Origin of the sequence: Microbacterium sp. WCS2018Hpa-9 (assembly GCF_031843745.1) — a bacterium.
In the GTDB taxonomy this organism is placed as follows: Bacteria; Actinomycetota; Actinomycetes; order Actinomycetales; family Microbacteriaceae; genus Microbacterium.
Genome location: NZ_JAVTIY010000004.1, coordinates 167371 through 223655 on the forward strand (window position 1 = coordinate 167371; position 56285 = coordinate 223655).

52 protein-coding genes and 1 tRNA gene (2 of these 53 only partly in view) are annotated in these 56285 nt (G+C 68.4%); 21 read left to right on the forward strand and 32 right to left on the reverse strand.

Going from position 1 to position 56285, the window contains the following annotated elements; translation table 11 throughout:
* The 4 genes from treY to RQG82_RS10175 all read left to right on the forward strand — a co-directional run.
* Positions 1-1047, forward strand: the end of a protein-coding gene (gene treY, locus RQG82_RS10160; RefSeq protein WP_311258967.1) for a malto-oligosyltrehalose synthase. It extends 1302 nt beyond the left edge of the window; only the last 1047 of its 2349 coding nucleotides appear in the window; its start codon lies beyond the left edge, outside the window; its stop codon occupies positions 1045-1047.
* Positions 1044-2801: a malto-oligosyltrehalose trehalohydrolase gene (treZ, locus tag RQG82_RS10165; protein WP_311258968.1), complete on the forward strand. Its 1758-nt coding sequence runs from the start codon at positions 1044-1046 to the stop codon at positions 2799-2801. Before treY ends, treZ begins: the two co-directional genes overlap by 4 nt.
* A gap of 72 nt (positions 2802-2873) precedes the next feature.
* The gene (locus tag RQG82_RS10170) at positions 2874-3206 is read left to right on the forward strand and encodes a metalloregulator ArsR/SmtB family transcription factor (protein WP_311258969.1); all 333 of its coding nucleotides are present in this window, start codon (positions 2874-2876) and stop codon (positions 3204-3206) included.
* Positions 3206-3901 carry a cation transporter gene (locus RQG82_RS10175; RefSeq protein WP_311258970.1) on the forward strand — a complete coding sequence of 232 codons (696 nt, stop codon included), beginning with the start codon at positions 3206-3208 and terminating at the stop codon, positions 3899-3901. The genes RQG82_RS10170 and RQG82_RS10175 overlap by 1 nt, the downstream gene beginning before the upstream one ends.
* A 207-nt stretch (positions 3902-4108) precedes the next feature.
* Here RQG82_RS10175 and RQG82_RS10180 read toward each other — a convergent pair whose 3' ends face one another.
* Both RQG82_RS10180 and RQG82_RS10185 read right to left on the reverse strand, forming a co-directional pair.
* Positions 4109-4711, reverse strand: a complete 603-nt coding sequence (locus tag RQG82_RS10180) for a response regulator transcription factor (protein WP_311258971.1) — start codon at positions 4709-4711, stop codon at positions 4109-4111.
* Positions 4708-5931, reverse strand: coding sequence for a histidine kinase (locus tag RQG82_RS10185; protein WP_311258972.1), 1224 nt, complete (start codon positions 5929-5931; stop codon positions 4708-4710). The genes RQG82_RS10180 and RQG82_RS10185 overlap by 4 nt, the downstream gene beginning before the upstream one ends.
* A 155-nt stretch (positions 5932-6086) precedes the next feature.
* On the opposite strand from RQG82_RS10185, the gene RQG82_RS10190 reads away from it, so the two are divergent.
* Positions 6087-6629: a small multidrug efflux protein gene (locus RQG82_RS10190; protein WP_311258973.1), complete on the forward strand. Its 543-nt coding sequence runs from the start codon at positions 6087-6089 to the stop codon at positions 6627-6629.
* 78 nt (positions 6630-6707) lie between these two features.
* Here RQG82_RS10190 and RQG82_RS10195 read toward each other — a convergent pair whose 3' ends face one another.
* The 4 genes from RQG82_RS10195 to RQG82_RS10210 all read right to left on the reverse strand — a co-directional run bounded on the left by RQG82_RS10195 (position 6708) and on the right by RQG82_RS10210 (position 11538).
* A complete protein-coding gene (locus tag RQG82_RS10195; protein ID WP_311258974.1) occupies positions 6708-8231 on the reverse strand; it encodes an Ig-like domain-containing protein in 1524 nt (507 codons plus the stop codon).
* Positions 8232-8479: 248 nt separating this feature from the next.
* Positions 8480-9301 carry a carbohydrate ABC transporter permease gene (locus RQG82_RS10200; RefSeq protein WP_311258975.1) on the reverse strand — a complete coding sequence of 274 codons (822 nt, stop codon included), beginning with the start codon at positions 9299-9301 and terminating at the stop codon, positions 8480-8482.
* Entirely contained in the window at positions 9294-10205 is a 912-nt protein-coding gene (locus RQG82_RS10205; RefSeq protein ID WP_311258976.1) for a sugar ABC transporter permease, read from the reverse strand. The genes RQG82_RS10200 and RQG82_RS10205 overlap by 8 nt, the downstream gene beginning before the upstream one ends.
* Positions 10198-11538 (reverse strand): sugar ABC transporter substrate-binding protein, encoded by a 1341-nt coding sequence (locus RQG82_RS10210; protein ID WP_311258977.1) that lies wholly within the window; start codon positions 11536-11538, stop codon positions 10198-10200. The genes RQG82_RS10205 and RQG82_RS10210 overlap by 8 nt, the downstream gene beginning before the upstream one ends.
* Before the next feature lie 180 nt (positions 11539-11718).
* Here RQG82_RS10210 and RQG82_RS10215 point away from each other — a divergent pair, with 180 nt between their 5' ends.
* The 3 genes from RQG82_RS10215 to RQG82_RS10225 are packed head-to-tail and all read left to right on the forward strand — an operon-like array spanning position 11719 to position 15658.
* Positions 11719-13215, forward strand: coding sequence for an LLM class flavin-dependent oxidoreductase (locus RQG82_RS10215; RefSeq protein WP_311258978.1), 1497 nt, complete (start codon positions 11719-11721; stop codon positions 13213-13215).
* Positions 13212-14438, forward strand: a complete 1227-nt coding sequence (locus RQG82_RS10220) for an acyl-CoA dehydrogenase family protein (protein ID WP_311258979.1) — start codon at positions 13212-13214, stop codon at positions 14436-14438. The genes RQG82_RS10215 and RQG82_RS10220 overlap by 4 nt, the downstream gene beginning before the upstream one ends.
* The gene (locus RQG82_RS10225; protein WP_311258980.1) at positions 14438-15658 is read left to right on the forward strand and encodes an acyl-CoA dehydrogenase family protein; all 1221 of its coding nucleotides are present in this window, start codon (positions 14438-14440) and stop codon (positions 15656-15658) included. The genes RQG82_RS10220 and RQG82_RS10225 overlap by 1 nt, the downstream gene beginning before the upstream one ends.
* 14 nt (positions 15659-15672) lie before the next feature.
* On the opposite strand, the gene RQG82_RS10230 is transcribed toward RQG82_RS10225, so the two are convergent.
* From RQG82_RS10230 to RQG82_RS10240, 3 genes are read right to left on the reverse strand one after another with little or no spacing between them, the layout of a single operon-like run.
* Complete coding sequence (locus RQG82_RS10230) at positions 15673-16359, reverse strand: response regulator transcription factor (protein WP_311258981.1); 687 nt, start codon at positions 16357-16359, stop codon at positions 15673-15675.
* Positions 16356-17471 (reverse strand): histidine kinase, encoded by a 1116-nt coding sequence (locus RQG82_RS10235; protein ID WP_311258982.1) that lies wholly within the window; start codon positions 17469-17471, stop codon positions 16356-16358. Before RQG82_RS10235 ends, RQG82_RS10230 begins: the two co-directional genes overlap by 4 nt.
* A 4-nt stretch (positions 17472-17475) precedes the next feature.
* Positions 17476-18174 carry a DUF2306 domain-containing protein gene (locus RQG82_RS10240; protein ID WP_311258983.1) on the reverse strand — a complete coding sequence of 233 codons (699 nt, stop codon included), beginning with the start codon at positions 18172-18174 and terminating at the stop codon, positions 17476-17478.
* Positions 18175-18305: 131 nt separating this feature from the next.
* Between RQG82_RS10240 and RQG82_RS10245 the strand changes: the two genes are divergently transcribed.
* Complete coding sequence (locus RQG82_RS10245; protein WP_311258984.1) at positions 18306-19349, forward strand: NAD(P)-dependent alcohol dehydrogenase; 1044 nt, start codon at positions 18306-18308, stop codon at positions 19347-19349.
* A gap of 45 nt (positions 19350-19394) precedes the next feature.
* On the opposite strand, the gene RQG82_RS10250 is transcribed toward RQG82_RS10245, so the two are convergent.
* Both RQG82_RS10250 and RQG82_RS10255 read right to left on the reverse strand, forming a co-directional pair.
* On the reverse strand, positions 19395-19778 hold the full coding sequence (locus tag RQG82_RS10250) for a hypothetical protein (RefSeq protein ID WP_311258985.1): 384 nt from the start codon (positions 19776-19778) through the stop codon (positions 19395-19397).
* Positions 19775-21313, reverse strand: a complete 1539-nt coding sequence (locus RQG82_RS10255; protein ID WP_311258986.1) for a PspC domain-containing protein — start codon at positions 21311-21313, stop codon at positions 19775-19777. Before RQG82_RS10255 ends, RQG82_RS10250 begins: the two co-directional genes overlap by 4 nt.
* A 114-nt stretch (positions 21314-21427) precedes the next feature.
* Between RQG82_RS10255 and RQG82_RS10260 the strand changes: the two genes are divergently transcribed.
* The 5 genes from RQG82_RS10260 (at position 21428) to RQG82_RS10280 (ending at position 26916) form a co-directional block, all read left to right on the forward strand.
* Positions 21428-22720 (forward strand): PspC domain-containing protein, encoded by a 1293-nt coding sequence (locus RQG82_RS10260; RefSeq protein ID WP_311258987.1) that lies wholly within the window; start codon positions 21428-21430, stop codon positions 22718-22720.
* Positions 22713-23372, forward strand: coding sequence for a response regulator transcription factor (locus RQG82_RS10265; protein WP_311258988.1), 660 nt, complete (start codon positions 22713-22715; stop codon positions 23370-23372). The genes RQG82_RS10260 and RQG82_RS10265 overlap by 8 nt, the downstream gene beginning before the upstream one ends.
* A gap of 116 nt (positions 23373-23488) precedes the next feature.
* A complete protein-coding gene (locus RQG82_RS10270) occupies positions 23489-23965 on the forward strand; it encodes an adenylyltransferase/cytidyltransferase family protein (RefSeq protein WP_311258989.1) in 477 nt (158 codons plus the stop codon).
* Between the two features lie 295 nt (positions 23966-24260).
* Positions 24261-26159: a heavy metal translocating P-type ATPase gene (locus RQG82_RS10275; protein ID WP_311258990.1), complete on the forward strand. Its 1899-nt coding sequence runs from the start codon at positions 24261-24263 to the stop codon at positions 26157-26159.
* Positions 26160-26274: 115 nt separating this feature from the next.
* The gene (locus RQG82_RS10280) at positions 26275-26916 is read left to right on the forward strand and encodes a pyridoxamine 5'-phosphate oxidase family protein (protein WP_311258991.1); all 642 of its coding nucleotides are present in this window, start codon (positions 26275-26277) and stop codon (positions 26914-26916) included.
* On the opposite strand, the gene RQG82_RS10285 is transcribed toward RQG82_RS10280, so the two are convergent.
* The 6 genes from RQG82_RS10285 to RQG82_RS10310 form a co-directional block, all read right to left on the reverse strand.
* Positions 26891-29725: a cation-translocating P-type ATPase gene (locus RQG82_RS10285; protein ID WP_311258992.1), complete on the reverse strand. Its 2835-nt coding sequence runs from the start codon at positions 29723-29725 to the stop codon at positions 26891-26893. The two genes, RQG82_RS10280 and RQG82_RS10285, sit on opposite strands and share 26 nt — an antisense overlap.
* Before the next feature lie 8 nt (positions 29726-29733).
* Positions 29734-32265 (reverse strand): phosphoketolase family protein, encoded by a 2532-nt coding sequence (locus RQG82_RS10290; protein ID WP_311258993.1) that lies wholly within the window; start codon positions 32263-32265, stop codon positions 29734-29736.
* A gap of 145 nt (positions 32266-32410) precedes the next feature.
* Positions 32411-33052: a response regulator transcription factor gene (locus RQG82_RS10295; protein ID WP_311258994.1), complete on the reverse strand. Its 642-nt coding sequence runs from the start codon at positions 33050-33052 to the stop codon at positions 32411-32413.
* On the reverse strand, positions 33049-34731 hold the full coding sequence (locus RQG82_RS10300) for a GAF domain-containing protein (protein ID WP_311258995.1): 1683 nt from the start codon (positions 34729-34731) through the stop codon (positions 33049-33051). The genes RQG82_RS10295 and RQG82_RS10300 overlap by 4 nt, the downstream gene beginning before the upstream one ends.
* Positions 34732-34765: 34 nt before the next feature.
* Positions 34766-35593, reverse strand: coding sequence for a universal stress protein (locus RQG82_RS10305; RefSeq protein ID WP_311258996.1), 828 nt, complete (start codon positions 35591-35593; stop codon positions 34766-34768).
* 45 nt (positions 35594-35638) lie between these two features.
* Positions 35639-36220, reverse strand: a complete 582-nt coding sequence (locus tag RQG82_RS10310) for a DoxX family protein (RefSeq protein ID WP_311258997.1) — start codon at positions 36218-36220, stop codon at positions 35639-35641.
* A 289-nt stretch (positions 36221-36509) separates the two neighbouring features.
* Here RQG82_RS10310 and RQG82_RS10315 point away from each other — a divergent pair, with 289 nt between their 5' ends.
* The 3 genes from RQG82_RS10315 (at position 36510) to hrpB (ending at position 41327) form a co-directional block, all read left to right on the forward strand.
* Positions 36510-36938: a MarR family transcriptional regulator gene (locus RQG82_RS10315; RefSeq protein ID WP_311258998.1), complete on the forward strand. Its 429-nt coding sequence runs from the start codon at positions 36510-36512 to the stop codon at positions 36936-36938.
* 153 nt (positions 36939-37091) lie between these two features.
* Complete coding sequence (locus RQG82_RS10320) at positions 37092-38687, forward strand: SPFH domain-containing protein (protein ID WP_311258999.1); 1596 nt, start codon at positions 37092-37094, stop codon at positions 38685-38687.
* Positions 38688-38774: 87 nt separating this feature from the next.
* Entirely contained in the window at positions 38775-41327 is a 2553-nt protein-coding gene (gene hrpB, locus RQG82_RS10325; RefSeq protein WP_311259000.1) for an ATP-dependent helicase HrpB, read from the forward strand.
* Here the strand turns inward: hrpB and RQG82_RS10330 are convergent.
* The gene (locus RQG82_RS10330) at positions 41324-42076 is read right to left on the reverse strand and encodes an AAA family ATPase (protein ID WP_311259001.1); all 753 of its coding nucleotides are present in this window, start codon (positions 42074-42076) and stop codon (positions 41324-41326) included. The genes hrpB and RQG82_RS10330 overlap by 4 nt on opposite strands.
* 52 nt (positions 42077-42128) lie before the next feature.
* Positions 42129-43622, reverse strand: a complete 1494-nt coding sequence (locus RQG82_RS10335) for an L-serine ammonia-lyase, iron-sulfur-dependent, subunit alpha (RefSeq protein WP_311259002.1) — start codon at positions 43620-43622, stop codon at positions 42129-42131.
* Positions 43623-43737: 115 nt separating this feature from the next.
* Here RQG82_RS10335 and RQG82_RS10340 point away from each other — a divergent pair, with 115 nt between their 5' ends.
* Positions 43738-44055, forward strand: a complete 318-nt coding sequence (locus tag RQG82_RS10340; protein WP_311259003.1) for a hypothetical protein — start codon at positions 43738-43740, stop codon at positions 44053-44055.
* A gap of 76 nt (positions 44056-44131) precedes the next feature.
* Here RQG82_RS10340 and RQG82_RS10345 read toward each other — a convergent pair whose 3' ends face one another.
* Positions 44132-45862 (reverse strand): FAD-binding protein, encoded by a 1731-nt coding sequence (locus RQG82_RS10345; protein ID WP_311259004.1) that lies wholly within the window; start codon positions 45860-45862, stop codon positions 44132-44134.
* A 71-nt stretch (positions 45863-45933) separates the two neighbouring features.
* Here RQG82_RS10345 and RQG82_RS10350 point away from each other — a divergent pair, with 71 nt between their 5' ends.
* Entirely contained in the window at positions 45934-46866 is a 933-nt protein-coding gene (locus tag RQG82_RS10350; protein ID WP_311259005.1) for a LysR family transcriptional regulator, read from the forward strand.
* Positions 46867-46872: 6 nt separating this feature from the next.
* Here the strand turns inward: RQG82_RS10350 and RQG82_RS10355 are convergent, their stop codons facing one another.
* Together RQG82_RS10355 and RQG82_RS10360 are read right to left on the reverse strand one after the other, a co-directional pair.
* The gene (locus tag RQG82_RS10355) at positions 46873-47157 is read right to left on the reverse strand and encodes a hypothetical protein (RefSeq protein ID WP_311259006.1); all 285 of its coding nucleotides are present in this window, start codon (positions 47155-47157) and stop codon (positions 46873-46875) included.
* Positions 47158-47223: 66 nt separating this feature from the next.
* Positions 47224-47352 (reverse strand): hypothetical protein, encoded by a 129-nt coding sequence (locus RQG82_RS10360; protein WP_311259007.1) that lies wholly within the window; start codon positions 47350-47352, stop codon positions 47224-47226.
* 353 nt (positions 47353-47705) lie between these two features.
* On the opposite strand from RQG82_RS10360, the gene RQG82_RS10365 reads away from it, so the two are divergent.
* A complete protein-coding gene (locus RQG82_RS10365; RefSeq protein ID WP_311259008.1) occupies positions 47706-48146 on the forward strand; it encodes an ImmA/IrrE family metallo-endopeptidase in 441 nt (146 codons plus the stop codon).
* A 160-nt stretch (positions 48147-48306) separates the two neighbouring features.
* On the opposite strand, the gene RQG82_RS10370 is transcribed toward RQG82_RS10365, so the two are convergent.
* A tRNA-Arg gene (locus RQG82_RS10370) sits at positions 48307-48379 on the reverse strand.
* Between the two features lie 66 nt (positions 48380-48445).
* Positions 48446-49027 carry an asparagine synthase gene (locus RQG82_RS10375; RefSeq protein WP_311259009.1) on the reverse strand — a complete coding sequence of 194 codons (582 nt, stop codon included), beginning with the start codon at positions 49025-49027 and terminating at the stop codon, positions 48446-48448.
* 128 nt (positions 49028-49155) lie between these two features.
* On the opposite strand from RQG82_RS10375, the gene RQG82_RS10380 reads away from it, so the two are divergent.
* The gene (locus RQG82_RS10380) at positions 49156-49995 is read left to right on the forward strand and encodes an SDR family oxidoreductase (protein WP_311259010.1); all 840 of its coding nucleotides are present in this window, start codon (positions 49156-49158) and stop codon (positions 49993-49995) included.
* Between the two features lies 1 nt (position 49996).
* Here the strand turns inward: RQG82_RS10380 and RQG82_RS10385 are convergent, their stop codons facing one another.
* From RQG82_RS10385 to RQG82_RS10420, 8 genes are all read right to left on the reverse strand, one after another.
* The gene (locus RQG82_RS10385; protein ID WP_311259011.1) at positions 49997-50860 is read right to left on the reverse strand and encodes a hypothetical protein; all 864 of its coding nucleotides are present in this window, start codon (positions 50858-50860) and stop codon (positions 49997-49999) included.
* A gap of 10 nt (positions 50861-50870) precedes the next feature.
* Positions 50871-51116 (reverse strand): hypothetical protein, encoded by a 246-nt coding sequence (locus RQG82_RS10390; RefSeq protein WP_311259012.1) that lies wholly within the window; start codon positions 51114-51116, stop codon positions 50871-50873.
* Between the two features lie 118 nt (positions 51117-51234).
* On the reverse strand, positions 51235-51894 hold the full coding sequence (locus RQG82_RS10395; protein WP_311259013.1) for a GntR family transcriptional regulator: 660 nt from the start codon (positions 51892-51894) through the stop codon (positions 51235-51237).
* Positions 51895-52038: 144 nt separating this feature from the next.
* Positions 52039-52680: an NAD(P)-binding domain-containing protein gene (locus RQG82_RS10400; protein WP_311259014.1), complete on the reverse strand. Its 642-nt coding sequence runs from the start codon at positions 52678-52680 to the stop codon at positions 52039-52041.
* A 57-nt stretch (positions 52681-52737) separates the two neighbouring features.
* Positions 52738-53682 (reverse strand): GNAT family N-acetyltransferase, encoded by a 945-nt coding sequence (locus RQG82_RS10405; RefSeq protein ID WP_311259015.1) that lies wholly within the window; start codon positions 53680-53682, stop codon positions 52738-52740.
* A gap of 31 nt (positions 53683-53713) precedes the next feature.
* Positions 53714-54148, reverse strand: a complete 435-nt coding sequence (gene sufU, locus RQG82_RS10410; RefSeq protein WP_042537106.1) for a Fe-S cluster assembly sulfur transfer protein SufU — start codon at positions 54146-54148, stop codon at positions 53714-53716.
* Positions 54145-55467 carry a cysteine desulfurase gene (locus tag RQG82_RS10415; protein ID WP_311259016.1) on the reverse strand — a complete coding sequence of 441 codons (1323 nt, stop codon included), beginning with the start codon at positions 55465-55467 and terminating at the stop codon, positions 54145-54147. The genes sufU and RQG82_RS10415 overlap by 4 nt, the downstream gene beginning before the upstream one ends.
* Before the next feature lie 57 nt (positions 55468-55524).
* Positions 55525-56285, reverse strand: partial view of a sigma-70 family RNA polymerase sigma factor gene (locus tag RQG82_RS10420; RefSeq protein WP_311259017.1) — the 3' end only. The gene runs 1102 nt beyond the window's last position; 761 of the gene's 1863 nt are visible here — the last part of the coding sequence; its start codon lies off the right edge, out of view; its stop codon occupies positions 55525-55527.

A 56285-nucleotide genomic window follows, 5' to 3' on the forward strand; every position in this document is an offset into this window, starting at 1 on the left:
ACGGGCGCCGTCATGGCGAAGGGCGTCGAGGACACCGCGTTCTATCGCCATACCCGCCTCGGAACCCTGACAGAGGTCGGCGGCGATCCGTCGATCGCCTCCATCTCGGTCGACGGATTCCACGATGCGCAGCGAGCACGGCTGGCGTCATGGCCGCACTCTCTGACGGCGCTGTCGACGCATGACACCAAACGATCCGAAGACGTCCGTGCACGCCTCTCGGTGCTCGCCGAGGTTCCGGATCGCTGGGCTGAGGTCCTGACCGAGCTGCGGGCCGTCGCCTCGACCGGACACGGCCCCCTCGATTCGCTGCTCTGGCAGGCTGCGGTCGGAGCCTGGCCGATCTCGTCCGAGCGACTGCTCGCCTACGGCCTGAAGGCGGCACGTGAGGCCGCGGAGTCGACCGGATGGCAGCATCCGGATCTCGAGTTCGAGAAGGGTGTCGAGTCGATCGCGCACGCCGCGAACGGGCCTGCCCGCACGATCCTCGAGGGGTTCGTGAGCGAGATCGTCGATCACGGTCGGGTGAACTCGCTCTCCGCGAAGCTCCTGCAGCTCGCCGCCCCCGGCGTGCCGGACGTCTATCAGGGCACCGAGCTGTGGGATCACTCTCTCGTCGACCCCGACAATCGGCGGCCGGTGGACTTCGCTGCGCGGTCGGCGATGCTCCGGCGGCTCGATGACGACATCGCCCGCGGCAGCCTCCCCCCTGTCGACGACTCCGGTCTCGCGAAGATGCTCGTCACCTCCCGCACGCTGCGTCTGCGACGAGACAACCGCGAACTGTTCTACCGGTATCGCCCCGGCGGCGTCGCCGGCGAGGCATCCGATCACGCCGTCGCCATGGACCGGGGCGGTGCGCTCGCGGTCGCGACGCGTCTGCCCGCAGGTCTCGCCCGTCGCGGCGGGTGGGGCGACACCGTGCTGCTGCGCCGCGAGCTGCCCGCGACCGACGCGATCACGGGGCGGCGATTCGGCCGTGGGCCGATCCGCCTCGCCGACCTCCTCGACACCTATCCGGTCGCGCTCCTGGTGGATGAGCGATGATCTCGGTCTGGGCTCCGCGCGCCGACAGCGTGCGGTTGCGGCGGTTGACCCCCGCCTGCGTGACGATCTCGGAACACGATCTCGACCCGGCGGATGACGGCTCCGGGTGGTGGCGCACCGATGTGGCGATGGCCGAGGGCGAGCGCTACGGCTTCCTCCTCGGCGACAGCACCACGCTGCGCCCCGACCCCCGGTCACGCAGACAGCCGCGGGGCGTGCACGGTCCCTCGGCACTGTTCGACCCCACTCGCTTCGAGTGGAGCGACACCGACTGGAGAGGCAGGTCGCTCGACGGCGCAGTGATCTACGAGCTGCACGTGGGCACCTTCACGCCGGAGGGCACACTGGACTCGCTCATCGGGCGTCTCGATCACCTCGTCGAACTCGGCATCACCCATGTAGAACTTCTTCCGGTCAACGCATTCGGCGGCGAATGGAACTGGGGATACGACGGCGTGCTCTGGTATGCCGTGCACGAGGGGTACGGGGGCCCGGCCGGGTACCAGCGGCTCGTCGACGCCGCTCATTCACGGGGTATCGCGGTGATCCAGGACGTGGTCTACAACCACCTCGGCCCGAGCGGCAACTACCTGCCCGAGTTCGGCCCCTACCTGCGCGACGGCGAGCACACCGCCTGGGGCGACTCGGTGAACCTCGATGAGCCGGCAGTACGCGAGTACATCATCGAGAACGCCCTGATGTGGCTGCGCGACTTCCATGTCGACGGTCTGCGTCTCGACGCTGTGCACGCCCTTCACGACGACAGCACACCGCATCTCCTGCACGAGCTGTCGGAGCGGGTGGATGCGCTGTCGCGCGAGATCGATCGCCCCCTGAGCCTGATCGCCGAGTCCGATCTCAACGATCCCGTCATGGCCCTTTCTCGGGATGCCGGAGGATACGGTCTCACCGCTCAGTGGTCGGATGACTGGCACCACGCCGTGCACGTCGCGCTCACCGGCGAGACGGACGGGTACTACGCCGATTTCGCGGCGCCGGATGCTGTCGCCAAGGTGACGCAGGGCGGGTTCTTCCACGACGGCACATATTCGTCGTTCCGCGGGCGCGCGCACGGCGCTCCGCTGCCGTCGAGCGTTCCCGCGTGGCGCCTGGTCACGTTCGCACAGGATCACGATCAGATCGGCAACCGCGCGGCCGGAGACCGACTGACCGCGTCGCTGTCGTCTGATCGGCTCGCCGTCGCCGCGGTGCTGACCCTGACCGCTCCCGGAACCCCGATGCTCTTCATGGGCGAGGAATGGGGAGCATCGACTCCCTGGCAGTTCTTCACGTCTCACAAGGAGCCCGAGCTCGCGCGGGCCACCGCCGAGGGACGGATCGCCGAGTTCGCACGGATGGGATGGGATCCGGCCGCAGTGCCCGACCCTCAGGACCCTGCGACCTTCGAGCGATCCCGGCTGGACTGGAGCGAGGTCGGATCGCCGGAGCATGCCCGGATGCTCGACCTGTATCGACGGCTGATCGCGCTGCGGCGCGAGGTGCCCGAACTGACCGACCCCGAGATGTCGCACAACGTCGTCTCGGTCTCGCATCTCGAGGGCGCGCCCGAGCACCGGGCCTACCGCATCGAGCGGGGTGAGCTCGCGGTGCTCGTGAACCTCACCGCACAAGAGGTGGAGTTCGACCTCGGCGCCGATTCGCGGATCCTGCTGGAGACGGCACCCGGCCGGATGATGGCGCGGACCATCGCGCTTCCGCCCGAGTCTGCCGCGATCGTCGCGCCGCCGCGCTGAACCCTCTCGGGCGGCGTCGAGCCCCTTGAGTTCAGGATTGGCTGAATTCAGGATTCTGTGTACTGTTGGACCGTGACCCTCACCGCCTCACCCACCCACACCGCCGCCGTCGCTCGCCTCGGGCATGCGCTGTCGGATGCGACTCGGGCAGCCATCCTGCTCGCACTCCGAGAGGCACCCGCCTATCCCTCCGATCTCGCGGACGAGCTCGGGGTCAGCCGTCAGCTCCTGTCGAACCACCTCGCCTGCCTGCGTGGATGCGGACTCGTCGAGAGCGTCCCCGACGGACGCCGCAGCCGCTATGCGCTCGCAGACCCGCACCTCGCCACAGCCCTCGACGAGTTGATGCGCGTCATGCTGATCGTCGAACCCGACTGCTGCGACGGAGACGGGTGCAGCTGCTGATGTCGGCGACCACTCTCACCCCTGACCGGCGCGCGACGCTGCACCGCCGCATCCGGCTCATCGTGGCGTTCACGATCGTCTACAACGTGATCGAGGCCGTCGTCGCGATCGCCGCAGGGTCGGCGGCGTCTTCTGCCGCACTTATCGGCTTCGGACTCGACTCGAGCATCGAGGTGCTGTCGGCCGCCGCCGTCGCCTGGCAGTTCACCCGCCGCGACCCCGAGCGCTGGGAGAAGCCCCCACTGCGAGTGATCGCCGTGGCGTTCTTCGCACTCGCGGTCTATGTCGCAGCGTCGTCGGCGCTGTCTCTGCTCGGCGGCGAACGGCCGGAGCACAGCACGGTCGGTCTCGTGCTGACCGCGCTCAGCGTGGTCGTCATGCCGCTCGTGTCGTTCGCCGAGCGACGGGCGGGTGTCGAGATCGGATCCGCCACGGCGGTCGCCGACTCGAAGCAGACGCTGATCTGCACCTATCTGTCGGCCGCTGTGCTCATCGGACTCGCCGTCAACAGCCTGTTCGGCTGGTGGTGGGCAGATGCCGTCGCCGGACTCGTCATCGCGATCTTCGCCGTTCGAGAGGGCCTCGAAGCCTGGAAGGGTGACGCCTGCGCCACCTCGGTCGGCATGATCCTCGAAGACGAGCACGACGAGCACGCCGGTCACGCGCACGACCACGACGCGCGTCACGAGCACTGACCTCGAGAGAACTTCAGCGAGATCCCGACCTCGGCGTCACTTTCGGCCGACTTCGGGGTCTTGCACGTGAGACCTGAAGCCGGCCTGGGGGGATACGAGCCCGCTTCCGGTCTGGGCCGCACTCTCCCCTTCTGAGCGGCTCGCGGGTGGGGCACCTCCCACCGCCCCACCCGCCCTCCTGGTCTTCACAGGTGCGGAGCCCCGGCGTCAGATCCAGCCGCGCTCCTCGGCCATCAGCACGGCCTGCTGACGCGTGCCGACCGACAGCTTCGCGAGCACCGCGGAGATGTGATTGCGCACCGTGCCCGGAGCGAGTGACAGCGCCCTCGCGATCTGGGTCGTGGTCTCACCACGACGACCTGCACGAAGCACGTCGAGCTCGCGATCGGTGAGGGGCGACCGCTCATCGCTCAGCGCGTCGGCCGCGATCTCGGGGTCGACGTAGCGAGCTCCCGCCGCGACCCTGCGGATCACGTCGGCGACCTGATCGGCACCTCGGGACTTCGGCAGGAAGCCCGCGACGCCCGATGCGAGCGCGCGTCGCAGCACTCCGGGGCGGGCATGGCGGGTGACCACGACGCAGCGGGTGGCAATGGCCCGGTTCAGTCTCTCAGCGACCTCTACACCGTCGAGCCCCGGCATCTCGAGGTCGAGCAGGCAGACGTCGGGCGTCAACCTGAGCGCGGCAGCGAGCGCCTGCTCTCCGTCGGCGCACTCGGCCACCACCTCGATGTCTCCCTCGAGGCGCAGCAGCGCGGCGAGGGCCGAACGGATCATGCCCTCATCGTCGGCGATAAGCACCCGGATCATCTCCGCCCCTCCCCGTCAGCAGGCGGCATCTCAGATGCCGGCACCGTCACCAAGACGAGGAACTCACCGGCATCCTCCCGGATCTCCAGCGTTCCGCCCGCCTCCGAGATGCGGCGTCTCACTCCGTCGAGCCCCGAGCCCACCGGCTCTCCTCCCACGCCCGCGACCACATCGTTCGCGACCTCGTAGCGCCAGCCGTCGCTGACCCTGCGGAGCGCGAGGCGGGCGCGGCGCCCGGCGCCGTGCCGCAGGACGTTGGTCGTGGTCTCCCTGATCACGGGCCCGAGGGCCGACGACGGTGCATCATCGGCGTCGGGGGCGATGTCGGCCTCGACGTCGAGGCCGGCCGCGGCGAGAAGGTCTCGCGCATTCGCGACCTCGTCTCCCAGCGGCACCGAACGGAAGCGCGTCGCAAGATCGCGGGTGCCTTGCCGAGCCTCGTCGACGCTCACTCTGGCTGCCTGCAGCTGCTCCAGAGCCGCATCGGGATCGATCCCCATGAGACGCTCGGCCAGCTCGAGCTGCAAAGCGATCACCTGCAGGTGGTGCCCCTGCAGGTCGTGCACATCCGTGGCCACGCGCAGGCGCTCCTGCGTCGCTGCGAGTCTCGACTCCGAGGCCCTGGCGCGGTCGACGGTGACCAGCACATCCCACCACCAGAGGGAGCTCACCGACATCGCCGGGATGATGATCGCGTACAGCGCGGGGATCCAGCCGACCGCGTCGATGTCCGCAGCACCCCTCGCCGCGTCGACGAAGGCGAGGAGCACGAGCAGCAGAGTGGTCAGGACGACGATCCGCAGTCGGATGCCCTTGGGCCAGTTGAGCAGCACCACCGACTGGGCGAGGGGCATCAGCGCGAGCAGCCAGCTGTCGATCACGAGTCCGGCCACGACTCCGTAGGCGACGGCTGTCAGCAGCGGCAGCGCGATGCGCGTCCAGGCGATGCCGGGCTCGGCATCGAGCCGGTGGCGGTAGCCGGCGAGCAGCACCATCGTCGAGGCCCACCAGACGAGGCCACCCAGACCCACGATGAACGGAGCTGTCACGTCGCCCGGTACGGCGAGGGCCTGCAGCGTCCAGACCAGCACCAGGAACAGCTCGATGAAGACGACGGCCGAGAACGTGTACCACCACGTGGCGGTGATGCCCCGGGCGAGTTGACGCGCGCCGGGCGGCGGGTCACCGAAGTGGTCGGCGACCGGAGAAGTGCTGCTCATGCCCCCAGAGTACGGGCGTGACACATGTCACGGATGCCGCGGGCGAACCACCCGGAAAGCAGTGACGCTCCGACACTGCCGCGGCTCGGCGAGAAGCGATGAACTGGATGCATCGCGTCGGAGACACCGACGCAGAGACCGGCAGGAGCCACCCCATGAATCTCATCGAGACCTTCCAGGGCTTCGTCGCCCAGGTGCCCGAACTCGTCCAGCCGCTCATCGTCGCCCTCGCAGGGGCGATCCCCTTCATCGAGGGCGAGGGTGCCGTGTCGATCGGCATCATCGGCGGCATCCATCCTGTGATCGCGGCGATCGCGGCGATCATCGGCAACTTCCTCTGCGTCGCCGTGCTCGTCATCGCCAGCTCGGGGGCGCGCACCGCGATCGTGAACCGTTCGCGCAGCCGGCAGGCTGTGGTCGCCGGCGGCGGAGCGGTCGAGACGGTGCCTGCGGACGCCGCGGGTTCCGACCGTGGCAGCGCCCGCCGCGAGAAGTTCCAGCGGGCCTTCGAGCGTTACGGCGTGCCCGGCGTCAGCCTGCTCGGCCCTCTGCTGCTGCCCACGCATTTCACGGCCACGATGCTCGCGGCAGCGGGCGTCGGCAAGGTCCGCATCCTCATCTGGCAGGCTGTCGCGATCATCGGCTGGACCACGATCGTGGCTGTGATCGTCGGCGGCGCCGTCTACGCGATCCGCTGAGCCCCGGCGCCAGCGCCAGCGCCGGACGCACGGAAGCCCACCCGCGAAGAGCGGGTGGGCTTCTGTGCGTGTCGAGGGTCAGCGACGTCCGGCGCTCGACCGGCGCTTCGCGGCGATACCTGTGACCAGTCCACCGCCGACGATCAGTGCGAATGCGAGAGACAGGAACGCCGCACCGGATTCGCCTCCCGTCAGAGCCAGCCCACCGGGCGCCGCGACCGGGGTCTGCGTCGGAACCGGAGTCGGCGTCGGCGTCACGACCGGAGTCGGAGTCGGCGTCGGCGTCACGACCGGAGTCGGGGTCGGCGTCGGGGTCGGCGTCACGACCGGCACCCGGTTGGCGATGTTGGTGAGCGTGAGCTCGACGCCGGCGGTGGCTCCCGGCGTCACCTCGTAGGTGCCGTCGTCGCCCTCGACGACGCCCTCGCCGACGATCGTCCATTCGCCCCACGTCACGCCCGTGATCTCGGGCAGATCGATCTCCTCGATCACGAAGGTCGATCCGAGGGGCGCACGCGCGCTGAGCACCGGCTCCCCCACCGGAACCGACATCGTGACGGCCGGGGCATCCGACCCCTTGATCGAGTACCGCACCGTGTAGGTCGCGTCGCGTGCGGCATCCGCCTGCGCGCCCGTGACCTGCTTGGTGATCGAGAACGTCGTGTAGGCGACACCGCTGCCGTCGCCTCCTCCGGACTCGACGACCGTGTGGGACGCGGACGTCTCGAAGGTGTCGACGATCGCGTGGTTGCCGAAGATGTCGCCCTCGGCCACGGGGGCGTCTGCCTGCGTGAAGTAGACCAGCTCGTACGCGAATCCTCCGGCCGGCAGACCGGAGGCCACGAACTCGAACGAGCGTCCGTCGTCTGCCAGATCGATCGCATAGGCCGAAGGATCGACGTCGCGCCAGTCCCCGACCAGCGCACCGTTCACGACCGCGCGCTGAGCCAGGCGCACGTCGCCCGTGTAATGGTGCCCCGAGAGTCCTGCATCGAGCGTGTCCGTGATGGTGATGGTGCCGTCGTCGACATAGCTGCTCGGAATCCCGACGACCCACATCAGCAGTCCGTCAGTCGCGGTCTGCCCACCGTATTTGTAGGGCTGTTCCTCTTCGGCAGGATCCTCGGGCACCACTCCCCCGTCACCCGGCAGGTCGACGATCTCGACCGTGTCGCCCAGGTCGAACTCGACCGTCTCGCTGGTCGTGGTCTGCGAGGCCTTCGCCTCCATCCAGAAGGAGCCGCCGACCTCCTCGAGCCCTTCGACCGCTTCGGTCAGGGTGCACACCATGTCCGGCCCGTCACCTGCCGCAACGACGCAGCTCGCCATGACCAGACCCGTCTCCGGATCTGAGATGGTGAACTCCCCCGCCGACTGCCGACTGAACTCGGCGGGAAGCGTCATCCCGAAGGTCTCCCCCGCCTGTGCTCCGGCCGGCACCGACCACTCGCCCGAGATCCGCACGGTCTGCCACTGCACCAGCGGCCCGCCGCCGTTCTCATTCTCGAGCGACACGCTGCCGATCGCGCCGGGATAGGTCACCGTCGGAGCCGCGGCGGCAGGCACCGCAGACCCCGCCAGCCCCGCCAGCGCCATGACCATCCCCACGATGATCGACGCGATGCCCCGCCCTCGACCCTTCGCTCCCCCAGCCGTCCTCGCCCCGCTTGTCGTCTTTCTCCGCGCACGCACGAAACCACGCTCCCCAGTCATCGTCTTCCCCATCCGATTCGAGTCGCTCCCAGTCGCGACTCATCTAAGAGATCAGGAAAAGGCCCCGGGATTACGCGGCGACCGGTATATAACTCCGATATACCGGGATGCGTTGATGGAGATGCGTGGTTCCTGCCTCAGCGCACGGCGCCGGCGGTCAGTCCCCCCACGAGCCAGCGCTGGAAGAACACGGCAGCGGCGAAGACGGGAATCACGCCGATGAACGACGCTGCCGCGATCTTGCCGAAGTGCGGCGTGCGGTCTCCGTAGAACAACGACAGCGCGACCGGGAAGGTCTGCGAGTCCACGCTCTGTGTGAGGAAGGTCGCGAGCAGGAACTCGTTGTAGTTGAGGATCGCGACGATGATCCCGATCGCGACGAGACTCGGCAGCAGCAGCGGCACGACGACCGACCACAGCATCCGCAGGGTGCCTGCGCCGTCGATCCGCGCCGCCTCCTCGATCTCCACCGGGAGCCGGCGGATGAAGCCCTCCAGCAGCCAGACGGCGACGGGAACGTTGACGAGCGCGTAGACGAGCGTGAGTCCGAGGAGCGTGTTGTTCAGCCCCACCGATCGCAGGAGCGTCAGCAGCGGCACCACCGCGACGATCGGTGGAAGCAGCCAGGGGCTCATCAGGGTCGCGGCGAGCGTGCGGCCACCGGCGTTGTGGCGCACGATCGCCCAGGCGCCGGGGACGGCGATGACGAGCGAGACGGCAGCACCGCCGACAGCCGCGGCCAGGGAGTTCAGGATCGAACGCGGAATGTCGGTCGCCATCACCTCGCCCCAGTTCGACCAGTGCGGATCGGCACTCCACAGCACACCCGAGACGGTCTCATCGCGACCCATCAGCGACACCGAGAACAGATAGGCGAGCGGAACCAGGGTCACGGCGAGCGCCACGAAGAGCACGCTGCTCGCGACGGGACGCAGGCGGGTTCTTCTTCGATCAGTCATGTCGGGCCTTTCGTGCGAACGCCGCCACCACGAGAGTCACCGCCGTGACGATGACGGCGAAGACGATCGTGATCGCGGATGCCCGGCCGAGGTCGAACTCCTTCAGAGCGACCTGCTGGATGAGATACGTGGTCACGGTGGATGCCTGGCCGGGCCCGCCCGACGTCATCACGAAGACGAGATCGAAGACCTTCAGCGCGACGACGAGCCGGATGAAGAGCGCGGCCATCACCGTGCCGGCGATCGCGGGCCACGTGATGTTGCGGAACAGGCCGACTCCGTGGGCGCCGTCGAGAGACGCGGCCTCTCGCACCGACGGATCCTGCGTGAGCAGGGCGGCGTACACGAGGATCACGATCAACGGCGTCCACTGCCAGACGTCGGCGAGACCGATCGCGGGAAGCGCCCACGCCGTGGTCGACAGCGGTGCGAGTGAGATGCCGGGCAGCACGGTCGAAAGAAGACCGCCGCCGGGGTTGAACACGAGCTTCCACAGGGTGCCCACCACCACCGGCGGAGTGATCAGCGGCAGCAGGAGCAGCGTGCGGACGACGGCGCCCGAGCGGGTCGACCGCTCCAATGCGACCGCGATGGCGACCCCCAGCACGACGCTCGCGACGGCCACGACGACCGCGTAGACGACCGTCCGCACGAAGGAGGCGACGACGTCGGCATCCGTGAGGATCGTCTCGAGGTTCGCCGTGCCGACCCACTCCTGGAAGGGTCGCCCGAGCGTCGAGTCGGTGAACGCCGCAGCGAGGACGAACAGGAGCGGATACGCCCCGAGCACGACGATCGACAGGATGGTCGGCGTCGTGAGCAGCAGCGCGGAGGCGCCCGTCCGTCTCGGCACTCGGCCGGACGAGCGGGCGCTCCGCACGCGGATCGACGAGGCGTCAGCCAAGGATCTCTTCCCACTCGGCCTGCACTCGGTCGAGCGTCTCCTGGGCGGTGCCGCCCTCACCCGCGATGAGCTTCGCCAGCTCGTCGGTGAGGATCTGCGCCGCCTGCGAGGCGTTCTCCCCGGTGGGCCACGCAAGCGAGTCGCTCAGCGTCGTGCGATTGACCCGCTGCAGGTCGGGGTAGGTCTCGCCGTACGCCTCGCTCTCGAGCGACGACTCGCGGTTCGGGTCGATGCCCGTCTGCGGGTCGGCGACGATGAGCTCGGAGTTGACCTCGCTCGACGCGGCGTACTCGATGAATGCCTTGGCGAGATCGGTCTTCTCGGTGTTCGCGGCGACGACCCACGTGAAGCCGGCCACCAGTGAGGCCCGCGCTTCGGTGTTCTCGCCGCCGACGGGCAACGTGGTGACGCCCCACTTGCCTGCGACCTTCGAATCGGGGTTCGTCTCGGAACCGACTCCCAGATCGGTCCAGTTCTCGATGAAGGCGACCTTGCCGTCGTACCAGGCGCCGTTGCCGACACCGAAGTCGGTCTCGGCCGCAGTCGGGAAGGCGTAGGGCACCGCATCCACCAGCGCCTCGGCAGCGGCCACCGCCTCCGGGGAGTTGATCGTGGGATTGCCATCCTCATCGACGAACTCGCCGCCGAAGCCGGCCAGCCGGTTCGCGTAGGCGGCGCCGAGGATCAGCGGGGACTTCTGCCCGAAGATCGCCGACCCGTAGACGCCGTCATCGCCCTCGTTCTCGGTGATGGTCTTCACATCGGCCAGGTACTCGTCCCAGGTCGCGGGGGGCTCGGTGATGCCGTTCCGCTCGAGGATCTCCTTGTTGTAGAAGAGCACGTGCGTGTCGCCGTCGAAGGGCAGGCCGTACCGGCGGTCGCCCACCAGCGTGTACGGGTCGTTGATCGAGGGGATGAAGTCGTCGGTGTCGAGCGATGGGGTCTCGTCGATCCAGTCGGTGAGGTCCTGGATGGAGCCGCCTTCGGCGAGGTCCCCGATCGATACGTACCAGGGAGCGGCGACGTCGAACGTGTTCGCGCCCGACTGCTGATCGAGAGCGAGGGTCGAGCCGATCTCGTCGTAGGGGACGATCGTGAGGTTGACCTCGGCTCCGGTCTCCTCCTCGAAGTGCTCCTTGAGCCAGTTGCCCGCGCCCTCATGCGAGGTGATGAGCAGCGCGTTCAGGGTCTGGCCGGAGAAGTCCCCGTCGGCACCCGCACCGCCGGGCTCGGGGCTCTGGCTCGCGCAGCCTGCAACGACGATGGTCGCGGCCGTCAGCGCGGCGGCACCGAGGAGGACGCGGCGTCCGCTGCGGCTCGGAAGGAATGACATGGGGGCTCCTCAGGCGTCGGGTCGGGGAAGCAGATCGGCGCTCACGCTAGGAGCCGGAGGAGGGCCGCCGCATCGCGGCCGTAACAGTTCGTCGTGGAGCGACGCGAAGAGTCATCGGGCGTGTCGCAGCACTGCTCGAGTGGCTATGGTCGCGGAGTCCCCGATCTCCTGAGGAGCACCATGTCACGCCGCATCATCCTGAACGCCTTCGACATGACCTGCGTGACTCACCAGGCTCCAGGACTCTGGCGACACCCCGAGAACGAGGCCGATCGGTACCACGACCTCGACTACTGGGTGGATCTCGCGAAGACCCTCGAGCGGGGCAGGTTCGATGCGATCTTCATCGCCGACGTGCTCGGGACGTACGACGTCTACCGCGACTCTGCCGCGACGGCGCTCGGTGATGCGACGCAGGTTCCCCTGGGCGACCCCGTCGTGCAGATCTCCGCGATGGCGCACGCGACCGACCACCTCGGATTCGGCGTGACCGTCGCCACCACCTACGAGCAGCCCTACGCGCTCGCCCGCAGGTTCTCGACCCTCGACCACTTCACTCGTGGCCGGGTGGGGTGGAACGTCGTCACCAGCTACCTCGACTCCGCCGCACGCAACCTCGGACTCGACACGCAGATCGCCCACGACGACCGGTACGAGATCGCCGAGGAGTTCCTCGACGTGACGTACAAGCTGTGGGAGGGCTCGTGGGAGGACGCGGCCGTGCTGCGCGACCGGGAGGCCGGCGTCTTCGCGGATGCGTCGCGTGTGCACCCGATCGGCCACGAGGGGCGGCACTACCGGGTTCCCGGCATCCATCTCGCCGAGCCCAGCCCACAGCGCACGCCCGTGATGTTCCAGGCGGGTGCCTCCCCGCGTGGACGCCAGTTCGCCGCGAAGCACGGCGAGGCGATCTTCATCAACGGACTGCGCCCCGAGGCGACGCGTCCGGTCACCGACGACATACGCGATCGCGCCGAGGCTCTCGGGCGCCCGCGGGATTCGGTCAAGATCCTCACCCTGGTCACGGTCGTCGTCGCGGCGACCGACGAAGAGGCTCAGGCGAAGCTCGATGACTACCGTCGCTACGTCTCGGTCGAGGGCGCACTGGCGCTGTATGCCGGATGGACGGGACTCGACCTGTCGCAGTACGACCCCGACGTCCCCCTCGAGTACGTCGACACGGATGCCGGACGATCCGCCCTCTCGGTCTTCACCAAGGCCGACCCCGAGCGCAAGTGGACACCGCGCGACATCGCCCACTACGTCGGGATCGGCGGCATCGGTCCCGTCATCGTGGGCAGCCCGCAGACCGTGGCTGACGAGCTCGAACGATGGGTCGAGGTCGGCGGCGTCGACGGCTTCAACATCGCCTACGTCGTGACCCCGGGGTCGTTCGAGGACATCGTCGATCATCTCGTGCCCGAACTCCGCCGCCGCGGACGCACGTGGGACGACTACCCCGAGGGCACGCTGCGCGGGCGACTCAGCGGCGACGGCTCCCCCGTGGTGCCGGAGTGGCATCCCGCGCACACCTATCGCGGCGCCTACGCGGGCGGTGCGTCGGCCCTGGACGGCACGCTCGGCGGGCCGCTGGTGGATGCGGCGGTCGCTGCCGCTTCCGTTTCCGACGAACTCGACGAACTGACCGAACTCACCGAGAAGGAGGGCGCCCGATGAGCGTCATCGCAGAGACCACGGACCGCAGTCGCTGGACGGGAACGGCGGATGCCGCGGAGCGCGCGCACTGGCGCGGCATCGCTGAGCGCGTCGCCGCCGAGCTCGCGAGCGACGCACTGGAGCGCGACCGAGCGAATCACGACCCGTCGGTCGAGCTCGACCTGCTCCGCGATGCGGGGCTGGTGACGCTGCTGCAGCCCGCCGAGTTCGGGGGTGGCGGCGCGCACTGGGAGACGGCTTTCCTCGTCATCCGCATCCTGTCCCGCGCCGACGCCTCGGTCGCCCAGGTGCTCGCGTACCACTACATCAACTCGGGCAACATCGGCTTCGCAGCCGACCCGTCGGTGCAGGAGGCGTGGCACCGCAAGACCACGGAGGGTCGGTGGGTGTGGGGCGACTCCGTGAACCCCACCGACCCCGACCTCGAGCTGACCGCCGACGGCGAGGGGTATCGGCTCAACGGCCTCAAGCGCTTCTCGACCGGCGCCTCGGCAGGCGATGTCGTGCTGGCGGCCGCGCTCGTCCGCGGCGGCGAGCGCGACGGTCAGGTGCTGTTCGTCGTGCTCGATCACGACCGCGACGGCATCCGGTATCTCGGTGACTGGGATGCGCTGGGACAGCGGCTGTCGGCGAGCGGGTCGGTCCGCTTCGAAGACGTGCGCGTCTCGGCAGACGACGTGCTCGGCGAGCTCGGCGACGAGCCGTTCTCGACGCTCATCACGCCGGGCGCCCAGCTCGCCTTCGGCAACCTCTACCTCGGTGTCGCCGAGGGAGCGCTCGCTCGAGGGATCGACATCGTCCGTGCGCGTCCGCGCGCCTGGTTCCTCAGCCAGGCCGACTCGTACCGCGACGACCCCTTCGTGCAGCGCGTCGTCGGCGAGTTCGCGTCACGGATCGCGGCGGTCGAGGCGCTGGCGGACCGCGCCGGGCGTCTCTTCGACGAGGTCGTGGATGAAGGAGACGGCGTCACGGCAGAGCGCCGAGGCGAGCTGGCCATCGAGATCGCCAAGGTCAAGGTCGTCTCGACCGAGGTCGGCATCGAGGTCGCCAACAGGATCTTCGAGATCACCGGCTCGAGCTCGGCCCGCGCGGACGTCGGGCTGGACCTGTTCTGGAGGAACATCCGCACGCATTCGCTGCATGATCCGATCGACTACAAGAAGCTCGAGGTCGGCGCCTGGACGCTGAACGGCGAGCTCCAGCCGATCTCGCTGTACACCTGATGGGCGAGCAGAGGCGGCGGCTCGATGCCGTCAGAGAGCGCTTGCGCCCTGTGTTCGCCGAGATCGGGGCGGGCACGGTCTCGCGGGAGCAGGATCACGAGCTGCCGTTCACCGAGGTCGCCGCCCTGCGCGACGCGGGCTTCGGTCGACTCAGGCTGCCGATCGAGCATGGCGGGTTCGGGCTCGACTGGCCCTCCTTCGCCGAGGTGCTGATCGAGCTCGCCGCGGCCGACTCGAACCTCCCGCAGATCTTTCGCGGCCACATCGCCTACGTCGAGCACATTCTGGCTGCGGTGCCGAGCGAGCGTCGCTCCCGCTGGCTCGACCGCATCGCCGACGGGGAGCTGGTCGGCAATGCGTGGTCGGAGAATGGCGCGGCCGCAGTGGGCACGAACGCGACGCGCGTGACCCGGCGCCCCGATGGCAGCTGGCGCGTCGACGGACGCAAGTTCTACACGACGGGCAGCATCTTCGCGGAGTGGATCGACGCGACCGTCGATCTCGACGGCACGACGGTCACCGCGCTCATCCGGCGGCATCAGAACGGAGTGGAGATCTCCGACGACTGGGACGGCTTCGGGCAGCCGCTGACAGGCACCGGCACGGCCGTGTTCACGGACGCCTCGGTCGACGAAGACGACGTCGAGCCGTTCACCTCGCGATTCCCCTTCCAGACGGCGGTCTATCAGCTCACGCTGCTGTCGGTGCTGGCCGGGATCGCCGCCGCGATCGAGCGCGACACGGTCGCTCAGGTGCGGGCACGCACTCGCACCTACAGCCACGGCAGCGCCGAACGAGTGGCCGACGACCCTCAGATCCTGCAGATCGTCGGAGAGCTGACGGCGACCAGCGCGACGGCCAGGGCGCTCGTGCTCGATGTCGCACGCGCCGTGCAGCACGCAGCAGACGTGCTGGGTACGCCGGAGACCGAGGACGCCGTGGTCGCGGCCGAACTCCTCTCTGCGCAGGCGCAGATCGTGCTCACCGACCTGGTGCCCCGTGCGGCTTCTCGCCTGTTCGACACGCTCGGCGCCTCTGCCGTGCGGTCGGGCACCGCTCTCGACCGCCACTGGCGGAACGCCCGCACGGTGTCATCGCACAACCCGTGGATCTTCAAGGCCCGACAGCTCGGCGACCACGCCGTGAACGGCCGGACACCCGAGTTCGTCTGGTCGGTCGGGCAGGCGAAGGTTCTGGAGGCGAGTGCGGCTGAGCGCTGAGGCCGCGTCCGCCGTCATCGATTCTGAGAATCTTCACCGGTGGTTCGTGCGCGCATGCGCCCCGTCTGGTGCGCCCAGATGGCGATCTCGACGCGGTTGCGGGCGCCGAGCTTGGTCATGAGGCTTGCGACATGCGTCTTCACCGTGCTGAGGGTGATGAACAGCTCGCGCGCGATCTCGCCGTTGCTCAGGCCACCCGAGACCTTCGCGAGCACCTGCTCTTCGCGCTCGGTGAGCGGCTCGACCGGCTGCGGCGATGGTGCAGCTGGCGCCGACCCGGCGAAGGCCTCGAGCAGTCGCACCGTGACGTTGGGGGCGATCAGGGCATCCCCGCTCGCCGCAGCGCGGATCGCCTGGGCGAGCAGCTCTGACCCTGCGTCCTTGAGCAGGAAGCCCTTGGCGCCGGCACGCAGCGCCGCGAAGACGTACTCGTCGAGGTCGAAGGTCGTGATGATGACGACCGCCATCGGGTCATCCACGCCAGGGCCGGCGAGCAACCGGGTCGCCTCGATTCCATCGAGGTTCGGCATCCGGATGTCGAACAGGCACACGTCCGGTCGCAGGCTGCGGGCGAGGGCGACCGCTTCGTCGCCGTCGGCCGCCTGACCCACGACCTCGATGTCGGGCTGGGCGCCGAGGATCATGCTCAGCCCGGTGCGGACGAGCTCCTGGTCGTCGGCGACGAGCACGCGGATGGTCACGGTGCCCACCCGACCCGGGGCAGCACCGCGGTGACGACCCAGCCGCCGCCGGACGCGGGGCCGGCCTGGCAGGCGCCGCCGAGCAGGGCAGCACGCTCCATCATTCCGATGATGCCGAAGCCGGGCGTGGGCGAGGCGGCGACGTCTCCGTCGTTCGTCACACTCAGCCGCACCCCGCCCGCGTCGGCCTGCACTCGCACGTCAACGCGGGTGACCTGCCGCGCGTGACGGAGCGCGTTGGTCACCGATTCCTGCGCGAGACGGAAGACCGCGGCAGCCACGGGCGGCGGGATGCTGTCATCATCCCCCTCGACCTCCACGACGACTGCCGCGCCGCCGGGCCTCGTTCCGGCGAGCTGCTCGATGTCGTCCAACCGAGGGCTCGGCGCGAGCTCGGCCGTCTCGCCCTGCCGCAGCACTCGCACCATCGACCTCAGGTCGCTCAGGGTCTTGGCCGCCTCCGCCTCGATCACGCCGAGCGCGTCCTGCGCGGCGCGCGGGTCTCGCGCCGCCACCGCGATGCCCGCCTGGGCGCGGATCGCGATGGCCGAGACGTGGTGGGCGACCGTGTCGTGCAGATCACGGGCCAGGTGCTCGCGCTCCCGCATCCGGATGCGATCGAGGCTGCGCTGTCGGGACCCTGCCCGATAGCGGAAGGCGATGCCGAGCAGAGCCACCGAGAGCAGCAGCGCGAACCCGCCGACGAGTTCATCGAAGCCTTCCCCGCGAGCGAACGTGAGGCCGAGACTCACGAGAAGCACGCCCGACCCGAGCACGAGGTCGCGACCTGACCCCCAGCGGTACAGGGAGTACACGATCACCAGGACGAAGAGGCTCGAATACAGCGCCGAGTCTGGCAGCAGAAGATCGAGCGGCACCATCACGATGATGAGCATGAGGAGCGGTTTCGTGCGGCGCCACAGCACGGTCGGCAGCACCGCGAGCAGCGCGATCACTGCGAGCAGTGGTTGCGACAGGTCGGTTCTCAGTGAGCCCTCGACCACGGCCAGCACTGCGACGAGGGCCAGAAGAACCCCATCCCGCCAGACCCGGGGCGGCGGAGGGGGCACAGCGCTCGGCGCACCCCACGCGGAACGCACGAGCCCGGTCACGGTGTCATGATACAAGCGCACCACGGCGCGACACCCCGCGCGTCCGGAGGACGGAACGTCGCCGGATGAGCAGCTCCGCCACGATGCTGTTGATCACGAAACCCACGGCGACGAGCCAGGCCTCCCCGAAGGCGTCGACCTCGCCGAGGGGGATCGTCCACAGCGCGAAGACGAGGGCCTGGGTTCCACCTGAGACGGCGGTCGCGTAGGCGCGCGTCATCCAGGCCCCGTGCGCCACGAAGTCGCGACGTCTGATCGCGATCACTGCCCGCACGAGGAACAGTGTCATCGCCACGGCGAAGACGAGGCGGACCATCGCGAGCGCGAGCTCGTCTGGGGGGCCGCCGAAGAAGACCGCGAGCCAGGCTGCTGAGATCGCCGCGATGAATCCGGCGGGGATCAGCGCGCGGCCGGCGATGCGATGCCACCCACGCCGTGTGCGCAGTGCCGGTGAGAATTGGAATGCCCCGAGAACGCAGTATGCGGTCATCGCCACGATGTGCGCGACGATCGCCACCGTCGACGCCAGGAGGAGCGTCTCTGCGGGTTCCGCGCTCACCTCCCGCAGGCGAAGCACCCCGCCGAGCACGGGGAGTGCGCTGAGAAGCAAGAGGCCGGTGATCGCCAGCCATCCGCTCTTCGCTCGCCGACGCTCCTCCCTCTGCTCGACACTCGGGCGGGCGGCCTTCATCTGTTGCGACATGTCTCGATGCTCGTCTGATCGCGCGGCCAGGACATCGGCCGTCGGCACGGACTCGGAACCGTACTTTCGGCCGACCGGATCCGGACCTCTCGGCCGATGACGCGCATCTCCGAGACGATGAGCATCGAGACATGACAACTGACACGACCATGACCGCGGCCGTCTATCGCCGCTTCGGCGCCCCCGAGGAGGTCCACCTCGATCAGCGTGCGATCCCCTCGCCGAAACCCGGCGAAGTGCTCATCCGGGTGCACGCGAGCACGGTGAGCGTCGGCGACCATCGGGCCCGCGCTCGGGACATCCCGGCCGGCCTCGGGATGCTCGCCGCCATCGGGCTCGGCGTGTTCCGCCCCAGCCGGCCGATCCTGGGCATGGACGCCGCGGGCGTCATCGCGGCGGTCGGATCGGGCGTCACCGCCTTCGCCCCCGGCGACCGGGTCATCGCCTCGACGGGCGGAGCGTTCGGCGGTCACGCCGAGTACGTCTGCCTGCCCGCCGACGGCCCGGTCACCCGGGCTCCCGACACGATGTCCTTCGAGGAGGCGGTGACGCTGGTGTTCGGCGGCATCACCGCGCAGTGCTTCTTCACCCAGGTCGCGATCGGCCCCGGCACCTCGGTGCTCGTCAACGGAGCATCGGGGGCGGTCGGCACCGCTGCGATCCAGCTCGCGAAAGAGCTCGGGGCCGACGTCACCGCCGTCACGAGCGGCGGCAACGCCGAGCTGGTCACGTCGCTCGGCGCCGACCGGGTCATCGACTACACCCGAGAGGACTTCACGACGGGAGGCGACACGTACGACGTTATCGTCGACTGCGTCGGCAACGCACCCTTCGGCCGGGTGAAGTCGCTCATCAACCCCGGCGGAGCGCTGCTGCTGGTCATCAGCGATCTGCGGTCGATGCTGAGCAGCCGCTGGCACACCCGTCGTTCGGGCAAGCTCGTCACCTGGAATGTCGGCAAGCCCGGTGCGGAAGACCTCGCGTACCTCGTCAGCCTCGCGGACTCGGGTCGCTTCCAGCCCGTCATCGACCGGACCTTCGACCTGGCCGACATCGTCGAGGCGCACCGCTACGTCGACACCGGACGCAAGCGGGGCAACGTCGTGCTGCGCATCACTCCCCCGGAACCGGACGCCGCCCGCCTCGCCCGCCTCGAGGCGGAAGGAGCGGCGTAGGCGCCCGGTTCTCTGGCTGAAGCCGGACTCGCGGCGCGTCTCGGGCTAGTCGATCGAAGGGTCGTCGATCGGATGCCGCGGGGCGCTGGCGGTCGTCCGGCGCTGCACCGCTCGGCGCTGCACCGCTCGGCGCTGCACCGTCCGGAGCAATGCGGACGCGCCGGTGACGAGCACGAGCACGCCTATGGTCAGGATCATCAGAGTGCTGATCGTGACGGGGGTGAGGGTGAGCGCCCAGTCGGCGATGCCCGAGCGGCGGTCATCGTCGGCGATCAGCCAGAGCGAGGTCGCCGCCACCGCGGCGAACAGGAGCCCCCAGACGATGGCCGCCCAGCGCGTGCGCGGCGGGGTGACGGTCTCGGTGTGGATCGCGGATGCGGCGGTCGCCGCTTCGGTGGTCGTCGCTTCGGTGGTCGTCTGAGTGCTCATCGCTCGTCCTCTTCCTCAGCCTCGATGAGGGTGATGTTGATCTCGCCGCTGTCCTGCGCGATGGTCACGCGCTGCACGGTCGTCGTCGGCGCGTTCTCGGCCGAGATCGTCTCGGCCACGACCGAGTCGCCGCCGCGTTCTGTCGCCGTCCATGTGCCGCTGTCGACGATCGTGCCGGTGCCGGCCTCGACCCGCGTCCAGCTCACATCGGCGGTTCCGACAGTCGCCCGCAGTTGCAGCTGCACACCGGGGTCGACCGAGATCCAGGTGCTGCCGGCACCTTTCTCCACGACGATCGGGCGCGGAGCGTCATCATGTTGGTTGAGCGAGATGTAGAGCTCGCCGAACGGCTGGCGCACGAGTGCCGCCTCGTTGTTCGAGATCGATGCCCAGCCGACGCTGATGCCCTGGAAGGCGGAGAACCCGCCGGCCACCAGTCCCGCGATGAGTGTCAGCACGGTCGTGAATGCGAGGAAGCCGCTGCGCCGTCGGAGGGCACCTGCCACGATCATCCCGACCGCGAGCACCAGTGCGGCCGACAGCAGGCCGAGTGCGCCGCCCACTGCGGCGTCGTCGTTGCCGAGGCCGACGAGGGCGCCGACCACGATGGCGAGGCCGATGACCGAGGCGACGATCGCGAAGCCGGCGCGCGGGCGGGAGGCGCGACGAATGCGGCGACGCTCCGCGGCCTCGGCGGAGAACACCGCGGCCTCCGCCTGACGCTCGCGTCTGACCTGATCGCGGGCCATGCGCTCGGCATCCTGCTGCCGCCGGCGCCACGCCTGGTCCTGCTCCTTCCACGCCCGATGCTGGACGCGCCATGCGGCGACTTCAGCGGGGTCCTGCACTCCAGAGGGCAGAGGCGCGGGGGGTGCAGGCGGGGCGTCGTCGATGAACGCGGCGGGCGCAGTGTACTCAACGGATGCGAATGTGGCATCCGTCCCCTCAGCGGTACCCGAACCGCTGAGGGGAACGGATGCCTCCGGGGCCGCCTGATCTGCGGAAGCCACCGGCAGATCAGGCGCGGAAGCACCCGGGGTGCGGCTTGCAGCACGCACGATCAGGAAGAGCAGGCCGCCCACGATGACCAGCCCGACGATCCAGCTGAACACCGCCAGCGCCGACCAGCTCTCGTAGCCGAACCCGAACAGGCGTCCGGTGAGCGGAGCCGTAGGAATCAGCCCGACGACGGCCATGCCCAGAAGGCCGAGCTGCACGGGCTGGTAGTCCCGATGCAGCAGGTCGCGGACGTGGACCCGGCCGTCGAGATCCGGCAGCAGCGCCCAGGCCAGGGCGTAGAGGAAGATCACCGGCAGGCCGAAGAGCGCGGCCACTACGAGCACGCCGCGCACGATCAGCGGGTCGATGCGCAGCCGGGCGGCGATGCCGGCGGCGACCCCGCCGAGCCACCCGTCTGAGCGGGCGACGCCGAGACCGGCGACCCACAGGAGGAAGCGCTCGGCGCCGTGCGGAACGGTCGGCCTCGGAGTGCCGACCTGGTCGGCGGGAGGCGGTGGCGCAGTCGGAATCGTCATGCGTCAATCCTGTCTCCCCCGGTCGGTTGTCTGCCATGGGGTGAACCCCTGAGCGGCCCCTGATTCTCGCCCGGGGAGGCCCCGGATCCACGCGGCGGATGATTGGATGTCGACATGCCCTCTTCCGCGACCGCCTCTGCGCGACCCGCTCGCACCGCCGTGTCGCAGCGGGCGGGAGAAGACCCCCGGCATGAGCCGCGTCCGGCGCTGACGCGCGACCGCGACTGCCTGGTCGCAGGCGTCAGCGCCGGTCTCGCCCGTCACCTGGGCGTGCGGGTGTGGATGATCCGTGCGCTGTTCATCGCTCTCACGATGTGCGGCGGGGCCGGCATCCTGCTCTACGCCTGGTGCTGGGCGTTCACGCCGTGGGCCGACGGCGACGGCACCCCGTCGCGACGAGTGCCGGTGGCCTGGATGCTGCTCGCCCCCGCCGTCGTCGGCATGCTCATCGTGCTCTTCTGGCGGGGAGGCAGCGACTGGATCTCGGGGACGGTCCCGTCGGATGCCGCGGCCGTCGTCGTGTTCGGCACCGTGGGGCTCGCGACCGGCGCCGGACTGTGGGCGACTCTGATCGATCGCACCGACACCGCCCGCGGCCCCCGACACACCATGCTCGTCAGGATCCTCTCGGTCGCACTCCTCGCGATGCTGTTCGGTCTGCTCCTGACCCGGCCGGTCGGCAGCACCGGTGTCGCGCTCGTGCTGGTGCCGCTCGCCGGGATCCTCGCAGTCCTGCTGTCGACCCTGATTCCGCGGTGGCGCGACCTGGCGGGTGAACGTGTGCGGCGCATCCGCGAGGAGCAGCGCAGCGAGATGGCCGCGCACCTTCACGACTCTGTGCTGCAGACCCTCGCACTGATCCAGAACAGGGCGGGAGCGTCGAGCGAGGCTGCTCGGCTCGCGAGGGCGCAGGAGCGCGAGCTGCGAGCCTGGCTGTACGACGGCGATGCCCCGGCCGACAGCGATCTGGCGACCGACCTGCGCGACTACGCCGGGGGCCTCGAGCTCGACTACCCGGTGCGGATCGAGGTGGTGTCTGCCGGTCTCTCGACCGAGCGTGCGAGCGGCGAACTCGCCGCGGCCGCGCGCGAGGCGATGCTGAATGCGGCCAGGCACGCGACGGGCGAGGTCTCGGTCTACATCGAGGGCACCACGACAGACGTCGACGTGTTCGTGCGCGATCGCGGCGCCGGCTTCCGACTGGACGACGTGCCGGGCGACCGCCTGGGCGTGCGGGAGTCGATCATCGGGCGGATGCGACGAGCCGGGGGCTCCGGCACCGTGCGCAGCGACGAGAACGGCACCGAGGTGCATCTGCGGCTGTCGACAGTGCCGCGAGGCGCGGCGAACGCGCAGGTGCCTCATACGCGGGCCAACACAGGCGAGGACGAAGACGATCGTGGCTGACAGCATCCGGACCGTGATCGTCGATGACCACTCGATCTTCCGCTCGGGGCTCCGCGCCGATCTCGATGCGAGCGTCGAGGTGGTCGGAGAAGCAGCCGACGTGCCGTCGGCGATCGCGATGATCCGCGAGACCGTGCCCGATGTCGTGCTGCTCGACGTGCATCTTCCCGGTGGCAGCGGCGACGACTCCACCGGCGGGGAATCGGTGATCCGCGGCTCGCTGCCGACGACGGCCCGGTTCCTGGCGCTGAGCGTGTCGGATGCCGCAGCAGACGTCGTGCGGGTGATCCGCGCCGGCGCGCGCGGCTACATCACGAAGGGCTCATCGGGCGGGGAGGTCAGCCGCGCAGTGCACGCCGTCGCGGGCGGGGATGCGGTGTTCTCGCCGCGGCTCGCCGGGTTCGTTCTCGACGCGTTCGGCGCTGTGGCCGGCGAGATCGCCACGACGACCGACGAACTCGATCGGCTGTCTGCACGCGAACAGGAGGTGATGCGGCTGATCGCTCGCGGATACGCCTATAAAGAGGTGGCCGCAGAGCTGTTCATCTCGATCAAGACGGTCGAGACGCACGTGTCATCCGTGCTGAGGAAGCTGCAGCTGTCGTCACGCCACGAACTCACGGTCTGGGCCTCGCAGCGCCGACTGCTCTAGTGGGGGGCGCTCCTCGTCGCGAGGAGCACCTCGTGGATAGGTCTCAACCCCGGCTCGACGAGCGCGCGAGCAAGAACAGTAAAGTCGTGTCGGAACTGTCAGCAGAGGGAGAGACAATGTCGGACGAGACCACGATCCAGCGGCAGGATTACAACCCTGGACCGCGAGTGGGAATCACCTTCTCCACGTTCGATCTGCTTCATGCGGGGCACATCATGATGCTCGCCGAGGCGAAGCGCCAGTGCGACTACCTCATCTGCGGGCTTCAGATGGACCCGACTCTGGATCGCCCCGAGAAGAATGCACCGACCCAAACGGTGGTCGAGCGCTACATCCAGCTCCGCGGATGTCAGTACGTCGATGAGATCGTGCCCTACTCGACAGAGCAGGATCTGGAAGACATCCTTCGTTCGTTCAAGCTCGACGTCCGCATCATCGGCGACGAGTATCAGGATCGCGACTTCACAGGACGCACGTACTGCGAAGAGAGCGGGATCGAGCTGCACTTCAACGGCAGGGACCACCGTTTCTCCAGCTCCGGCCTCAGAAAGATCGTCGCCGCGAAGGAAGCCGAGCGAGTCGCGAGAGGTTGAGCGACGACCTATCGGTGCGCCCCCGTTGTCCGATCTGACGGGACTTGTCATGCTCCGTCCTTGACGTCAGCACGTCGCACGCAAGCGTGTCGACGAGCAGCCACCCTCACGACTCCTTGCGTAGGTCAAGCACCGCATCGGCGAGTTCGCTGCCCCATCTCTCCACTGTGCGGCCACTCACTGCGCGAGGTGTGGGACCAAAGTCACACCGCGATCGCAGCGGCCAACGAGCGACCCGCGGTCATGAGAACCGCAACCCCTGGCGCCGGGGCCGGGCGGCGGACAGGCTGAGGCCATGCGCTTCGTTCGGCAGTATCCCGTGATCATCATCACCGCCATCGTTCTCGCGGGGGTGCTCACTCTCCACGTTGTCGGGATGGACACCGTCGGACGATGGATCGCCACTGCGTATGTCGGAGCGTTCGTCGTCTGGACGCTCATCGGAATGGTGCGGGATGTGCTTCGCGGACACGTCGGGCTCGACATCCTCGCGGTCGTGGCGATGGTCGCCACTCTTGCCGTAGGAGAGTACATCGCGGCCCTCATCATCGTCCTGATGCTCGCGGGCGGTGAAGCGCTGGAGCACTTTGCAGGACGCCGCGCGAAACGGGACCTTTCGGCGTTGCTTGATCGGTCTCCGCGCATCGCCCACGTTCTCGTGCATCCGCTGGCACCCGACTCGGAGGAAGTTCGGGATGTCGCGGTCGACGATGTCGCGGTCGGCGACACGCTGCTGGTGCGTCCGTCCGAGATCGTGCCGATCGACGGCGTGCTGCTCTCGGAGTCAGGGTCGTTCGACGAATCGTCGCTCACCGGCGAGAGCATGCCGGTCTCTCGCGATGCCGGGGGCGAGGTGCTGTCCGGGGCGATCAACGGAGCTCGGGCAGTTCGAATCCGCGCACTGCGATCGAGCGCCGACAGCCAGTACCAGCAGATCGTGGCGCTGGTGCACGCAGCTGAAGGATCGCACGCGCCGGTCGTGCGTCTCGCCGATCGTTTCGCCATTCCGTTCACGGCAGTCGCTCTCGTATTGGCCGGCACCGCATGGGCCATCTCCGGCGACTCGACACGATTCGCCGAAGTGCTCGTTCTGGCAACCCCGTGTCCGCTCCTCATCGCCGCACCCGTCGCATTCCTCGGCGGGCTCTCCCGGGCGGCCAAGGCCGGAGTGATCATGAAGGGTGGTGCCGTGATCGAGCAGCTGGCCCGGGCGCGGTCTGCAGCGTTCGACAAGACCGGCACACTCACGCAGGGCAGACCCGACCTCGTCGACGTGCGCCCCGCCGCCGGCGTCGACGCCGACGAACTTCTGATGCTTGCGGCATCCGCCGAGCAGTACTCATCGCACGTGCTCGCCGAAGGGATCCGCCGCGCCGCCGCGGACCGTCGGCTCGTTCTGCACCGCTCCGACGACGCGAGCGAAGTCGCGACCAACGGGGTCGTGGCCGTCATCGACGGTCGCACGATCGTCGTCGGCAAGCCGGCATACGTCGCATCGCTCGCCCCCGACACTGTGCGCGCAACTCTCGGAACGGGTGAAGCCGCGGCCTACGTGGCGATCGACGGTCGGTTCGGAGGCGTCCTCATCCTCGCCGACGCGCCGCGGCCCGAAGCGGCCGAGGTCGTGTCCTGGCTCCGCGCCCACGGGATCGAGCGCATCACGATGCTCACCGGAGACGCCCGATCGACGGCGGAGTCCGTCGGGCACGAGGTCGGGATCGACGACGTCCACGCAGAAGTCCTCCCGCCGGAAAAGGTCAGGCTCGCCGCCGACCTTCATCCGAGACCGATGATGATGGTCGGCGACGGGGTCAATGATGCGCCCGTGCTGGCAGCCGCCGACATCGGCGTCGCGATGGGCGCACGAGGAGCGACAGCAGCGGGCGACGCTGCCGACGTCGTCATCCTCGTCGACTCGTTGACGAAGGTCGTCGATGCGGTCGCCATCGGACGACACACTCTCCGTGTCGCGCTCACTGCCATCTGGATCGGTATCGGGCTCAGCGTGGGACTCATGCTCATCGCGATGACAGGGGTCATCCCCGCGGTCGCCGGTGCTCTCGTCCAGGAAGCCGTCGACCTTGCGACGATCCTCTACGCCCTCCGTGCACTCGCAGGTCCTCCCACCGGACTCGTCACCGTCGAGCAGGAAAGGACACATTCCGCAGTCGGGAGCGCCACCGAGGGCCTCTGACCCGCGTGCGTGTCGCATTCGCTCCGGAAGGGGTGGCGCAGTGCTGCGGTGGGACCTTCGGCCCTGCCGGTTTGTCAGCAGTCGGTGTCGAATGGAAGGAACGAAGGAGCGAACCATGACTTCATCTGCCTACGGCATCCGACCGGAGGAGAACACGACTGCTGCCGGCGAACCAGGCTCGCGCACGGCCGACGTGGAGACTTCCGTCGGCGTCGAGAAGCTGCTGACGGAGGATTGCTGGCACCACATCGAGGCCGAGTCGTTCGGGCGCCTCGCCATCACCGGGCGGGACGGCGCCCCGGACATCTTCCCCCTCAACTACACCGTGTACGACGGGGCGATCTACTTCCGATCTGCCCCGGGTTCGAAGCTCGCCGCGATCATCCTTCATCCGGTGGTCGCGTTGGAGATCGACGGCGAAGAATCGGGGTTCCAGTGGAGTGTGGTCGTCCATGGTGGGCTGCGGCGCCTCGACAGCGACAAGGAGATCCACGATTCAGGCGTCAAGTTCTTGGCTTCCCAGAGCCCGACGGCCAAGTACAACTATGTGTGCATCGAGCCCACCGCAGTCTCCGGACGCCGGTTCATCGACAGGTCCGAGGGCAGTACCGCACCGCAGACGAGTGCAACCGTCAAGCACCCGATCGGCGCCCAGGAGCCGACGCGTTCCGTGGATGACACGGTGATGCGAACCAGCCATCAGTCTCGCGACGCCGTCCGCCGCCTTCCGATCACGCACTTCCCTCCGTTCGGCTGATCTGAGCCTTGTCGCCCGTCGCGCGCCGCTTGGCGGCGGCGTGCAGGATGATCTTGCGGATCTCGTCGTACCAGAGCACGAGCGACGCGAGCGCGACGCACGTTGCCCAGTGCACGAGGTCCAGGTGCGCGGTTCCGAATGCAACCTGCAGGAACGGCACCTCGACGACGGCGATCTGCAGGATGATGCCCAAGCCGATCGCACCCCACAGCCACCTGTTGGTGAACAGCGACCGGAAGGCGCTGGCTGTCTCCGACCGGGCATTGAAGGCGTTGAAGAGCTGCGCGAAGACGAGGGTCGTGAATCCGGCGGTGCGGGCGACCTCCAGGGTGTCATCGCCCTCGACGAGGCCACCGGGCAGGAAGAAGTCGATGGTGAACAGCGTGGCCAGCGCCATCACGAGGCCGATCGAGAGGATGCCGCCCCACATGCGTCCGTCGATCGCCCGGTCGCTGAGCTTGCGCGGCTGCCGGGCCATCACGTCGTCGACTTCGGCGTCGATCCCCATCGCCAACGCCGGGGCGGAATCGGTGAGCAGATTGATCCACAGGATCTGAGTGGCGAGCAGAGGCAGGACGATCGCGTCGGTGGTCGCATCGGTGAGGCCGATCACGCCGGCGAAGACGACGCCGAGGAAGACCGTCAGCACCTCGCCGAAGTTCGACGACAGCAGGTAGCGGAGGAATTTCTTGATGTTGTCGAAAATCACTCGCCCCTCGCGGACCGCCGCCACGACGGTCGCGAAATTGTCGTCGGCGAGGATCATGCGTGCGGCCTCTTTGGTGACCTCCGTACCCGTGACTCCCATGGCGACGCCGATGTCAGCGGATTTGAGGGCGGGCGCGTCGTTCACGCCGTCACCCGTCATGGAGACGATGTTGCCGTCCTGCTGCAGTGCATCGACGAGGCGCAGCTTGTGCGCCGGAGAGACGCGAGCGTAGACCGACACGGTGCGGGTGATATCGCGCAGTTCTCGGTCATCGAAGGTGTCGAGCTCCGCACCGGTCACGGCGCGGGCGGAGGAGTCGACGATGCCGAGGTCGGAGCCGATTCGGGCTGCGGTGGTGGGGTGGTCGCCGGTGATCATGATGATGCGGATGCCCGCGCGATGCGCTTCCATGATCGCGACTGCGGCCTCCGCGCGTGGCGGATCGATGATGCCGACGACCCCCGCATACACGAGATCCCGTTCGAGCGCCTCGTCGACAGCCGCCCCGTCGTCTTCGTCCTGCAGACGGTAGGCGATGCCGAGAGTGCGGAAGGCGTCCGCTGAGAGCCCTTCCACATCAGAGAGAGCTTGTGCCCGCGCCTCATCGGTGAGGGCCTCGATCGTGGTGCCCACCTGTCGGTGGGTGCAGTGACGGAGAAGCACATCGGGCGCGCCCTTGCTGAACAGGAGTCGTTGCCCGTCGTCGTTGTCCTGATGGAGCGTCGACATCATCTTCCGCTCCGACGTGAAGGGGATCTCGTCCAGCCGCTCGAAGCGATCCATGCGCTCCGTCGTCCCGCGAAGTTTGCGGGCCGCCACGAGGAATGCCGCTTCGGTGGGATCCCCCTGGATCCGCCATTCCCCGCCGTCTTCCGTCAGCTGCGCGTCGTTGGCGAGAGATCCCACGCCGAGGACGAGCTGCACCTCGTACCGCAGGTCGTCGCGCAGCTCCTCGCCATCGCCTGTCACCGTGCCATCGGGGCGGTAGCCAACACCAGTGACGTCTGCGTTCCCCGAAGCGGTGATCACGCGTTGGATCGTCATCTCGTTGCGCGTCAGGGTGCCCGTCTTGTCGGTGCAGATCACCGATGCAGAGCCGAGAGCTTCCACCGAGCTGAGCTTCTTCACCACCGCGTTGCGTTTCGCCAGCCGTTGCACTCCGATCGCAAGCACGACCGACAGAATCGTCGGAAGCCCTTCCGGCACCGCAGCAACCGCCAGGGAGACGCCGAGCAACAGCACGACGACGAGACCACTGAGTGTGGTGATGCCTTCGAGCACGATGATCGTGATCATGACGACCAGGGCGATGATCACCACGATGATGCCGAGCATCCGCCCGATGCGATTGATCTCGATCTGCAGAGGTGTCGGGGCCTCGACGGTGGCATCGAGCATCTCGGCGATCGCCCCGACCTCGGTTGACATCCCGACGCCGGTGACGACGGCGCGCCCGTTCCCCTGGGCAACCGCGGTTCCCTTGTAGACCATGTTCACGCGGTCGCCGAGGGGCGCAGGTCCTGTCAGCGTCATCGCGTGCTTGGTGACCGCCTCGCTCTCACCTGTCAGAGATGCCTCCTGTATCCGCAGCGCATTCGCCGTGAACAGCCGGGCATCCGCACCTACCGCATCCCCTTCGCCGAGGACGAGCACATCACCGCGCACGAGCTCAGCGGAGGGGATGGTCTTCAGCTCGCCGGCTCTCAGCACGGTCGAAGCCGCGGCAGTCATCGCGCCCAGTGCGGCGACGGCATGCGCCGCTTTGGCCTCTTGCGTGTACCCGAGCACCGCATTGAGCACGACGATCGCCGCGATCACGATCGCATCGATGGGCGGGCCTTCCGTCTCCTCGAAGATCCATGCGACGAGCGAGACGACCACGGCGGCGAGAAGCAGATAGATGAGGGGGCTCTGGAACTGCGCCAGGACCTTTCGCCAGACCGGCACCGCGCGCTTGCCCCGCAGTTCGTTGCGGCCGTCGACCTCGAGCCTGCGCGCTGCTTCCTCGTCCGACAGCCCGACCTCCGGGTCGACGTGCGCACTGGCCGCCACGACATCAGCGTCGGTGAGGAAGGCCTCGGCGACCGCAGCGTCCAGCATGCTGTCACTCATCCTTCAGGGTTGTCCGGGCCGCCCGTGTTCGAGCCTCCGACGCCGGTGTTCACCTCGCGGGCCTGCGACTCCGGACCGGCCGTCCAGGTCCAGTCGGCGACCTCGGGGATGTCCTCGCCATGTTCCCGCGTGTAGGCACGGGCACGTACGCGCGAGTCCTGCATCCGTTGACGAAGACCTGCGTATCGTTCGCCGAGTCCTGGCACACGATCGAGCACGTCCATGACGAGGCGATAGCGGTCGATGTCGTTGAGCATGACCATGTCGAAGGGCGTGGTCGTCGTGCCCTCCTCCTTGTATCCACGGACGTGCAGGTCGGCGTGACCTGTGCGTCGGTACGTCAACCGGTGGATCAGCCAGGGGTACCCGTGGTACGCGAAGATAACCGGACGGTCGGTGGTGAAGATGGCGTCGTATTCGCGGTCGCTCATCCCGTGCGGGTGCTCTCCTTCGCTGACGAGGCGCATCAGATCGACGACGTTGACGACTCTGACCTTGAGGTCGGGAGTCGCCTCGCGCAGAAGGGATGCCGCGGCCAGCACTTCGAGCGTCGGCACGTCGCCGGCGCAGGCGAGCACCACGTCGGGCTTCTCGCCTTCGACTTCGGTGCCGGCCCACTCGAAGATGCCGACGCCGCGGGTCATGTGTTCGACGGCTCGGTCCATGCTGAGCCAGTTGAAGGTGGGCTGCTTGCCCGCCACGACGACGTTGACGTAATCGACGCTTCGCAGGCAATGGTCGTACGCGGACAGCAACGTGTTCGCGTCGAATGGCAGGTACACGCGCACCACGTCGGCCTTCTTGTTCACGACGTGGTCGATGAATCCGGGGTCCTGGTGGGACGAGCCGTTGTGGTCTTGCCTCCACACGTGTGACGACAGCAGGTAGTTGAGCGAGGCGATCGGGCGGCGCCATGGGATCCCCTTACTCGTCTTCAGCCACTTGGCGTGCTGATTGAACATCGAGTCGACGATGTGCACGAAAGCCTCGTAGGTGTTGAAGAGGCCGTGCCGCCCGGTCAGCAGATAGCCCTCCAGCCAGCCTTCGCATTGGTGCTCACTGAGCATCTCGACGACGCGGCCGGCACGAGCCAGGTGCTCGTCGGAAGGCAGGTAGTCCGCGTTCCACTGCTTGTCGGTGACCTCGAGCACAGCGCCGAGGCGATTCGACGCCGTCTCGTCGGGTCCGAAGATGCGGAAGTTGTCGGGATTCGATCGGATGACGTCCGTGAGCCATCTGCCGAGCACGCGCGTGGCTCCGTTCACCGTCGCGCCGGGAGAAGGGACGTCTACCGCGTAGTCGCGGAAATCCGGGAGCACGAGGTCGCGTCGAAGAACACCGCCGTTCGCGACCGGGTTCGCACTCATCCGCAGATCTCCCGAAGGTGCGAGGTCGGAGATGAGAGGCATCGGCGCGCCCGACTCGTCGAACAGCTCCTCCGGTCGGTAGGACCGGAGCCATCCGTCGAGAACTTCGAGATGCTCTGGGGTGTCGCGCGCGCTGGCGAGCGGAACCTGGTGGGAGCGCCAGTTGTTCTCGGCAGGAAGGCCGTCGATCTCTGCCGGGCAGGTCCAGCCCTTCGGAGTGCGCAGGATGATCATCGGCCACGCCGGCCGTTCCTGCAGAGTTCCCGCGGCGGCCCACGCCTTGATCTCCGCGATCTGGTTCAGCACCGCGTCGAGCGTCTCAGCCATGCGGCGATGCACCGCCATCGGGTCCTCGCCGTCGAAGCCCCCCGACACGATGTAGGGCGTGTGTCCGTAGCCGCGCATGAGGCTCAGCAGTTCTTCCTCGGGAATCCGAGCCAGCACTGTGGGGTTCGCGATCTTGTAGCCGTTCAGGTGCAGGATCGGCAGCACCACGCCATCGGTCAGCGGGTTGAGGAACTTGTTGGAATGCCAGCTCGTCGCCAGCGGCCCGGTCTCTGCCTCACCATCTCCGATCACAGCCGCCACCAGCAGATCGGGATTGTCGAAGGCTGCCCCATACGCGTGGGAGAGGGCGTAGCCGAGCTCGCCGCCCTCGTGGATCGAACCGGGTGTGTCCGCCGACGCGTGGCTGGGGATGCCGCCGGGGAACGAGAACTGGCGGAACAGCTTCTGCACGCCGTCCGCATTCTGCCCGATCTCGGAGTACAGCTCGGAATAGGTGCCATCCAGGTAGGCGTTGGCGACCATCCCCGGCCCGCCGTGCCCAGGACCGGTGATGTAGATCGTGCTCGTCTCCCGCTCCCGGATCGCGCGGTTCAAGTGCGCGTAGAGGAAGTTGAGGCCGGGCGTCGTGCCCCAGTGGCCGAGCAGCCGCGGCTTGATGTGCTCACGGGCGAGGGGCTCACGAAGGAGTGGGTTATCGAGCAGGTAGATCTGCCCGACGGACAGATAGTTCGCGGCGCGCCACCAGGCATCGAGCTGCCCGAGCGTCTCATCGCTGAGCTCGGGCTCCTCGCGATAGGAGAACGCTGCGGTTCCGCGATCGGAGATGGATGCTGTCGGTTCGCGGGCGATCATGGATCTGCTCTTTTCGCTCATGTTCGATGTCTAAGTCATCCGGAGGCGGTCAGGGCACGTGGTTGACAGCGACACGGGCCGAGTGCATCCCGACCCGGGTGCAGTAACGACAGCTTGAAGGATCCGCCGGCGCGCCCATAGGGGCGAAGGTCCCCCGGTGCGCTGCTCAGTCGCCTTTGTGTTTCCGCTCGGAACCGTAGACGGCCGCCTGGGTGCGGCGTTCCATGCCGAGTTTGGCGAGCAGTCCGCTGACGTAGTTCTTCACCGTCTTCTCGGCGAGACCGAGTCTGGTTCCGATCTCACGATTGGTCAGGCCGCCGGTGATCAGGTCGAGCACCTGGGTCTCACGCATCGTCAGGTCGAAACCGGCCGGTTCGGTGCTCCGCGGGTTCGGCCGGATGGCAGTCACCCCACGCTGCAGCACCTCGGAGGACTGGATCGAGCTTCCGGCAGCGGCGCGTCGAACGGCGTCGATGAGCGCGCCACTGCGGATGTCTTTGAGGACGTATCCGTTCGCGCCGGCCAGGATCGCCGACCGCAGAGCGTCGTCATCGTCGTAGGCCGTGAGGATCAGGCACGCGATCTCCGGATGCGTGGAACGGATGTCGCGACACAGGGTCACCCCGTCGCCGTCCGGGAGCCGGACGTCGAGCACGGCGACGTCGGGCAGGGTGGCATCGATTCGCCGAACTGCTTCGTGAAACGTGCCTGCTTCCCCGATCACCGAGAGATCACCCTCCGCGTCGATCAGCTGTGCGATTCCGCGCCGAACGATCTCGTGATCATCCACCAGAAAGACGCGGATCATGATTCTCCCGACTGGCCGCTGCCGCCGACCGGCGCTGTCCATTCGATGCGCGTCCCCGTGGGCGACTCTGCGGTGATGGTGCACAGGCCGCCTCGAAGCCGGGCGCGTTCGGTGACGTTCGCCAGTCCGCTCAATCGCGTTCCGCCCGGAATGCCACGGCCGTCGTCGATCACCGTGAGAACGACGACGCCGTCGGCGACCTCGACGGCCACTTCGACATGATGAGCCTGAGCATGCTTGACCGTGTTGGTCAGACACTCGCGGAGCACTGCGACGAGTTCGTCCGCGAGCGGTGCTTCTATGAGCGAGTCGAGCGGCCCCGAGAAGGTGATGCGGGGGGTGGATGAGAGGCCAGTGGAGACTTCAGAAACGGTGTCGAGCAGGCGATCGCGGGTCCGCTTCTGGCTTCCGCGCTCACCTGCTCCCAGCGCGAACACGACGGTCCGGATGTCCTTGATCGCGGCGTCGATCGAGTCGATCTGCGTCTCGAGGACCGTGGATGCTGCGGCGTCGACCGTCCCCGACACCGCCTGAAGCGACAGACCCGCCCCGAAGAGGCGCTGGATGACGTGATCATGCAGGTCACGCGCTATCCGGGCACGATCTCGGTTCGTCTCCAGGCGCCGTCTGTCCTCTCGAGCTCGGACGACTTCGATGGCGACGCTGGCCTGTCCGGCGAACGCGAAAGCAAGGTCCAGGTCCGCGTCGGTGAATGCAAAGGCTCCCAGCCTGCGAGAGAGCGTGAGAACACCCAGTGGCTCGGCGCCGCTGTAGAGCGGGATGGCGACGGTGGGACCAGACCCCGGCTGCCAGTCGACCGGCGCCTGGTCGGCGTCAGCGCCGCCCTCAGCGTCGGCGTCTCCGACGACGCTCGCCGCCCGCTGCGTTGCAAGCGCTCTGGCCGCGAGAGTTCCGGCTGCGGGGAAGACACGCCCCCGCAGCGCAGCTGCACCAGCGCCGTGCACAGTGGTGACGCGGAGATCATCCTCTCCGTGCGGCACAGCGATGACCACCAGATCGACATCGATCAAGGCACCGACGCGCTCGGCGATGACCTCGAGCACGCTCTCGTCGGAGACTTCGAGCATCGCGGCCATCACGTCGGCGGTCGTCTCGCTCCAGATCTCGCGGGTCTTCGCGAGGTCGTACAGGTGCGCGTTCTCGATGGCGATTCCCGCCGTGGCCGCAAGGGCGACGACCAGCCTCTCGTCCTCCTCGGTGAACGGACCCCTGTCCCCCGACGTCAGATAGAGGTTGCCGTAGACATGGTCGCCCACGCGCACCGGAACCCCGAGGAAGGCATCCATCGGTGGGTGGTGCTCGGGAACGCCCGTGGAGCGGGAGTCCTCGGCGAGGTGAGGGACTCGAATCGGTGCGTGTTCGGTGATCACCGCCCCGAGGAGTCCGTGCCCGGCGGGCGGGTGCCCGATCCGCTCCACCGTGGCTGCATCCATCCCCACGTGGATGAAGCGCTCGATGCCACCATTTCGGGCGATGACGCCGAGAGCACCGTAGGGTGCATCGACCAGCCTCATCGCCGCCTCGACGATCCTGCGGAGCACGACCTCGAGATCCAAGCGCTCGACGATGGAGGCGTTCGCGTCGAGCAGATCTCGGAGCCTGCGTTGTGCGAGTGCTGCGTCGGCGGCCTCATCGGCCCGCCGTGAACGATCGGACATCGCTGCCTCCCGTCGTCGCGAGTCTATCGAGCGATCAGTCGACCGGCGCGGTGTTCGGCACGATGCAGATCGGAATCGAGGAATGGGTGAGCAGCTCGTGGATGACCGATCCGAGCAGAGCGTCGGCCAGGAGGCCCCGATGAGGCGCGCCGACGACCAGCAGCGAGGCGTCCCGTGCACGCTCCAGGAGAACCTCAGCAGTGTCCCCATGAGACAGGACCTGCTCGACATGCACGTCGGGATGCTCGGTGCTGGATCTGAGAGCAGCGCTGCGGAGAGTCTTCGAATGCTCGGCCCTCACCTGAATCGGTGATGCCCTGAGCGAGATCGGCCCCTCGATCCGCGGAACCGGCATCTGCCAGGCGTGCACCATCGCCAGCGACGCACCGATGACGTCCGCGTGCCCGGCGGCTTCGGCGATGACCCTCGAGGACGTCTCATAGCCGGAGAATCCGACGACGACCGAAGCCGCCGAGGGCGTCCAGTGGGCCGGCACGATCACGATCGGGACCGCGGTTCTCGCCAGGTGTCGCAGGAATCGTACGGACAGCATCGAGTTCGCCGCACCGTCACGGTGCGCACCGACGACCAGAAGATCGGCTGCAGCCGCCTGCTCGAACAGGGAGCCCGGCATGTTTCCCCCCGCCCTTCGAGAGGTGACGTCGCAGTCAGGTGCGCTGTCGAGCACTCGGAGTTCGGCGCTGCGCAGTGATTCGTCGAGCCGGGAGTCGTCCGACACCAGGCTGCCTCCGATCGCGACGATCTCGATCCGAGTCGCGCCGCGGGCGGCTCTCTCAGCCGCCCAGTCCACCGCCACGAGCGACGCGTCGGTTCCGTCGAAACCCACGACGATGGTCTTCATCAGGCCTGCCATCCTCCCGCACAGCTGCGGCTCTCTGCCGTTTCTTCAGACGAGCCAGCGGTTGCGCTGCACGAAGGGGAACGCCTTCCACCGTCGACCGAATCCCCAGGTGTCCCCGGCAGCAAGAGCGGCGATGACGATGAGGGACAGGGCGTAGATGACGTGGTAGTCGACCAGCGGGTTCGTGGAGGCCGCGTTGGCGCCGAAGGGCCACTCCGCGAGGTACATCGCGATCATGAGCAGGGAGCCGACGACGGCGCTGATACGAAGCCCCACACCGAGAATCACGGCCAGTCCGATCGCGAGCATCGCGACCATGAAGAGCACATCGCTGACGGGGCTGGCGATCGCGGCGAAGAACGGCTTCAGCGGACCGATGACCGAGTCGCTGTTGAGGAATCCCTGGCTCGGCGTTCCGCCGGAGATCCACGCCCGTTCCGGCGGGGTCGCGTAGCCGAGGCCGAACGTCTTGTCGAGGAACGCCCAGAGGAAGATGAAGCCGGTCGCCAGCCTCAGCACTGCGAGCCAGCGGCGCCCGCCCGGAGTTGTCACGATGTGAGCCTCATCGCCCTCGGCGGCGTTCGCGAGTTCCGTCGAGTGCGCAGGCGGGGTGTGCAGAGCAGTCATGGCGAATCCTTCGCGTAGTGCCGCAGACGAGACGCCGCGACGGGATATACCCACCCTCCGGTGTCCGCGCGCTCGCGACCAGGGCCGAAGGTCCCGGCGCGCAAAGCCGCCAAAGATTCCGTGACCAAACCGTTGCATTCGTTATCTCGCCGTTATAGAGTGATCGCACGGTGAATGTTTGCTGTGGCATACACCGCATGTGATTGCAGGACACTCTTGGTGCAAGGGACAAGGGCCGGTCGGGAGCCTCTCCGACCGGCCCTTTACTGTTCGCACTACGCTGTTCACCATGACCGATCGAAAGCTCGCCGTTGAGGCGTGGGAGAGCCTGTTCCGCGCGCAGCACGAGTTGTTCACCGAGATGAACGCCGACTTCGATCACACCGACCTCGGTCAGGCCGAGTACGACGTCCTGCTCACCGTGACGCGCTCCCCCGGCATGTCAGCTCGCCTGCGCGATGTCACCGCGAACATGCTGATCAGCCAGCCAAGTGTCTCTCGCCTCGTCGACCGCATGGTCGCCCGCGGCCTCGTCTCGAAGTGCCCCGACCCCGACGACGGGCGCGGTGCGCTGATCAGAGCAACGGATGCCGGCGTCCGTGAGTTCCGAAGCGTCGCCACGGTGCATGGGCGCTCGATCGCCGAGCGGATGTCGCGTCTCGACGACGCAGAACTGAAGACGCTGCGCGATCTGGCGGAGAAGCTCCGCGCGCGCTGACCGACGCGCAGGTCGTTCCCGAGGCGACGCGTTCCCGAGTTGTCGACACCCGCGACGGCATCCCCCGATCTCTGGCAGGGTGGAGCGTGAACGCCCGCGCGGCCGCGTCGGCATCCAAGACCGCCCCCTCGGGGGGAACCAGGGAGGTCATCCATGGAGATCGCCGGAATCGTAGGCATCCTCATCATCGTCGGGATCGGCATAGCCATCGCTATCGTCGTCCTGCTCATCCTGCTGCTGTTCGCACGCAGCTGGATCAAGGTCGCGCGCGCCGATGAGGCGCTCGTCATCTCGGGACGCAAGCAGAAGGTGCAGCTGGCGGTGCTCGGGGCCGACGGCACGAGCCGTGACGAGATGTCGGAGTCGCCCGTCACGGTCATCGTGAACGGCAAGTCGCTCGTCAACCCGATCACGCAGCGCCACGAGATCATCTCGCTGCGCTCGCGCCAGGTCTCGCTCAACGCCGAGGCCCAGTCACTCGACAGCGTCACCCTGAACGTCGACGGTGTCGCGATCGTGAAGATCGGGTCCGACCCCCTTCTGGTGCGCCGCGCTGCCGAGCGTTTCGCCTCGCAGGACGCCGCGATCGAGCAGTTCACAACCGAGCAGCTCGAAGGTGCCCTCCGCGGCATCGTCGCCACGCTGTCGGTCGTCGAGCTGATGCGCGAGCGCAAGAAGTTCTCCGATCAGATCGCCGCCGACGTCTCGCAGGAGCTCGCCGAGCAGGGCCTGATCCTCGACTCGTTCCAGATCAAGGGCATCACCGACGCGGTCGGCTACATCCAGTCGCTCGGTGCTCCCGAGATCCAGGCGAAGCGTCAGTCCGCCGAGATCTCGCAGACCAACGCCGACCGGGCGATCAACCAGAAGAACATCTCGAACCAGGAAGCCAACCTGATCGAGCAGACCGCGCTCGACACGAACACGGCGAACTCGAACGCCGGCATCGGCCGTGCGCGTGCCGAGGCCGAGCAGGCAGAGAACCTCGCCCGCGAGCAGGCCCAGCAGGCCGTTCTGCAGCAGCAGGCCGAGAACCGTCAGGCTCAGCTCGACGCCGACGTCAAGCGCGTCGCCGACGCCCAGCGATACGAGGCCGAGACCCGCGCTCAGGCCGAGCTCTACACGCGTGAGCGTGCCGCAGAGGCCAGCGCGATCGAGCAGGTCAAGCAGGCCGAGGCTCGCACTCGCATCGCCGAGCAGCAGGCCCAGGCCGACAGGGCCAAGGCCGACGGTGAAGCCGCAGCCGCGATCGCCCGTGCGACGGGTGAGGCAGACGCGCTGCGGGCACAGGCCGAGGCCGAGTCCGAGGCACGCCGCCTGCGCGCGAACGCCGAGGCAGACGCCATCCGTGCCGAGGGTGAGGCGCGAGCCGCAGCCGTCGAGGCAGAGGCGAAGGCCATCGCGTCGAACCAGGACGCGTTCCTGTCGCAGCGGGTTCTCGACACCCTGCCGTCGATCATGGCCGAGTTCTCGAAGGGCTATGCCGCGATCGGCAACGTGTCGATCATCGGAGGCTCGGGCGATGCCGGCGCCTCGGACGTCGTCGGCGCCGATAGTGCGAAGGCGCTGAAGTCGGTGTTCGACACGGTCAGCGCGGCCACGGGCCTCGACCTCGCGTCGATCATCCAGGGTCAGGCCGTGGGCCGTGGCATCGGCGAGGGCGTGGCCGCGGCCACTGCTCCGGCGATGCGCCAGTCGACCCCGACCACTCCGCCGCCGCCCGCACCGCCGGCTCCCGCAGCGGAGTAGCCAGCCGACAGAACACAGCGGATGCCGCGGCCGGGTCGGTCGCGGCATCCGTCGTCTCCGGAGTCGTAGACCGGGCAGACTGGAGGCATGCCGCCCGCCGCCTTCGACCTCGCCGCCATCGGCGCGGGCCTCTCGTTCGCGGCTGCTCTCGACGAGCTCTCGACCGCCCTCGACGAGGGCGGATCCGTGGTCGTGAGTGCCCCGCCGGGCACGGGCAAGACCACACTCGTGCCGCCGCTCCTGGCATCGCGGTCAACCGGACGAGTGATCGTCACCCAGCCGCGCCGCGTCGCCGCTCGGGCGGCCGCTCGGCGCCTCGCGCAGCTCGACGGCTCGCCCATCGGCAGCCGCGTGGGCTTCACCGTGCGGGGCGAGCGTTCGGCGGGACCGCAGACCCGGGTCGAGTTCGTCACCGCCGGAGTGCTGCTTCGGCGCATGATCGACGACCCAGGACTCGACGGCGTGGATGCCGTGATCCTCGATGAGGTGCACGAGCGCGCACTCGAGACCGATCTGCTGATCGGCCTGCTCTCCGAGGTGCGCGAGCTGCGGGACGACCTCGTGGTCGTCGCCATGTCCGCCACGCTCGATGCCGCGCGCATCGCGGCAGTTCTCGGCACAGACGACCTTCCCGCGGCGATCGTCGACCACGACGTCCCGGCTTTCCCGCTCACCGAGCGCTGGGCTCCGAGCCCGACGCCGCGCCTCGACGAGCGCGGAGTCACCTGGGGGTTTCTCGATCACGTCGCCCGCACCACCGCATCAGCGGCCCTCGACCTGCACCGCGAGAACCCCGACGCCGACGTGCTGGTGTTCGCACCGGGCGCCCGCGAGGTGTCGGAGATCGCCCGCCGTATCCGTGACGCGAGCCACGCATTCGACGTGCGGGAGCTGCACGGCCAGATCCCCGCTGCCGAGCAGGATGCCGTGATCTGCGGCCGTGGGCCGTCAGACCCTCCGCGCATCATCGTCACGACATCGCTGGCCGAGTCCTCGCTCACGGTGCCGGGAGTCCGTCTGGTGGTCGACAGCTGTCTCTCGCGGCAGCCGCAGCGCGACGCGACCCGCGGCATGACCGGTCTGGTCACGACTGCCGCGTCGCGCTCGTCGTGCGTGCAGCGAGCCGGTCGAGCCACGCGCCAGGGCTCCGGCGTCGTCATCCGGTGCGTCGACGAGCGCTCCTATGCGGCGGCCCCTGCACGCCCCGCCCCGGAGATCGCGGTGACCGACCTCGCGGATGCCGCTCTGCTGCTCGCCTGCTGGGGCGCTCCCGGCGGCGCAGGTCTGCGGATGATCGACCCGCTGCCCGCAGACAACCTGGCTGATGCCCTCTCGGTGCTTCGTGGTCTCGGTGCGATCGACGACGAGGGTCGCGCCACCGCCGATGGCCGAGCTCTCGCACGGGTTCCTGCCGACCCTCGCCTCGCGCGCGCTCTCCGCGACGGCAGCCCGGTGGTCGGCAGCCGGCTCGCGGCCGAGGTCGTCGCGGTGCTCGGCGGCGACCTGCGTATCGCCGAGGCCGACGTCGCGCAGGCGCTCATCTCTCTGCGGGGCGGACGCACACCGGATGCGCGCCGATGGCGTGACGATGCGAATCGACTCGAGCGCATGGTCCGACAGGCACCGGACGCGCGATCGGGCCTCGACGGCGTCGGCCTCGTGATCGCTCTGGCGTTTCCCGAGCGGATCGCCCATCGCGTCGAGCGCACAGCCGAGGGGGCGACATTCCTGCTGGCATCCGGAACCCGGGCGGGAGTGCGTGGTCCGCTCGGGGCTGTCGAGTGGCTCGCCGTCGCCGACGTCGCCCGCGCCTCTGCACGGGCGGCTGCCGGCTCGGGCGCGATCATCCGATCGGCCGCCGTGCTCACCGAGGCGCAGATGGAGCGCGCGGCGAATCATCTGATGACCGACCGCGTCGAGGCAGAATTCACGGCCGGGCGCGTCCAGGCGCGCCGGGAACGCCGCGTCGGCGCGATCCTGCGTTCGTCCTCGCCTGTGCGGGCGTCGGCCGAGGATGGGCGCGACGCCGTGCGCCGCGCGATCCGGCGCGAGGGGCTCGGCATGCTCACCTGGTCTGACACGGCGGCAGCGCTGCGCCGTCGGCTGGGGCTGCTGCGGCGCGAGCTGGGCGCGCCCTGGCCTGATGTGTCGGATGCCGGGCTGCTCGACGCTCTCGACGAGTGGCTGGCTCCCGAGCTCGATGCGCTGGCCGGTGGCACGCCTGCGGGGCGGATCTCTCTGTCGTCGCCGCTGCGCCGACTGCTGCCGTGGCCTGAGGCAGCGCGACTCGACGAGCTGGCCCCGGAGCGCCTCGAGGTGCCCAGCGGCTCGCGCATCCGCATCGACTACCCCGAGCCCGACGACGCCACCGCGCGGCCGGTCGTGGCCGTGAAGCTGCAGGAGTGCTTCGGCTGGGCAGCGACCCCTCGACTGGTCGACGGGCGGGTGCCGGTGCTGTTCCATCTGCTGTCGCCCGCGGGGCGTCCGCTCGCGGTCACCGACGACCTCGCCTCGTTCTGGTCCGGTCCGTACGGCCAGGTGCGCGCCGAGATGCGGGGGCGCTACCCGCGGCACCCGTGGCCCGAGGACCCCTGGGCCGCCGTGCCCACGAAGCACACCAAGAACCGCGCCGCGCGCTAGTCGAGCAGGTGCCGCAGATACCGCGGCGGGTCCTGCAGGAACGACCGCCAGTGGTTGACCAGCTCGAGATCGTTCCACTCGGCGGGGCGGATGCCCCACTCCCCCACTTCGAGGATCTGCGCTCCCGGGAACGCCGCGAGCACCGGTGAGTGCGTGGCGCACAGCACCTGGCCGCCGTCGTCGACGATGCGCTGGAGCACGGCGATCAGCGCGAGCGTCGATTGGAACGACAGCGCGGCCTCTGGCTCGTCGAGGCAGTAGAAACCGGGCGAATCGAAACGGCTGTCGAGCAGCGCGAGGAACGACTCGCCGTGGCTCATCTCGTGGAACGGGACGTCGCCGCGCGACGAGGGGTTCTCTTCGAGATATGTGTAGAACGAGTGCATCGTCTCAGCCCGCAGGAAGAAACCCCACCGGTCGGCACCGACACCTCGCTGCAGCTGGAGCCATTCCGACAGCGGCGACTCGGTCGGGCGGGTGCTGTGCATCGCCTGCCTCGACCCACCCTCCGGCGAGAGCCCGTAGGCGACCGCGATCCCCTCGACGATGGTCGACTTGCCGCTGCCGTTCTCCCCGACGAGAAACGTGACTCCGGGTGCGAGATCGATCCCCTCGCGCAGCACCTGCGCCACCGCGGGGATCGTCGTCGGCCAGAGCCGCCCTGGCGCGGGCGCATCGCTGTTCGCCCGCACGGCGACGATCGGCTGCTCACGTCGTCGTCGGCTGCCCGGTTTCCAGATCGAATCCATCAGCACCTCCCTGGAAGGAGGCTAACGGCCACCGCCGACACGACGATTCAGTTCAGCACTCGATGACGTTGACCGCGAGGCCGCCCTCGCTGGTCTCCTTGTACTTGGTCGACATGTCGATGCCGGTCTGCCGCATGGTCTCGACCACCGCATCGAGCGAGACGTAGTGACTCCCGTCGCCGCGCAACGCGAGGCGCGCCGCGGTGACCGCGGTCGACGCCGCGATCGCATTGCGCTCGATGCACGGGATCTGCACGAGGCCGCCGATGGGGTCGCAGGTGAGTCCGAGGTGGTGCTCCATCGCGATCTCGGCGGCGTTCTCGATCTGTCGGTTGGTGCCGCCCATCACGGCCGTCAGCCCTCCGGCTGCCATCGCGCAGGCCGAGCCGACCTCGGCCTGGCATCCGCCCTCCGCACCCGAGATCGAGGCGTTCGCCTTGAACAGCGACCCCAGCGCCGTGGCGGTGAGCAGGAACCGCCTGATGCCGCGGCGACGGTTGGCGTCGGCGACAGCATCGTCGTCTTCGGCCTGCGCCGCGTCGATCGCCTTCGTGCCGTCGAAGCCGAGCAGCGCGCTGCCGACCAGCTCTCCGTAAGGCGTCACGGCGTTGCCTGCCCCGAGCCCGGAGTCGGCGAGGAACCGCCACCAGTACATCGCGACGGCGGGGAGGATGCCGGCGGCACCGTTCGTCGGAGCCGTGACGACCCGACCGCCCGCGGCGTTCTCCTCGTTCACAGCCAGCGCGAAAGCCCCCAACCACTCGCCGGGCAGCTCGCGATGACCGTCGGCCTCCGCCTCCTCGAGCTGGGCACGGATCATGCTCGCACGCCTCTTGACCTTGAGCATGCCGGGCAGCACGCCGTCGGAGTGCAGTCCGTTCTCGACGCACGCGGCCATGGCATCCCAGATCGCATCGAGCCCGGCGGCCACCTCTTCTTCCGGGCGCTCCGCGGTCTCGTTCAGTCGCGCGATCTCGGCGATGGACAGCCCGTGCTCATCGCACAGCGCGAGCAGTGACGCGGCATCGGCATATGAATACGGCAGCGGGGCCGAGGCGAGCTTCGCGTCTTCTCCATCCCGACGGATGAACCCGCCGCCGACGGAGTAGTAGGTCTCCTCGGCGACGACGCCCCCGGCGGCATCCCACGCGGTGATCGTCATCGCGTTCGGGTGACCGGGCAGGCGGGTGCGGGGCTCGAACACGATGTCCGTCTTCGCGAACGGGATCTCGTGCGCGCCGTCGATCCGCAGCGTCGCGCCCTCGCGAAGGTCAGTCCAGGCGGACCGCACGTCAGCCGGATCGCAGGTCTCGGGAGCCAGGCCGCGCAGCCCCGCGACGACCGCATCGGGGGTGCCGTGCCCGATTCCGGTGGCGCCGAGAGAGCCGTACAGCGTGCATCCGATGCGCGCGACGCGATCGATCGCTCCTGTCGAGCGCAGGCGATGGGCGAACTCGAGCGCCGCCCGCATCGGCCCGACCGTGTGGGAACTCGAGGGGCCCACTCCGATGGAGAAGAGATCGAAGGCCGAGACGTACGCTGTCACCTCCTCAGCCTACGTCGTGGGCGCGCAGACGGGTCGGGGCACCGCCGTCAAGGCCCTTCTCGCTGCCGAATCAGAGCCCGATCCTGAGGGGGTATCCGACGCGAAAGGGACGACCATGACGAACAGCACGCCCGACCAGGATCCGACCTCCGACCTCGACCCTGAGGCGCAGGCACCGACCCCGACGCCGTCTTCCGGCGACGCCGGCGAGTTCAAGGATGTGGGGAACACCGCCGAGAAGCCGGCCGAGGCCGACTCCCCCGAGGACGCGGACCCTTCTGAGGTTCCGAGCAACGACGAACTCGAAGAGCCGAGCACCGAGAAGGAGCCCTCCGAAGAGCCCAAGGCCCCCGCGCGCAACGACCCCGAGCCCGACCATGAAGCGGTCGGGATCGGGGTCGTCGACGGTCCGGAGACCGACGAGGGCGACTGAGCGACTCCTACCTCGCTCTGCCACCCGGCCGCTCCCGTCGCGATGCACCCTGCGACGGGAGCGAGTTCGGAAAGGGCTACTCGACGAGCTTGCCCTCGGTGTCGACCTCGCGCATGAGCTCGGCGATCTCGGCGGGGATCTCGGGAATCGACTCGTGCGTCACACCGCCGGTGGGAGACCAGACGAGGTTGACCTGCAGCGTCGGGTCGGTGTCGGGGTAGTCGCTGCGGTTGTGGCATCCGCGCGTCTCCCGACGCTCCAGCGCCGCCTCCATCGTGGCGCGAGCCGCGAGCGCCGACGCCTTCAGGTCGAACGCGTGGGCGAGATCCTGGAAGCCCGCGATGTCGGGGTGGATGCCGATGTCTTCCATGCGCCCCTCGATCATGTCGAGTTCGGCGAGCCCGGCCCGCAGACCCTCTTCCGACCGCACGACGCCGGCGTGCTGGGTCATCGTGTTGCGGATCGCCCGCTGCAGAGCCCGCACGTTCTCGCGGCCGTCTGCGGCGAGCAGGTCATCGATCTCGGCTCGCGCCTGCGCCACCGCATCCGCCGACCGGCGCTGCGCGTCGAGACCCGCCGCGTGCGCCATCGCCGCCTGACCGACGATGCGCCCGTAGACGAGCAGTTCGATCAGCGAGTTGCCGCCGAGACGGTTGGCTCCGTGCAGACCGCTCGATGCTTCGCCGATCGCGTAGAGGCCGTCGACGTCGGTCTGGTGGTCGTCCGGACGCACCCACACGCCGCCCATCGAGTAGTGCGCGGTGGGCGCGATCTCGATCGGGTCGGTGGTGATGTCGAGCATCTGCAGCTCCATCATCGTCTGGTAGACGCGCGGCAGTCGGGTCATGATCGTCTCGCGCGGCAGGTGCGAGACGTCGAGCCAGACGCCGCCGTTCTCGGTTCCTCGCCCCTCGGCGATCTCGGTGTATGCGGCGAGCGCGACACGATCTCGGGTCGAGAGCTCCATGCGCTCGGGGTCGTACTTCGACATGAACCGCTCGCCGAGGGCGTTGCGCAGGATGCCGCCCTCGCCGCGTGCCGCTTCGGAGATCAGGGTGCCCGCGGCGTTCTCGGGCTCGATGATGCCAGAGGGGTGGAACTGCACGAGCTCGGGGTCGCGCAGACGCGCGCCAGCCTCGACCGCGAGACGGAACGAGTCGCCGGTGTTCTCGTCACGGCGCGACGAGGTGCGACGCCAGATGCGGTTATGGCCGCCCGCCGCGAGGATCACCGCATCCGCATGGATGAGGTACCGCGTGCCGTCTGACTGGTCGAAGCCGTAGGCACCGAAAACGACGTTGTCGCGGACGAGCAGACGGGTGATGTAGACGTGGTCGAGGATCGGCACCTCGAGCTGCTCGGCCTTGGCGACGAGCGTGCGCTGGATCTCGAGGCCGGTGTAGTCGCCGGCGAATGCCGTGCGACGGAAGGTGTGTGCGCCGAAGAACCGCTGCGAGATGCGCCCGTCGTCTTCACGGGCGAAGTCCATGCCCCAGCGCTCGAGATCGCGGATGCCGCGCTCGGCGCCCTGCGTCACGATCTCGACCGTGTGGGGGTTGGCGAGCAGGTAGCTCTCCTTGATGGTGTCGGCGGCGTGCTGCTGCCAGCTGTCGCCTTCGTCCATCGTGCCGAGTGCGGCGTTGATACCGCCGGCGGCGAGGGAGGTGTGGGCATCCTGTCGGGGGCGCTTGCCGACGGCGAGGACGTCGATGCCGTGCTCGGCGACCTCGATCGCCGCCCGCAGCCCGGAGCCGCCGGTGCCGATGACCAGGACCGTGGTGGAGATCTGACGTTCGCGAGTACTCATGCATTTCACGGTAGTTAGGCCCACCTAATAACTCCAATGCATTGTTCTACTGGTATCGATACACTGAAAACATGAACCTCGAGCAGCTCCGCGGGTTCGTCGAGGTCGCCCGCCTCGGCCACTTCACCCGCGCCTCCGAGCACCTGCATCTCGCGCAGCCGTCGCTGAGTCGACAGATCTCGACGCTTGAGCGCGAACTCGGCGCCGAGCTCTTCCACCGCGCACGCGGACACATCGGCCTCACCGCGGCCGGAGAGGCCCTGCTCCCCCGCGCTCAGCGGATGCTCGCAGAATCCGACGCGATCCGCGAGGAGATGGCCGAGCTTGCAGGGCTCCGCCGCGGACGCGTGCGCCTCGGAGCGCCGCCGACCCTCTGCATCAGCCTCGTCGCCGAGGCGATCAGCACCTTCCATGCTGCGCACCCCGGCGTCGACCTGCACCTGACCGAGAGCGGGTCGAGGCTGCTCGTCGATCAGCTGGCCGTCGGGGCCGTCGACATCGCGCTCATCACGGAGTCGGAGGGACCCCCGCCGTCGGGTTTCAGCCTGACTCGGATGCCGCTGCTCACCGAGGAGCTCGTGGTGGTGTCTGCTGCCTCCGAGCCTCCGGTGTCGACCTCGTCGATCATGAGCCTTGACCATCTCGCGACCCTGCCGCTGATCGCCCTCGACGAGACCTATGAGCTGCGGGCGACCACCGATGCGGCCTTCCGCTCGGCGGGGCTCACTCCGACCTTCGTCCTCGAGGGCGCCGAGATGGATGCGCTGCTCCGCTTCGTCGAACGCGGGGTCGGTGTGGCCGTGGTTCCGGCGATGGTGCTGCTCGACCAGCCGGCCCTGCGATCGGTCAGGATCTCGCACCCGATGATGCGGCGCACGGTGAGCCTCGCCCACCGTGCCGACGTCACGCCCGCTGTCGCGGTCGCCGCGATGCGCCACGTCATCGTCGGCACCGCGGCAGAGGTCGCCCGCCGCGACCCGGCCATCACGAGCCTGCTCGACTGAGCCTGCTCAGTCGGCGAACGCGCGCGTGAGCCGGACCACCAGCAACCCGACGGGCACGATCAGCCCCAGGTAGGCGAAGACCAGCCCGACGATGGCCGCGGCACGGAACGCGCCGTGACGCCGCACGGAGGCATGTCCGATCAGCGCAGCGGCCGCGGCGATCGCGATCGCTATGAGGTACCCCACGATGCCGCTCGGCACGGCGAACATCGACACGATGGCGAGCACCCCGCACACGAGGGCGGTGACATGCCACACCCTGTTGTTCTGGGCCTGCTCGGGAAGCGTCATGGCACGAGCCTACCGAGCCGCATCCTTCGCGACCCGGCCATCACGAGCCTGCTGGACTGAGGCAGGTCAGGCGTCCTCGTACTCGTCGGGCGACCACTCCTCGCGCCAGTCGATGATCGGCCGGTCGCCGTCGAAACGGATCGGCAGCCAGACGTAGTCGGCGATCGACGTGTCTACGTAGGCGAACTCCTCCATCGGCTCGTCTCCGTCCTTGCCAGGGGCGAAGTGCTCGATCCTACGTCCTTTTAGGTGTTGGTCGTGCGTTCACGGCGCGGTCGACGAATCGACCGGGTCAGCCAGCGCCACACCGAGCGATCCTCACCGCTAACCGGAACTGTCCCCACTCGCCCTGGAGTTCCCGAGCGGCTGAACACGATGCTGAGCACCATGAACTCGGAGCTTGAGCGACTAGTGGATGCGGGAAGACTTTGACCCTAAAGCACGGGTTCAAGGCGGGCGCGGAACGAACGGCCAAGCGCTACCGCCAGGAACTCTCCCTCTCGTCTGCCGATCCGCTCGACCCACGGGCTCTCGCAGGCCATCTCAACGTGGCCATCGTCGACGCAGCAACACTCGTACCCCTGGCTGAGCTCGAGGAACTGGAGCGCATCCAGGCGTACGCCTTCTCCGCGGCAACGTTCGAGGTGCGCGACCGCAAGATCATCGTCGTAAACCCCATTCGCGGACGCGGACGACAAAGCAGTGACATCGCCCACGAGCTTGCCCACATAATCCTGGAACACGAACTTTCCGAGGTCCGCGAGTTGGCCGGAATGCCATTTCGAACATGTAAGCCGGACGAGGAAGAGGAAGCAACCGCCCTCGGCGGTACTCTCTTGCTCCCGCGCGACCTGCTCGTCTCGGCGGCACGCCGAGGAGCCAGCATCGATGCGATCGCGGATCAGTACTCTGTCACGGTAGAGATGGCACGATTCCGGTACAACACGACTGGTGTCGCCAAGCAGATCGCACCTGCCCGTTCACGCTGACTACTTCAGTCGCAGCTTCAGACCTAGCGCCTGCGCAATCTCGGTCACCGTCGCGGTCGTCACGTCGCGCAAGCGACGGGCACAACCCTGGATTGGCTCGCAGAGGGTCTTAACACAGAAGTCCCCGCCGCTAATGCGACGGGGACTTCTGGTGGTGATGTGCGCCCGAAGGGACTCGAACCCCTAACCTTCTGATCCGTAGTCAGATGCTCTATCCATTGAGCTACGGGCGCTCCTGGACCGCTCAGCGGGCCGTAGAACAGCCTACAACAGACGCGACGTGAAAGCGAAACGAGGGCTCACTCGTCACCGTCGGGCGTGTTCTGCTTCTTCTTGCGCTTGGCCTTCGCACGCTGCAGAGACGACAGAGCCTGCAGATCGACGAGGCGCAGCGCCTGCATCCGCGCCTCGCGCATCCGTTCGTAATCGGGATCCTGATCGGGCCGCATGCCCTCGACACGCAGTCGACGATCGAGGTTGTGCCGCACATCGGCCCAGGCGCCCTCGCGGGCCTCTTCGACGATGACGCGCAACGCGGCCTCGTCCTCCATCATGTCGCGCAGCTTGGTCGCGACCCCGTGCGACTGCTTGGCCCGCCGACGCAGGTTGCGCACGTCGCGGTCCCGGTAGTCATGGGTGCCCGAGGGGTCGGAGTGACGCCCGCGAGCGCGCTTGCGCAACTCGGTCATGTTGCGCTCGACCTCTTCGGACTCTTCAGCCATCGCCCGCAGCGCTTCGCGCGCATCGGCGATGTACTTGTCCGTGTCGAAGACGCCGTTCTCGGCGATCGTGCCGATGAGGATGTGATTCTTCACGGCGAGGCGCGCCGCAGCGGTCGCGATCGCGACGCCTTCTGCGATGGCATCTGCAGTTCGTCCCACCGCTACCTCCTTGCTTCGAGCGTACCGGTATCGCTCCCGGATGCAGTGGGCCAGAATGGATCGGAATCGGGTCTCCATGACCTGCTCCACGACCGGCTGCACGCCCGATCGCCGCCAGGAGGGATGCGATGAAGCGTCTCACGCTCACCGGAAGCACGACGGTCATCACCGGCGCTGCGAGCGGGATGGGCGCCGACATCGCCCGGCTGCTCGCCCGCCGACGCGTGCATCTGGCACTCATCGATCACAACGCCGAAGGACTCGCCGCCCTCGCTGCCGAACTCGAAGGCGCGACCGTCACCACGCACGTCGTCGATCTGCGCGACGACGATGCCGTCTTCGCCGCGGCTGAGGAGATCACCACGACGCACCCGCGGGTGAACGCCCTGATCACCTGCGCAGGCTCGTCGATGCTCGGCGATCTCAATCAGCTGACCATGGAGGAGATGCGCTGGCTGACCGATGTGAATCTCTGGGGAACTGTGTCGATCACGAAGGCGCTGCTGCCCGCGCTGCGTTCGGCGCATGCCGCGCACATCACGCACCTCGCGAGCGTGTATGCGCTGGCCGCGCCCGCCGGACGCATCCCGTACTCCCTGAGCAAGTTCGCGGTGCGCGGGTTCTCCGAGGCGCTGCGACACGAACTCGAGGGCACTTCGGTGACGGTCGGCGCGGTCTACCCCGCCGGCGTGCGCACGGGCATCATCCTGCACGGACGCTATGCGGCGGCGATCGACCCGGCGGTCGCCGCGCGCGCCGCGAACGCGCAGGCGGCGATGTACCACACCGAGCCGACGGATGCCGCCGCGCTGATCGTGCGGGCGACGGAGCGTCGCCGTGCACGGACGATGGTCGGGCGAGAGGCGCGTCTGATCGATGTGCTCACACGCCTCGCGCCGACGGGCTACTGGCGGGTCATGCGCCGCCCCCTGCGCGAGGCCATCGACACGACCACTCCGATCGCCTGATTCAGCGGACCGCGCCGACCCAGATCCCCGACGCCCACGCCTGCTGCGCGCTGTCGCACCCGATGGACCCGGGATAGCCGCGCACGACCGCCATGCAGTTCGCGAGGAACTCCGGGTCTCCCCCGAAAGACGAGTAGTAGGCGTCTGAAGAGGTCAGCGCACCCCAGACCCGGAACTGGTAGATGTGGGCGAGCTCGTGCGCCATCGCCCAGTTCAGCCGGTCGGCGCTCCAGTCCACGATGTCGGCCCGGTACTTGATGTAGCCGCTGCTGTTCGCGCACGCCGGCGCGGTGCCTCCCCCACACGAGGCCGATTCGTAGAGGCCGACTCCCCCGCCGCCGACCCGGTCGAGGGCGGCGCGCACCCGCGCGAATCCATCCGGCCCGCTCGATGACCAGGCAGGACCCGACGGTGCCGCGTATTGCGCCGCCTCCCAGCTGCCGATGTCCTGACCCACCCTGTCGATGAGGGCGTGCACCGTGGCAGTGGCGGCGACCACCGTCGCCGGGTCTTTTCGCTCGGCGAGGACCGACGCCTGGGCCGACATCGCAGCAGCCCGGTGCGCCGACGTGTCGATCTTGCCGTCGGCTCCCTCCATGGCGACGCGCAGCGCGGCGATCTCAACGACGAACGCCGGCCGCACCTCGAGCACGGCGTCGCGCGCAGCGATGTCCTTCTCGGCGATCGCGATCGATCCTTCGAGATGATCGGTGCGCATCTGCGCCGTGCGAGTCGACTGCGCGAGCGACTGCAGCTCGGCGATCACCGCCGCCCTGTCCTCGTCGAGAGCGACGGCGCGAGAGACGACGCCCGCACCCAGCATCAGTGCGGCGACCAGGGCGACAGAGAGGACCCGCCGGATCACCGAGGTCCCCTCATGGCAGGAAACCCGAGGTGTCGGAAAGCAGCGTCTCCTGTTCGGCGATGGTCGTGCGCAGCGCGGTCAGCTGGCCAGCGAGGCGAAAGTTCGCCTCGCGAGCGACGTCGAGCCGCTCTTCGGCCTGCACGACAGCAGCCCTCGCCTCGGCGAGTGCATCCACGCGTTGCTGATCGGCAACAGCGATGAGCACCGTTCCACCGAGGAGCAGCAGGCCACCGGCGACGACGGCGACAGCTCTCATATCGCTCCCCAGGACACGACGACATTCCGGAACGATTCCGTAGGGCCAATATATCCCCGCGGGAGAGGACTCTCCACACCGGTGCGAGGCAGGCGGCAGGGCGAGACCTACCGGACGCTCAGATCGAGTACGCCTGATCGCTCAGGCGCCGTTCCGCGGCTTCCTGACCGCTGGCGAGGTGACGGGGGATCATCCAGCGGAGGGTGTCGGTGTCACGAGCCTCGACCGCTTCGAGAATCAGGCGATGCTCTTCGGCCATCGCGAGCAGATCGTCGTGCTGACCGAAGAGCCAGCGCAGGCGCGTGACGAACACCCCGATGAGTTCACTGAGCATGTCGTTGCCGGCGAGCTCGGCGGAGATCTCGTGGAATTCGCCCGCCGCGATGCGGGCGGCTTCGACCTCGCCGGCGGATGCAGCGGCGAGCTCGCGCTCGTAGGCGGCCCGGAGCCGCGCGAGGCCCTCGTCGGTGTGGCGTTCGGCGGCGAAGACGAAGATCAGGGTCTCGATCGCCTCGCGGACCTCTCCGAAATCCTGGATGTCTCGACGCGTGAACTCCCGCACCACCGCCCAGGTGCGCGGGCGGGCGACGACCACTCCCTCGCCGACGAGAGTGCGGATCGCCTCGCGCACGGGCAATCGCGACACGTTGAGCTCGGCCGCGATGTCCCGTTCGATGAGACGTGATCCCGGGGCGCGCCGACCGAGCACGATGTCATCTCGAAGAACGCGCGTCACTCGCACCGACTCGAGCTCGCCGGTAGTCCCCACCCCCGCCATGCCGGAATTATGTCACTCGGGGAACCGTCCGACAAGTTTGGTATCCCAACGGAACGCATATGTTACGGCTCCGGCGCGTCATCGAAAGCGGACACGAGCAAAGAAGAGCGGATGCCGCGGCATCCGCTCTTCTTTGCCGTCGCGTCAGGGCAGACGGTTCGCGATCGCGATGTTCGCCGTCAGCTCGTCGGCGTTCTGCCGCACGACGTACGCCGGCCGGTCACGCTCGACCCGCCAGGACTCGCTGAGAGGGCCGACGTTGACCGTGTCGAAGCCGGCCTCATCGTAGAAGCGGGTGACGAAGGCGACGGCCTCGGCATCGTCGCCGGCTGTGGCGAGCGCGCGCCGATCGGCTGTGCCCGCCGGCGAACCGTCGGTCGTGATGTCGGCCGCGAAGATGTGGTTGAACGCCTTCGCGATGCGCGAGGTGGGCAGCTGCGCCTGCAGAAGCTCGGACGTGGTGGTCTCACCGCGGTCGAGGGCGTCGATGTGTCCGTCGCGCTCGAAGTAGTAGTTGTTCGTGTCGAGCACGATCTTGCCCGCGAGCTGTTCGACGGGCAGCTGGCCGATCTTGCCGAGGGGCACCGTGACGACCACGGCGTCGCCCGCGGCGGCGGCTTCGGCGGCAGTCGCGGCCGACGCCCGATCACCGAGTTCTGCGACGAGATCTGCGAGGGTCTCCGGTCCGCGCGAGTTCGCGATCACGACGTCATAGCCGTTGGCCACGGCGACCCGTGCGACCTGGCTGCCGATGTGTCCTGCACCGATGATTCCGAGACTAGTCATTCTCGGGCCAACGCGTGCGGGGCGCTGCTATTCCCTCATGACGCCGCGTGTCGCCGGTCACACCGAGAGCAGGAACCGCTCCTCGACCCGTCGGTAGCCGAGGCTCTCGTAGAGGCTGATCGCCGAGGTGTTGAAGCCGAAGACGTGCAGCCCGATCGAGTCGGCGCCCAGCCGTGCCGCCTCGTGCTCGGCCGCGAGCAAGAGGTCGCGACCATAGCCCTTGCGACGCTGATCGCTCGCGATCTCGATGTCGAGAATGAACGCGTGCGGACGCCCGCCTCGGCGGCGCACGCCGATCCACAGCACCCCGATCTCGGCGTCGTCCACGTGGGCGGTGAACAGCTCCTGCCCCTCCGACTCGACGCCGTCCGGAAGCTCGAGCAGCATCTGCCGGTGCGACTCGATCGCGGCATCCTCTGCCGAATACCGCCCGGACGCCGCGAGATCCTCGGCGAAGGCCGCTTCGGATGCCGTGGCGAAGCTCGTGAAGCGCTCGGGCGTCATCGGCGTCACGACAAGGCCGCCGGATGCGCGGGGCGCACGAGACGGCAGCGGTTCGAGAAGCATCTGGATCGACGCGACCTCGAACCCCCGCCCCTCGACGAAGGCGCGGCCCGCGGTGTCGGAGGAATGCAGCGCGACGCTCAGGCGACCGACCTGCTGCCTGCGGGCCAAGGACCTGAGCTCGTCGAGCAGGTCGTCGAGCTGTCGGCGACTCGGCTCGATCGCGAACGCGAGATCGACGATGAACAGCACCCCGTTGTTCGCGGCGAGCCAGACAGTGCCGACACGGGTGTCGGCGTCGTCGATCGTGAGGATGAGCGAGGTCGCGGTCTCGTGCCCGGCCGGAAGCAACTCGCTGAGGATGCCGTCGACGTGTGCGACGGCATCGTCGCCGACGAACATCCCCGACTCTTGGCGCAGCGTCACGAGCCGCGCCCGAGTGGCCTCGAGCCAGTCGTCGAAGTGGTCTGCGCTGAGCGGTGTCAGATCGAGAGGCATGATTCCATCCTGCACCGCATGGCGCCGAAGCTCACGCCTTGTGGAGTGCATCCTCCACGGCGACCCACGCCAGCATCGCGCATTTCACCCGTGCTACGTAGCGCGAGACGCCCCCGAGGGCGGCGGCGTCGCCGAGCAGCTCCTCGTCGGGTTCGATCTTGCCCCGCGAGCGCATCGCCTCGCGGAAGGCGGCGATGCGGATCTCGAGCTCGTCGACCGTGAGGCCCTCGGCGAGCTCTGCGAGCAGAGACGCGGATGCCTGCGAGATCGCGCATCCGTGGCCTTCCCACGCGAGCGCCTCGATGCTGCCGTCGTCAGCGCGATGCACCTGCAGGGTGACCTCGTCACCGCAGGTCGGATTCACTTGATGCGACTGCGCCGCGATCTCGCCGCGCAGCCCGAACCCGTGCGGGGTGCGGGAGTGGTCGAGGATGAGTTCCTGATACAGGTTCTGCAGGTCGCTCATGCGCCCCTCCGGAAGAAGTCGATGGCACCCTGGACGCCGTCGATCACGGCGTCGATCTCGGCCTCGGTCGTGTACAGATATGTGCTGGCCCTCGTCGACGACGTGATGCCGAGACGACGGTGCAGCGGCTGGGCGCAGTGGTGCCCCACCCGCACGGCGATGCCGCGATCGTCGAGAAACTGCCCCACGTCGTGCGAGTGGATGCCGTCGACATCGAAGCTCGCGAGCCCGACGCGCGGCAGGTCGATGTCGGCACCGAGCACACGAACCCCGTCGATGGCCGTGAGACCGTCGACGAGACGCCTGCCGAATGCCGCTTCATGTGCGGCGATGCGTGGCATGCCCACCGCGGTCAGATAGTCGATCGCCGCGGCGAGCGCGACCGCCTGCGAGACCCGCTGCGTGCCGGCCTCGAATCGCTGCGGCGGCGGCAGATAGGCGGCCTCGGTCGTGGTGACCGTCGTGATCATCGAACCGCCCGTGAGGAACGGGGGCATGGCCTCGAGCAGTTCACGTCGCCCGTAGAGGGCGCCGATGCCCGTGGGGCCCAGCATCTTGTGCCCCGACAGCACGGCGAAGTCGACGTCGAGCGCGTGCACGTCGAGCGGCAGATGAGGTGCCGACTGGCAGGCGTCGAGCACCACCATCGCATCGACCGCACGGGCCAGGGCGACAAGCTGCTCGACGGGGTTGATCACGCCGAGCACGTTCGACACATGGGTGAAAGCGACGAGCTTCGTGCGTTCGGTGATGAGGTCGGCTGCCGCATCGAGTCGGAGCGCGCCGTCGTCGTCGAGCGGGATCACCCGCAGGGTCGCTCCCGTGCGAGCCGCGAGCTCCTGCCACGGGATGAGATTCGCGTGGTGCTCCATCTCGGTGGTGACGATCTCGTCGCCCTCGCGCAGCCGAAGACGCTCGGCGGCTGCTCCCCCGCGTCCGAGCGACGCGTTCGAGATCGAGTAGGCGATGAGGTTGAGGGCCTCGGTGGCGTTCGACGTCCACACGATCTCACCCTCGTCGGCGCCGACGAATCGGGCGACGGTGGCACGCGCATCCTCGAACACCTCGGTGGCCTCGGCGGCCAGGGTGTGTGCGCCGCGATGCACAGCGGCGTTCAGCGTCGAGGCGAACTCACGTTCGGCGTCGAGCACGGCGAACGGACGCTGCGAGGTGGCACCCGAATCCAGATACGCCAGGGGATGCCCGTTGACCTCGGTCTGCAGAATCGGGAAGTCCTCGCGCAGGCGCCGCACCTCGGCATCCGTCAGGGGACCGTCGCTCAGCGGGGCGATCACGTCGGCTTCGCGAGAAGTGCTCATCCTTCTAGCTTCTCATCTGGCGCACCCCACGGGGCGCCTCCGCGCGGCCGGAGACGGTCAGGGCAGGACGAGGATGTGGTCGGTATCGGCGAATCCGAGGGCCTCCGTCGCCGGGTCGACATAGCGCAGGGTGACCCGATGGAGCCCGGGCCGGATGTCGACGAACGACACGATGGTCGAAGCGCCGGTGAGCACCACGGTCGACTCAGGACCGCCGTCCACGGATACGGTTGCCGTCGCGCCGGCGACACCGCGAACATCGAGCGAGAGGTCATCGCGTCTGCCGTCGCCGTCCGAATCCGTGCGCGAGATGACACCGTCCGAGTCTTCGGCGAGCCCCGGCACGGGGAAATATACGCGCCCGGTCGGCTCGCTCACCGTCTGCGCGCCCGTGATAGGCGAGGTATGCCGCAGCGAGATCGACATGCCCTGGTGGAGTGTGTCGAACTCGGGGCGCACCGAAAAGGTGCCATCGGCGTCGACGACCGTCGTGGCGATGACGCGCCCCGTCTCGTCGACGATCTCGACGGCTGCGCCCGGCGTGCCGGTGCCGGTGATCATCGGCGGAACGGTCGTGGTCGGCAGAACGCTCCAGGAGATCGTCACCGGCACATCGACGGGAGGATCGACAACCGGAGGATCGACAACCGGCGGATCCACAACCGGCGGCTGCTGCGCAGGCGCCGACGGCGGTCGCACCGGAGGTTGCGTTCGCGTGTCGTCCGGTGTCGAAGGCTCGGTGGTGTCCGCGGGCACCTGGGGCACGATGATCGGATTCTCGACGACCTCGGGATCCGTCTGCGCCTCGGGGACCGACG

Excerpts from the sequence above, each read along its gene's own strand:
- treZ (WP_311258968.1), top strand. The coding sequence starts at position 1,044 with ATGATCTCGGTCTGGGCTCCGCGCGCCGACAGCGTGCGGTTGCGGCGG.
- RQG82_RS10175 (WP_311258970.1), top strand. The coding sequence starts at position 3,206 with ATGTCGGCGACCACTCTCACCCCTGACCGGCGCGCGACGCTGCACCGC.
- RQG82_RS10180 (WP_311258971.1), bottom strand. The coding sequence starts at position 4,711 with ATGATCCGGGTGCTTATCGCCGACGATGAGGGCATGATCCGTTCGGCC.
- RQG82_RS10185 (WP_311258972.1), bottom strand. The coding sequence starts at position 5,931 with ATGAGCAGCACTTCTCCGGTCGCCGACCACTTCGGTGACCCGCCGCCC.
- RQG82_RS10190 (WP_311258973.1), top strand. The coding sequence starts at position 6,087 with ATGAATCTCATCGAGACCTTCCAGGGCTTCGTCGCCCAGGTGCCCGAA.
- RQG82_RS10195 (WP_311258974.1), bottom strand. The coding sequence starts at position 8,231 with ATGGTCATGGCGCTGGCGGGGCTGGCGGGGTCTGCGGTGCCTGCCGCC.
- RQG82_RS10200 (WP_311258975.1), bottom strand. The coding sequence starts at position 9,301 with ATGACTGATCGAAGAAGAACCCGCCTGCGTCCCGTCGCGAGCAGCGTG.
- RQG82_RS10210 (WP_311258977.1), bottom strand. The coding sequence starts at position 11,538 with ATGTCATTCCTTCCGAGCCGCAGCGGACGCCGCGTCCTCCTCGGTGCC.
- RQG82_RS10215 (WP_311258978.1), top strand. The coding sequence starts at position 11,719 with ATGTCACGCCGCATCATCCTGAACGCCTTCGACATGACCTGCGTGACT.
- RQG82_RS10220 (WP_311258979.1), top strand. The coding sequence starts at position 13,212 with ATGAGCGTCATCGCAGAGACCACGGACCGCAGTCGCTGGACGGGAACG.
- RQG82_RS10225 (WP_311258980.1), top strand. The coding sequence starts at position 14,438 with ATGGGCGAGCAGAGGCGGCGGCTCGATGCCGTCAGAGAGCGCTTGCGC.
- RQG82_RS10240 (WP_311258983.1), bottom strand. The coding sequence starts at position 18,174 with ATGTCGCAACAGATGAAGGCCGCCCGCCCGAGTGTCGAGCAGAGGGAG.
- RQG82_RS10245 (WP_311258984.1), top strand. The coding sequence starts at position 18,306 with ATGACAACTGACACGACCATGACCGCGGCCGTCTATCGCCGCTTCGGC.
- RQG82_RS10250 (WP_311258985.1), bottom strand. The coding sequence starts at position 19,778 with ATGAGCACTCAGACGACCACCGAAGCGACGACCACCGAAGCGGCGACC.
- RQG82_RS10255 (WP_311258986.1), bottom strand. The coding sequence starts at position 21,313 with ATGACGATTCCGACTGCGCCACCGCCTCCCGCCGACCAGGTCGGCACT.
- RQG82_RS10260 (WP_311258987.1), top strand. The coding sequence starts at position 21,428 with ATGCCCTCTTCCGCGACCGCCTCTGCGCGACCCGCTCGCACCGCCGTG.
- RQG82_RS10270 (WP_311258989.1), top strand. The coding sequence starts at position 23,489 with ATGTCGGACGAGACCACGATCCAGCGGCAGGATTACAACCCTGGACCG.
- RQG82_RS10275 (WP_311258990.1), top strand. The coding sequence starts at position 24,261 with ATGCGCTTCGTTCGGCAGTATCCCGTGATCATCATCACCGCCATCGTT.
- RQG82_RS10280 (WP_311258991.1), top strand. The coding sequence starts at position 26,275 with ATGACTTCATCTGCCTACGGCATCCGACCGGAGGAGAACACGACTGCT.
- RQG82_RS10285 (WP_311258992.1), bottom strand. The coding sequence starts at position 29,725 with ATGCTGGACGCTGCGGTCGCCGAGGCCTTCCTCACCGACGCTGATGTC.
- RQG82_RS10290 (WP_311258993.1), bottom strand. The coding sequence starts at position 32,265 with ATGAGCGAAAAGAGCAGATCCATGATCGCCCGCGAACCGACAGCATCC.
- RQG82_RS10295 (WP_311258994.1), bottom strand. The coding sequence starts at position 33,052 with ATGATCCGCGTCTTTCTGGTGGATGATCACGAGATCGTTCGGCGCGGA.
- RQG82_RS10300 (WP_311258995.1), bottom strand. The coding sequence starts at position 34,731 with ATGTCCGATCGTTCACGGCGGGCCGATGAGGCCGCCGACGCAGCACTC.
- RQG82_RS10305 (WP_311258996.1), bottom strand. The coding sequence starts at position 35,593 with ATGAAGACCATCGTCGTGGGTTTCGACGGAACCGACGCGTCGCTCGTG.
- RQG82_RS10310 (WP_311258997.1), bottom strand. The coding sequence starts at position 36,220 with ATGACTGCTCTGCACACCCCGCCTGCGCACTCGACGGAACTCGCGAAC.
- RQG82_RS10315 (WP_311258998.1), top strand. The coding sequence starts at position 36,510 with ATGACCGATCGAAAGCTCGCCGTTGAGGCGTGGGAGAGCCTGTTCCGC.
- RQG82_RS10320 (WP_311258999.1), top strand. The coding sequence starts at position 37,092 with ATGGAGATCGCCGGAATCGTAGGCATCCTCATCATCGTCGGGATCGGC.
- hrpB (WP_311259000.1), top strand. The coding sequence starts at position 38,775 with ATGCCGCCCGCCGCCTTCGACCTCGCCGCCATCGGCGCGGGCCTCTCG.
- RQG82_RS10330 (WP_311259001.1), bottom strand. The coding sequence starts at position 42,076 with ATGGATTCGATCTGGAAACCGGGCAGCCGACGACGACGTGAGCAGCCG.
- RQG82_RS10340 (WP_311259003.1), top strand. The coding sequence starts at position 43,738 with ATGACGAACAGCACGCCCGACCAGGATCCGACCTCCGACCTCGACCCT.
- RQG82_RS10345 (WP_311259004.1), bottom strand. The coding sequence starts at position 45,862 with ATGAGTACTCGCGAACGTCAGATCTCCACCACGGTCCTGGTCATCGGC.
- RQG82_RS10350 (WP_311259005.1), top strand. The coding sequence starts at position 45,934 with ATGAACCTCGAGCAGCTCCGCGGGTTCGTCGAGGTCGCCCGCCTCGGC.
- RQG82_RS10355 (WP_311259006.1), bottom strand. The coding sequence starts at position 47,157 with ATGACGCTTCCCGAGCAGGCCCAGAACAACAGGGTGTGGCATGTCACC.
- RQG82_RS10360 (WP_311259007.1), bottom strand. The coding sequence starts at position 47,352 with ATGGAGGAGTTCGCCTACGTAGACACGTCGATCGCCGACTACGTCTGG.
- RQG82_RS10380 (WP_311259010.1), top strand. The coding sequence starts at position 49,156 with ATGAAGCGTCTCACGCTCACCGGAAGCACGACGGTCATCACCGGCGCT.
- RQG82_RS10390 (WP_311259012.1), bottom strand. The coding sequence starts at position 51,116 with ATGAGAGCTGTCGCCGTCGTCGCCGGTGGCCTGCTGCTCCTCGGTGGA.
- RQG82_RS10395 (WP_311259013.1), bottom strand. The coding sequence starts at position 51,894 with ATGGCGGGGGTGGGGACTACCGGCGAGCTCGAGTCGGTGCGAGTGACG.
- RQG82_RS10400 (WP_311259014.1), bottom strand. The coding sequence starts at position 52,680 with ATGACTAGTCTCGGAATCATCGGTGCAGGACACATCGGCAGCCAGGTC.
- RQG82_RS10405 (WP_311259015.1), bottom strand. The coding sequence starts at position 53,682 with ATGCCTCTCGATCTGACACCGCTCAGCGCAGACCACTTCGACGACTGG.
- sufU (WP_042537106.1), bottom strand. The coding sequence starts at position 54,148 with ATGAGCGACCTGCAGAACCTGTATCAGGAACTCATCCTCGACCACTCC.
- RQG82_RS10415 (WP_311259016.1), bottom strand. The coding sequence starts at position 55,467 with ATGAGCACTTCTCGCGAAGCCGACGTGATCGCCCCGCTGAGCGACGGT.